The following is a 56,294-nucleotide window of genomic DNA, read 5'->3' on the forward strand; positions in this document are numbered from 1 at the left end:
TAATTTTATCGAGATGTTTTACAATCCAAAAAAACGTCATTCTCATACAGGCGGCGTATCGCCAGCTAACTTTGAAAAGGCGTACTTTGAAAATCTACAGACTGTCTAGTGAAAGCTGGGAAGTCCATGGGAAGCCGATATTCAGTGTACCTATGCCCGAGCTCACAACACTGCGGTCAATTGGTTGCTGTCTGTATCGATTCGGCAATACTCATTGTTAAACCGCGTGCGATTATCGTTCGCATGATACCGATTACTACACTTAATCTAAAAAGTTTACCAATGAGTTTGTTTTACAAATCGAAGGAAGAGCGTTCCACTATAGTCGTGCGGCTGTAGGTTAATTGTACAACCATTAAAGCTATCCGATGTCTCTTCGACTAGATAGCTACCTAATCTGAGTTCATCATTATTTTCTCTATAGAACTCCGTAGCGCGTATATCTTTGGAGTTGAATAGCAACTTCTCGCCAGACTCGCACATTATAGAGGCAACAAACTCGTTATCGTTCTCATCTACATTCGTTGACGAGACGAGTACGTCGTAGTACCCCTTATATTTATGTCGGAAGCTCGGAATGTGCCTTGGACGTGTTGAGGTTATCATTCCCTCCCAAACATTTCGTTTGTAGTCGTGAGGGATGTATGTAACATTTAGAAGCGTATATATGACGCCATGCGAAAAAGTCGTTAAATGCCACTTGGCATAAATGTGAAGTGGTGATATCAACACCAATAAAAGCAATATCGCGATGAACAGCTTGCATCTTCTCATTGTATTGGGAACCTAGCATCATATTCTATGTTGTTGTAGAGACGTATGACGAGTTCTACATAATCTTGGCAGTTATTACTTAATACATTGTAACGATTTCCATCAAATATTTTTTGGGCTTTGCGCTCTGCCGTTTTCAGTAAAGAGTCTTCATAATCCCTTGAGTCGCACGAGTATCCATCCTTTTCGTCAGAAAAATACGTCCCGTTATCGAATAACCCTCCTGTAGTTGTGAAGCCGCTGTTACTGCCATCTTCATAAAAAAACTGGTCGTGCCTTAACGGCCCGTGTATTCTTTCAAAGCCAGCAAGCGGACGGCTACACAGCTTAGCAAGCCCCTTAAAATCAATGAACCGCATCGGATTTGACGCAACATAACTATACGTATTCATCCCACCGCTCAACCCAATCGGATCTGACTGAATATAGCGCCCCGTACTTGGGTCGTAATCACGATACCAGTTCTGCCATGTGGCGCTCTCGCTGTCCCAATACTGACCGGGGAAGCCGATATTCAATGCACCAATGCTAGAGCTCACAACACTGCGGTCAAAGCTTTGCAAATCTGCCTCCCAAACCACCGCTTTCGCATCATCGGTTACCTTATGCGGACGACCTAAGTGGTCGTTGTGGACAAAGTACAAGTCATCATTATAAACAAGCGCAACCAGCTCGCCTTCGAGCCAGATGTAGCTTTTCACATGTGGCCCGTTCTTGGTTTCGCTCAGCAGTTCACCGCTTTGGTGCTGCCAGCACGCTCAATGCGGATGACCCGATCAAAATCGGTGGGCACCGATTCAATAACATATGAAACGACAGGTCAACAATATTTTTATATTAAAATATCTTTTTGTTGGCGTCTTGCCGCTTATTAAATATCTACATAAAGTTGAGCAAGAATCAGCTATTTACGTATGATGGGGTAATTGCAGATTGACTCGGGCGTGCTTATGCTAACGTTGCTACTGGCTCCATTTCGCGTACTTATTAATTTCACTTTCGGTGCGGTGGTGACGGCGATTATTGGTGCACTGATTATCATCATCGGTCTGCCTAAATTGCTATTGCCTATTCCTGCACTGCAGCGTGGGTTGTCGACGCTGGCAAACGCGCTGTTTCGGGTCTGGGGCTATGCGATGTCGATGATGTTTCGCCTGACCCAGCCAATGCACTGGCATATTCATGGTGACGCTGAATTGCACCGTGACCGCTGGTACATGATTCTATGTAATCATCGCAGCTGGGTGGATATTCTGGTGCTTATGCATTTGGCATCGCGCAATATGCCGATGCCGCGATTCTTTCTCAAGCAACAGCTGTTCTGGGTACCAATTATTGGGCTGGGGTGCTGGACACTCGATATGCCTTTTATGAAGCGTTACAGTCGCGCGCAAATCGCCCGCAAGCCTCATTTAAAGGGCAAAGATATTGCGACAACGCGAAAGAAGTGCGACAAATTCCGGCATATTCCAACCACCGTTATTAACTTTTGTGAAGGCACCCGTTTCACGCCCGAAAAGCATCAACAAAAACGCAGTCCCTTTCGCCATCTGTTACCGCCAAAAGCCGGTGGCACAGCGTTCACGTTGCAGACGATGGGTAAGCAATTCGATGCGATACTGGACATCACCATCATCTACCCATCGCGTAAACGCCCAGCGGTTTGGCTACTGCTTAGCGGGCAACTTCGGGATATCTATGTGAATGTCGAGACATTACCGATGCGGGAGGATCTGATCGGTGATTATTTTAACGATGAGGCGTTTAAAGAACGCTTCCAACGCTGGCTGAACCAGCGTTGGCAGCGCAAAGATGAAGTGATTGACAAGCTTATTGCTCGAGCAGATAACCCGCCGCAGCAATAAAGTCGTCGACAAAGTTTTCGCTTTCGCTAAAACCTTGTGGCAGCAAGCGGTATTTACCGTTGACGATAAACGTAGGCGTTGAGTTCACACCATAGTTTGCCGCTTCGCGATCCATTTTGTTGGCCATGCCACGTACCGCGAAACTGTTGATCATTTTATTGAAGTCTTCTTTGCTGACGCCATTGGTGGCGAATACCGCTTCGAAGTCTTCCATGGTGCCCATCATATTGTTTTGCACGAAGTTGCGTTGGAAAATAGCAGCGCTGATTTCTTTTTCTTTGCCCAGTTGCTCTGCCAGTGCCCAGGCTTGATTCATCGTCATGCCCTGGCCTTTGTAGTTAATAAAAGAAACGTGCGATTTTTCAAAGGCTTCCGGGTACTCTTCTGCCATTGCCTGAGCGATAGGTTCAAAGCGGTAGCAAGCGCCGCAGAAAAACGAAAAGAATTCTTTAATTTCTGGCTTTTCAGTACCCTGTTCAGCGATCACCTCATAGTGCACGCCTTCTTCGAACTGCTGCGCAGCAACGGGAAACATCATCAACGCCAGTACGGCAAACAACAACTTTTTCATGGTGGATTCCTGTAGGTTTCTATTAACAACTAACAATTAAAATTCGGACGTAACTCTAATGGAGCTTCCTGCAAGGCTGCAAGCTGTTCTTTCATCGCCAGCACTTGCTGCTCCCAGTAACGTTGCTCAGCAAACCACGGAAACGCCCGTTGAAATGCTGTATCTTGCCAGCGTCGAGCCAGCCACGCCATGTAGTGTATGATGCGAAAACCGCGTAAGGGTTCAATTAATGCGGTCTCACGGGCGTCGAAATCACAAAATTCTTCATAGCCGCTAACCAATGCGTCCAGTTGCATCCAGCGTTCCTGCCGATCATCACCTGCCAGCATCATCCACAAATCCTGAACTGCAGGGCCAGTTAATGCATCATCGAAATCGACAAAGGTCAGCTCTTCATCACGCAGCAGCATATTGCCAAGATGGCAGTCGCCATGCAAACGCTGCTGATCAAATGCCGCTAAATCTGTTTTCAGCAACTGCTCGGCCAAAGGTTCGGCAATCGCCCAAAAGGCGTTTTGTAAACCCTCGGGAATAAGCTCGGTTTGCCGCAAGGTCTGCAACGATTGCGTGACAAAATAATCGGCGTTAATGGTGCCACGGTGCTTAAACTCACCTTGTCGCGCCACCGCGTGTAAGCGACCAATTTGCCGACCGATTCGTTCCAGCTCATTCATGTCGCCGGGTTCGACCGCGCGCCCACCGACACTTGGAAAGACGCTGAACCGATAGCCTTCAAAGTAGTGCAGCGTTGCCCCGTCTAATTCCAGCGGCGCTACCGCCGGCACATCTTCGGCCAGCAACTCAGCGGTGAAGGCATGCTCTTCCAGAATTTGTTCGTCGCGCCAGCGCGCCGGACGGTAGAATTTCGCCACGTAACGTTTGTCGTCATCGGCAATAAACTGATAAACCCGATTTTCATAGCTGTTGAGCGCCAGCAATCCTGAACGCGGATCCACGCCTACACTGGCCAGGGCATTGGCAATCACATCCGGCGTTAAACCGGTAAAGCTAAAGTCTGTTGCCGCGTCCGTGGCATTATTCATAAAGAAAACTCGTTTGATGTTGTTCCGTCACTGTACCATCGGTGCTGGAAACAACGAAGTAAATGTCCTGTACCCGCTCGGTGACTTCGTCCGGATGCACGGCGAGGGTTACTGGCACTGTGGCAATAGAGCCGCCGTCGATAGTGACCTCAGTGGTTCCGAGTAACTGCGTTCGCTCGAAGCCTTGCGCCTCGATAGTAAAGGTTTGCGGCAACTGTGACTTATTCAGTATTTTCAGGGTATAGACGTTCTGTACCCAACCTTCCATGCTGATACTGTAAAGCTGGTTACGATCGCGCAGAATGTCGACTTCCAGAGGCTTGCGGGTGGAGATATCCCACACCAGCAAGGTCGCCATAATCACCATCACAACAAAATAGCCCACCGCTTTGAAGCGTGTTTTGCGCGTCCGCCCACCTTCTAAATTACGTTCAGTGGTAAAGCGAATGAGGCCACGCGGATAATTCATCTTATCCATCACATCATTACAGGCGTCCACGCACGCACCGCAGTTAATGCATTCGTACTGCAAGCCGTTGCGGATATCGATCCCTGTAGGACAAACCTGCACACACATATAGCAATCAATACAGGTGCCCAGGCCTTTGGCTTTGTAATCGGTTCGCTTTGAGCGTGGTCCACGCGGCTCACCCATATTCGGATCGTAAGATACGGTCACCGTGTCTTTATCGAACATGGCTGATTGGAAGCGGGCATAGGGGCACATGTGGGTGCACATAATTTCACGCATCCAGCCTGCGTTGCCGTAAGTACAGAAGGTGAAGAACAAGACCGAGAAAGTAGCCCAGAAGCCGGTATCGAACGTCCAAAAGTCGGTAAATAATTCTCGGACATTAGTGAAGTAGCCGACAAAAGTCATTGCCGTGAGCAATGCGACGAGAAGCCAGGAGGTATGTTTGGCGGTCTTTCGCCAGAGCTTATCGAAATCCCAGGGACGACGGTCCAGCGCAATACGCTTGTTGCGCGGACCTTCGATCTTTTTCTCGAACCACATGAAAATAAAGGTCCAGGTGGTTTGCGGACACATAAAACCACACCAGACACGACCGTACAAGGTGGTCACGAAAAACAGGGCGAACGCAGCCACAATCGACACCCAGGCCAGAATCGTCAGATCCTGCGGCCACAGGGTCATACCGAAAATACGAAAGCGTTGGTTAGCAATATCCAGCAGTACGGCCTGGTCACCGTTCCACTGTAGCCAGGGGATGAGGGCAAAGACGAACAACAGCAAAAAACCGAAGCCGCGGCGGAACCATTCCAGCTTCCCTTTGACGTCGCGCACGTATATTCGGCTGCGCGGCGAGTAATCGTTGCTGCGCTTATCGGGGTCAGGACGCTGGATCTTCACTTGATCCGCCGCCATCACTTTTACTTTCTGCTCCATAACCGTACGCCACCCTCAGCTATTTCCACAAGATATGAAGGGATTATACGCTTATTTCGCGATGATTATCAGTAGCGGGGCGGCAACTAAATGTGCATTTTAGTTGCCACTTTAGTCGAGTTGCGCGCGCACTACGTCCAGTAAAATATTGGTACCGGCTTCAACATCATGCCAATGCGACCACTCGTCTGGTGCGTGGCTGACGCCGTTTACCGAAGGTATAAAGATTAAACCTGCTTCGGTAATTTCAGACAAAAACTGTGTGTCATGCCCGGCACCGCTTGGCATCCGCGTAAAGGTATAACCGCGTTTTTTGACCTGCTTCTCAATCAGGTCGCTGATGGAGTTCGAGCAGGGTTTTGGCCCCAGCCAACTCGTTTGCTCATACTCGAATCTTAGGTAATGTCTGCGGGCAATTGCCGAGAGCGTTTTATTGCAGGCATTGGCAAGCTCTTTCATGACGTCTTCATCCATGTCACGACCAACAATAGTAAACACTGCCTCGCCTGGTACGGTGTGAGGGTTGCCCGGCTTCAGTTCGACCTTGCCGACGGTAATCCGGGTTTTATCGGTACCATTTTCGGCAATGATACGTTCGATTTCATGGGCGAAATCGGCCAGGCCCATAAACGCATCGCTGCGCTTATCCATGGGCGCGGTGCCGGCATGATCGGCTTTGCCTTTGAGGTGCACGATCCACTTGAAGACACCGGAAATACCATCGACCACGCCAATTTGCAGGTTATCCTGAAATAATACGGGCCCCTGTTCGATATGTAATTCAAGGAAGGCTTTTAACTGCTCTGGCCGCCAGGCGGCATCAAGCGCCGCCATAGCATCCAGCCCCTGGGCGGCCATGGCGTCTTTCAAATACACATCATCGGCGTCGTGGGCTGAAAGCACCCAGTCAGGATTGAGTTTGCCGGCAATGGCCTGGGCTCCGAACATGCCACCGAAGCGGCCTTCTTCTTCTGCGGTTGCGACGCCCCAGATAGGAGTGTCGGTCTGGATATCGTTTTCATCCAGCGTCTGCATGACCTCAAGCGCAGCCATCACCCCGAGGGTGCCGTCGAAAATACCGCCAGCGGGCACCGAGTCGATGTGGGAGCCCATCAGAATCGCTGGTTTGTTGCGATCACCCCGACCAAAGAACACGTTCCCTGCGCCGTCCATGTAGGTTTCATAGCCCGCAGCTTTGGCTTTGTCCTGCAGCCAGGATCGGGCCTGCATATCGGCATCACTGAAGCCTGGCCGGTAAACCCCGCGGTCATCTTCGTTGTAACCGATTCTTGAAAGTTCGAGTAAGTTCGTTTTCAGCCGTTCACAATTGATCTGCATAGGACTCCTGATCGCTGTCGCTGTTTGTTGCTCTGTCCTAAAAGCTTAGATACTGGCGCGGAATAGGGCAAATCAGTGCGCCGTGACACGTCCCTACAACATTCTATTGACAGTTTCATAAATCTCGACTTGACTGCTAGTGCAGCCTGTCATGATCGCTAACCCACATCTCTGGAGGATTTTATGAAATACCCGACGATTCAACTTACCGCTTTATCACTACTTTTCGGTGCTTGCGCCTCAGCAACTGCCGATGCCTCTGAGAGCCCCGTTTATGACTATGTTTCGGGCTATTATCAACTGCTCGATTTCGATGAAACCGAAACGGGTATCAACGCGGAACCAGACGGATTCGGCTTGGAGTTTTCCAAGCAAATAAATGATTTCTTGTATGTTATTGCCAGTTACGATGACATCAGCGGAGATTATGAGATTGGCAACTTTGTATTCAGTGCTGATACCTCGGTACTCATGGCAGGTGTCGGCTTCAAACACAGCACCTCAGACGTGTCCGATGTATTTTTTGAGCCCTCTGTCGTTTATATAGAAGACGACTTCAACGGTGATTCAGTAGATGACACAGGATTTGGCGCCAAAATCGGTTTCACTCATGTTTTCAATACCGCTTTCCATTTAAAAGGATTTTTGCGCCACGTAAGTGTGATGGATGCCCATACCAATAGTTATGGCGCCGAAGGTCGTATCCTGTTTAGCGATTCCATACATGGCATTCTTGGTGCAGAAGCCAACTCCGACGAAAAGCTCTACAAAGCTGGTTTAAGCTTCCGGTTTTAACCTGCCGGCACAACAAGCTGAGACTCAATTAGCTGCGTTGCAGTACGAGACATAAAAAAAGCCCGGCGTGGGGCCGGGCTAAAAGGGTTACAACAACCAGATCTCAGGGAATTCGATGGCTAATTTAACTCACCATCGTGACAAACATGTGACACATCCGAATATTTTTTAAGCGATTCGGCGCGCTGTTGCAGCTGCATTCATTACGGCTGCCATTTTGATCGAGTTTTGAACCACTTGCGCTGAAATTTCATGTTTCAATAAAACCCCAACGTGTGAATCAATACACATACCACAGCCGTTTAGTGCAGAAACGGCGAGTGAGTACAACTCAAAATCTGCTTTATCAACACCTGGGTTTGCCATGCCATTCATACGCAGGCCGGCTGGCATTTTGGCGAACTGCTTGTCGCTGCTCAAATGCACGAAACGATAATAGATGTTGTTCATCGCCATCAGGGTGGCGGCGAGTTTCGCAGCGCCAACGACGTTGTCTTCAACCTTGCCTTCCGCTTCAGCTTCAACAGCGGCAGTTAGCTGGTCATCGCCAATCGTATAAGCTAACGACAGGGCGGTGCCATAAAATTGGGTCGGGGTCATGCCAGAGGTATCGACATTGCCGAAGATATTCGACAAGTTGAGTTTGGTGTCTTTACCGTGGTCGCCCAAGCCTTGTTTGTAATCTGCAATGCTCATAAATCTTCCTCTTGAAAAAGAGTGCCGCCGAAGCGGCACTTAACAGGACATCACTCAATGTGGGGGGAGTGATGCCGCTTACAGGGTGTCACCGCCAAGTGCGCGGTTACATGGGCACAGCTCATCGGTCTGCAGGCCATCAAGAATACGTACGATTTCAGCTGGGTTACGGCCAACGTTCAGGTTGTTCACCGAAACGTGTTGAATCACGTTGTGCGGGTCAACAATGAAGGTTGCACGCAAGGCAACATTTTCAACCTGGTCACGTACGCCAAGACCATCAACCAATGAACCGTTATCGGCAAACGAGTACTGGTTCAGGCTCTTAAGGTCCGGGTGCTCACGACGCCACGCCAATTTCACAAATTCGTTGTCAGTGCTACCGCCTAATACCACCGCGTCACGGTCAGCAAAATCTTCGTTTAATTTGGCGAACTCAACGATTTCTGTTGGGCAAACGAAAGTGAAATCTTTTGGATAGAAGAAGATGATCTTCCACTTACCTTCAAAGCTATCGTTAGTGATAGTTTCAAATGCGCTCTCGCCGTTTTCTTCCGGCATGTTGAAGCCTGGCTTTGCAGCTACAACTGAAAATTCTGGTAATTTATCGCCTACTGTTAACATATTGAATGTCTCCTCGGTTCTTCATTTTAAAAACGGGTTTTGAAATTTCTTGAGGCGGCGAAATCTCCGGCTGCCTCGGTACGGGGAGAATAATAGGGGGTATGGCTGATTTGTTAAAACGAATAAAAGGGATTATGATAATCGGAAAACATGATTAGACCTTTTGGGGGATATCAATGAGTAAGCTACCCAGCCTAAAAAATCTGAGCTATCTGCTTGCCCTGCATCAACATCAGAATTTTAACCGTGCCGCGCAGGCCTGCCATGTGAGTCAGTCGACGCTGAGCAGTGGTATTCAGAACCTTGAGGAACAGCTTGGCTGTCAGCTGATCGAACGCGACCACAAGTCTTTTCTGTTTACCGGTATGGGCGAAGAGATTGTCGACCAGGCGCGCAAAATCATCACCGAAACGGAAGAACTGCTGCATTTCGCGCAAAGTCAGGGCAAAACCATGGAAGGCCCGTTGCGTTTAGGCTGTATTCCCACCATAGCGCCCTTTTTACTTGGCGATTTAAGCAAGTTCGTCCACAAGCATTATCCGGCGTTGCACCTGAATATCCGTGAAGACACCACCCACAACTTACTGCAGCTATTGCGTAATGGTGAGCTCGACGTGCTGATCCTGGCGTTGCCGATGGATATTCAGGGCAATCAGAGCTACATGCTGGGTCGTGACCCGTTTAAACTGGTCATGCATAAATCACTGGCTGCAAAAATAAAAGAGCCTGTGGCCTACAATCAGCTGCCTGATGAATCGATCTTTTTACTCGAAAAAGAGCATTGCTTAACCGGCCACGCGGTAGCGGCATGTGAACTTGCTGACTCCAGCAAAATCAACCCCTTTACCGCCACCAGCTTACATAGTCTGGTGCAAATGGCGGACGCTGGATTCGGCGCAACCTTTATCCCACAGATGGCCATTGACCGCGGCATTCTAACCGGTACTGACCTGGTCGCATTGCAACCTTCAGGTCAACAGGCCTCCCGGGATATTGGTTTGATTTACCGCTCAACCACCAATCGTCGGCAAACCTTCCGGAAACTGGCGGAAGTTATCGCCGATTTGTTACCTGAACGCACATTACAGTGAGAAAATCGCAAACAAAGCAATCCAATTCTGAATTTTGTCTATAGTAAAGGCAGTCGGAACTAAAAGGAGCACATTATGTTGCACAAGGTTTTTAAGACATCAACTCTCGCACTTATCTGTACTACAGCACTAAGCGGCGCCGTTGCCGTAACAGCACAAGCGGCAGAAGCAGAAACCGAGCGCCACAAGGTCGAAGTCACTACTGTCACTGAGGGCCTGAACTTTCCCTGGGGGCTCGCATTTTTACCCAACGGCGATGCGCTGGTGACGGAAAAGTCGGGAAATTTACGCCGCGTTGGTACCGATGGCGTGATTAGTGATCCGATTCTGGGTGTTCCTGATGTCGTCTATAAAAGCCAGGGTGGCTTACTTGACGTGGCACTTGATCCAGACTTCGAAGAAAACGAATGGGTTTATTTAAGTTATTCTGAAGCAGACCCTGACGGCGGTCCGGGCAACAGCACCGCTGTAGTTCGCGGCAAGTTGGTGGGCAACAACCTGCAGGAAGTCGAAGTTATCTTCCGCGGAATGCCTAAATATGAAAGCGGCGCCCACTTTGGTTCACGTCTGGTATTTTCACCAGAAGGTCACCTGTTCGTAACCCTGGGCGATCGTTATTCGGCAATGGATGACGCGCAGACCCTCGATAATCATCACGGTAAAGTCGTACGTATCTGGCCTGATGGCAGCGTTCCGGAAGACAACCCTTTTGTCAGCCAGGATGGCGCATTGCCTGAGATCTGGTCTTACGGTCACCGCAATGTTCAAGGTGCGGCAATTCATCCGCAGACCGGTGACCTTTGGACGGTTGAACACGGTCCGAAAGGCGGTGATGAAGTCAACATTCCAATTGCCGGTGGCAATTACGGCTGGCCCATAGCGACCTATGGCGTCGATTACGACGGTAGCATCATCAGCGACCAAACCCATGTTGAAGGTACGTTACAACCGCATTACTACTGGGTACCGTCAATCGCAACCTCAAACGCGATTTTCTACACCGGCAGCGAATTTCCTGAGTGGCAGGGCGATTTCCTGGTTGCAGCACTGAAAGCATCGCAAGTTGCACGGCTTGATTTGGAAGGCGAACGCGTGATGCATGAAGAAACCTTGTTTAAAGACGTTGTTGATCAACGTATCCGTGATATTGAGCAGGGTCCTGATGGCGCAATTTACCTGGTTACAGACGACCGTAACGGGAAATTAATTCGCATCACAAACGCAGACGACTAAATCGGAAAATCCGCTATGTTTCGACCATCGAAGTTGGCGCTGGCTATTACAGCCAGCGCCAGTATGGGCTTTTGCCTTCCAGCACCGGGATTTGCGCAGGACAGTTCAGCAGCACTAACTGCTGCTGAGCAAGCGCAAATTGAACGGATCGAAATTACTGCAACCCGGCGTGTCGCAAGCCAGACTACGCCGGCGGCAGTGACCAATCTCGCCACTTCCGAGCAATTACCGGGCTTACGAATTGATGCTGCGGAGTTGCTCGGCGGTATTGCCGGGATACAAAGCGACTCCCGAGCGAACTACGCACAGGATACCCGCATTACTATGCGTGGCTTTGGGGCACGCTCAGCATTCGGTGTCCGTGGCGTACTGCTGCGCCTTGATGGCGTTCCCCTCAGCATGCCGGACGGGCAGGCGCAAACCTCAAGCATCCTGCTCGACGAAGCCGATAACGTGCAGGTTATTCGCGGTCCGCTGGCGGCAATTTATGGCAATGCCGCCGGTGGCGTCATCCATTGGCGCAGCCTGACGCCACGGGCTACCGCAACCCAACTCGACCTCATGGCTGGTGGTAACGATGCCCGCCGGGCGTTTTTGCAGCACGATTGGGTTGGTGACGATAAGGCTTTGCGCTTAGCTGGCGCCACTTTTAGTACGGACGGCCCACGGCCACACAATAGTGCCGAACGCCATCAGGTGGCCGCGCGCTGGTATCAGGATTTAAGCGACAGTACGCGGTTAGTGGTGCGGCTCGACAATAATAATGCGCCGCTTTTACAAGACCCCAGCTCGCTGACGCCGGCCGCCTGGCGCGAAGACCCCACGCAAACGGTCGAGCGCGCCTTTACCTTCAATACCCGCAAGCGCATTCACCACCAACAGGCCTCTGTCAGTCTCGAGCACGAGAGTGCAGCGCAAGCGGCCGATATTTCGGCCTGGCGCGGCTGGCGCGATGTTGAGCAGTACCTGCCATTCCCCGGCGCTGACTTGAATGGTGATGGCGCGGTCATTGATTTACGTCGTGACTTTACTGGTATCGATGCCAATTACCACCTGCGCCTGCCCAACCTGCCGGACTGGCAGCTTAGTACCGGCTTGCAACTGGCAGAGCAGAATGACCGTCGCTACGGTTATGTGAATAACTTTGGCGTGCGGGGTGAGGTGCGTCGTAACGATGACGGTAGTGTGCAAACCGAATCCGCCTATGCGTTACTGCAATGGCAGCCGCAATCAAACTGGCAGGTAATGACCGGTGTGCGTTACAACCAGGCAGATTTTCAGGTCGATGATTATTTCATCATTCCTGAAAACCCCGATGACAGCGGCTCAGCGTCCATGCAACAGCTAAGCTGGATGCTGGGTGTGAACTATGCCATTTCTGACCAATGGTCGGTCTTTATCAGTCGCGGCAATGGTTTTGAAACCCCAACCCTGACTGAATTGGCCTATCGCAACAACGGTACTGGCCTCAATACTGAACTCGGACCTGCGACCAACCAGCAGTGGGAGATCGGCAGTAAATGGCGCTCTGACCGGGTGCAGGCTGCGCTCACCTTGTTTCACATCGATACTGCGAACGAGATCGTGGTCGACCAGAGTAACGATGGACGCACCACCTACACCAATGCCGAGCAAACGTCCCGCGAGGGTCTGGAGTTAAGTGTGGCTGCGGATTTAGCTGAACAATGGTCAACCCGTGCCAGCGCAACTTATACCGACGCCCGCTACAGTGATGGCGCCCGGCTGCCCGGCGTGGCACGCCAGCAAGCCTACTGGCAGTTACGCTGGCAGCCTGCAGTGGCAACCCGGGTGCAGCTGGTGGGCGAGTATCGCGGTAATGTTGCGGCCAACGACAGCAACGATGTGTTTGCACCAGCCCACACCCTCTGGCATGTGGCGGTGCAACAGCAATGGCGTTACGACGGTCTGCAATTGCAACCCTGGCTGAAAATACACAACCTGACCGATCGTGATTATGTTGGTTCGGTGGTGGTCAACCAAGGCAGTGGCCGAGCGTTTGAACCCGGTGTGGGTCGCGAACTGCAAGTCGGTGTCAGCCTTAACTATCTGTGGTAATCCAGCGGTACAGCGTGCGCCGTGTAACGCCTAGTATTTTCGCGGCGCGCTGCTTGTTGCCGTCGGTTTCAGCCAGCACTTGCTGCACATAACGGTCCTGCACCTCTTGCAGGGTCGGCCAGGCTTCGCCTTGCGCTGGGCTAACCTGCGGATCAGGCGTACGCTCGCGCATCCGGCTGGGGAAATGCTCGGGCAGGATCCATTCGCCATCGCAAAAGGTATACGCGCGCTCAATCGCATTCTGTAACTCACGCACATTGCCAGGGAAGTCATACTGTTGCAGTAACAGTTTGGCTTCCGCGGCAAAGCCCAGCACCGGTTTGTCCTGAGCTGCCCGCAACTGACCTAAGAAGTGCTGCGCCAACAGCAGAACATCCTGCTCACGAGCGCGCAGTGGCGGAACTTCGAGCCGGAAGGTCTCAAGCCGATAAAATAGATCTTCACGAAACGCCCTTTCCCGCACGCGCGCTTCAAGATCCTGATGGGTCGCCGCCACAATTCTTACATCAACGGCCACTTCCTGATCACTGCCGACCGGGCGCATGGTGCCTTCCTGCAGCACACGCAAAAGTTTCGCCTGCAGCGCCAGCGGCATTTCACCGATCTCATCGAGCAATAAGGTACCGCCATCGGCTTCCTTTAACAGACCGGGTCGTGCGCGTTGCGCGCCGGTAAAAGCACCAGCGGCATGCCCAAAAAACTCACTTTCCATCAGCTCCGCCGGAATTCCGGCGCAGTTGACCGCCAAAAAAGCTTGCTGATCACGTTTACTTTGCTGATGGAGCGCTCGCGCGACCAGCTCTTTACCTGTGCCACTTTCGCCCTGAATGAGCACCGCGCCATCAGCACCAGCAACTTGCGTAATCGCCTGATACAGTTTTTGCATGATCGCACTCGCACCAATGAGCCCGGCGGGCCCGCTGTCTGGCTGTTGTGCGGTACGGTATTGCGCAACCTCGCGTTGCAGTTGATGGTAGTCGAGTACGCGCTCGACACTTACCAGCAGGTGTTCCAAATCAAGGGGTTTGGTCAGAAAATCATCAGCGCCCTGTTTTAGCGCATCAACGGCTTGCGACACTGTGCCAAACGCGGTGATGAGAATAAAAGCGGGGCGCTGCTCACGCTGCTGTAAGGTCTGTAATAGCTCCATTCCGGATAGCCCTGGCAGGCGAATATCACTGATCACCAGTTGCACTTGCAGTTCAGTAGCAGCTAAAAAGTCCTCTACGGCACCAAAGCTATGCACATGGTAGCCCGCACTTTCCAGCTCCTCCTGCAGTAATTCCCGCAAACCCGGGTCATCTTCGACAACGGCAACTTCAATGGCAGACATTACGCCTCCTTGGTTGTTGAGCAGGGCAAGGTAACCCGGGCTTCACAGCCGCCCAGCTCGCGGTTTTGCAAAGTAAACTTACCGTTATGGGCATCGACAATATGGGCGACAATGGCTAAGCCTAAACCAGTGCCTTCACCAATAGGTTTGGTCGTGGTAAAGGGTTCTACCAGTTGCTCGGCGCTGGTTGATTGAGGCAGACCGTTGCCATCATCTGCGACCACGATAATGCACTCGTTATTACGGGTGGTTTCCACTGAGACCCTTACCAGCTGGTTTGCCGCCTGCATCGCGTTACGGAATAAGTTAACCAGTGCCAGTTCGAGTCGGGAGCCATCCGCCCGAATCACTACATCCCGCTCGGGTAATTCAAGTTGCAGCTGCGGGCCCTGTTCCGGTTGTTCATGCTGCACGGCGCTGGCGGCTTGTTGCACCAGCTGACTGACACTTTCCAGCTGCTCGTGGCTAACGGGTGTCCGGCTAAAATCAAGCAGTTGCTGCACCAGCCGTGTTAACCGGTCAACCTGTCCACGAATCGCTGTCAGTTGCCGCTGGCTTTCGGCATCAGCATGGCGTTCCTGTAAACGCTTAGCCCGCCCGGAAATAACCGTAAGCGGCGCGCCCAGTTCATGAGCAACGCCCCTTGCAAGTTGGCCAATAGCTGCCATTTTCTCGTGTTCACGCAAGCGGCTGTTAATTTCCAGCCGTTGCTGGTGGCGTGTGCGGTAATAGCCGACAGCCAGAATGCTTATCAACGCCAGAGCGACGATACTCCATGACACCCAGGCGATACGCTCTAAGCGTGAGAAGCTCTGCTCAAAATCTTCCGCCCGTCTATTGAGCTGCATAAAGCCTATCAGTCGTTCGGCCCGATCGTGCACCGGAATGAACTGCGAATAAACGTCGCGCCCGGCAACCTCGCGGTAGCTGTCACGCTGCTCGCCAGTCAGCACAACCTGCTCGGCTAGCAAGCTTTCGGAGAGATCACGCTCGGTCACTCCCGCAGATGCCACTAGCTCACCATTGGTGTCATAAACTGACGCGCCGTACACCCGGCCGAGTTCAAACACGGCATCGAGGTGGGCTTGTACCCGAGGAATGTCGTCACTTAGCAGCGCATCGCTTAGCGGCAAACGGATGGCGCGGCCGACCAGTTCAAGGTCATCGCGCAGCCGCTCATCCTGAAACTCACGCGCCTGCTCCAGTGCCACACCGATCGCTATACCGGATAACGCCAGCAACGGCAGCACTAAATAAAATAAAAAGGCGCGTTGCCAGCTTGGGCTGGATACGCGTTGCAATATGTATCTTTTTGTCACATAACGCTCCAAAAGTATCGTGACATAAGTATACACTTGGCTGGTCCATTTTTCTAAGACAGGTTAATTTACCGTTATTTCATGAGGTTACACTTCATAAAAAGTTGGCATAGTGCTTGCTTGAGTATAAGGGAACGAATTTGACGCTTATGTCATAACATCATTCGAAAACGACTCAACAAGGAGTTCATTATGAAAAAACTACTTCCAACATTGATCGCCAGCGCTATCTTTGCAACAACCGCAGCTACTGCAGCTCCGGTACAACAAAGCGCACAGCAAGGCAAGGCGATGCAACAACAGCAAACGAACATTGAGATCACGGACGCGTTGCTGCAAAAATTCATGGTTGCTATGAACGATGTTCAGCAGGTTAGCCAGAAGTATTCTGAGCAATTCCAAAACGCTGAAAATGCTGAAGAAGCTCAAGCGATTCAGCAAAAAGCACAGGAAGAAATGATTGCCGCAGTTAACGGTGCTGGCCTCAGCCCGGACGAGTACAACGCAGTTATCCAACGTGTGCAGCAAGATCCACAGTTGCAACAGCGTTTACAGGAAATGACTGAATAATTACATGCTGAATAGTTCATCACTTGCATAAAAAACGCCGGCTTTTGCCGGCGTTTTTTTTACTCTCAGGTGTCACCCACTAATTAGTTTGCTGCAAGTTTCTTTAACAGTGCTCTTGCAACAGCTTCTGACGAAGCGGGGTTCTGTCCGGAAATAAGCTGACCATCTACCACCGCAATGGATTCACCGTCAGGGACTTTCTGGTAATCAGCACCCAGTTCAACGAGCTTGTCCTCTAACAGGAATGGGACCACGTCTGTTAAACCCACATTTGCTTCTTCGCTATTACTGAACCCGGCGACTTTACGGCCTTTTACCAGAGCCTCACCCTGTTGATCTTTAGCATTCACCAGCACCGCTGGAGCATGACAAACCGTAGCAACCGGCTTGCCCTGGCGCCAAAGCTTTTCGATTAACTGCAAGGAGATCTCATCGTTAACCAGATCCCAGAGCAGACCATGTCCGCCCGGATAGTAAACTGCGTCGTAGTCATCTGCATTCACTTCCGCTAACTTCAGGCTTGTCGCCAGTTGATCTTTAGCGTCCCGGTCATCAAATAATTTAACCGTTGCTGGCGTCTGGGCATCCGCTTGTTCGCTATTAGGGTCAACGGGTGGCTGCCCGCCATTTGGCGAGGCGATAGTGACTTCCGCGCCAGCATCTTTGAAGAGGTAGTAGGGCGTAGCAAATTCCTCGGCCCAGAACCCGGTTTTTTGACCGCTATCACCGAGTTTATCGTTAGAGGTCAGAACCATTAAAATTTTCATGGGCTTACTCCTGTCTTTTTTCGAATGTATCTAGTTTAATGGGGGTCATTCGTTACGAATTCAACCAGGGATATGATCAGATGTCGATTGCATGGCTCGCCCCAGAACCTTCTTATCGCTCGTACTTACAGGTACGGTCATTGATTTCCATGTTGATCATCGCCGCCATTGTGCTTACCGGTTATTTTAGCGGAGTGTACCCGGAAGATAAGATCCCGCTGTGGGTGACCGGTTTGATCTGGGTCTTACTGACACTTTTCTTCAGCTTGTTTTTTGCCTCGCGACGATTTTTATTTACCGCTTACGCGCGTACGGACGAAGGTATGCATCTGAAGCGTGGCGCCTTGTTTCGTAGAATTCGCGCGGTACCGCTGAATCGCATTCAACATGTGGAATTTAAGCAATCTTTTCTTGAGCGGATGTTTGGCATTGCTCGTCTCGCCATGTACACCGCAGGTAGCGGTGGTGCTGATTTGACCATTCCTGGCTTATTACCGGATACCGCTCTGCAATTGAAAAACGATCTGTTAACGACCATCGCTAACGAGCCCAATGAGGACGCGCACAGTCATGAGTGAGTTAACCTGGCAGCGCACGCCACTGATCACCATTGCGTTTTTCCTATTGAAACAACTTAAGCAACTGGTCACTAATATTACCAATCTGATCCCGGTATTTGCGGCTATTTTCGTAGCTGGCAAGAACTCCACCTGGATCGTTATAGCCTTAGCTGCTGGCTATATTTTGTACATTATTATTAGCGCAATTCTAACCCAGCGCTTTTTTCTTTACGCTATTGCTGATGATGCAGTGCACCTGCGCACGGGCATCTTTAACCGCAAGAACCTGACCCTGAAATACGAGCGTATTCAGCAGGCGGAGATCCACGAGGTTTGGTATTTCCGCCCCTTTAAACTCACGATTCTCAGCGTTGACAGCGCCGGCTCTGCGGGTAAAGAAGTACAGATACCAGGTTTAACCATGGAGCTGGCCCAGCAGTTGCGCCAGCGCATGTTAACGGAGAATGTTAGTGGTGGGGGCGACGCTGAGATTAGCGACAGTGAAAACTCAGAGACTGAAGAGCCGGAGCTTACAAAACGCTTCCCGGTGGCAGAAATCATTCGTGCCGGTATCATCGATAACAAGTTATTTGTGCTGCTCGCGGTCTTAATTTACCCCATCAGCCAGCTCGATCTACTGGAAAACTATATCGTGCCCTGGGTCGAGCAACACCTTGACTGGTTTAACACCGAGTCTGCCTGGATCATCGGCGTCGGCATGGTCATTGGTACTTTCGCCGTACTGTTTTTAGCTGCCATCGTCGTCAGTTTGCTGACCTTCCATGATTTGACCTTAACCGTTAATGGCGATCGCTATCAGGCGAAATCGGGCGCGTTATCGATACGAACCTTGAGTTTTCGTTACCCGAAGCTGCAAGCTGTTTCTATCCACCGCAACCTACGGGCGCGGCTACTGCGCCGCAGTGTCGTCAACGTCAGTCAGTTGCAGCCACGGACAACGCAAGGAGCACAAGGGGCACAGCAGTTTGTCCTGCCAGTAGTTGATGATGAGTTTTTAGCTAAATTTCGTGCCCGCCTGCGTCTGCCGTCTCCTGCTAAGGTCAACTGGCAGCGCCTGTCACCGCTGGCGCTGCTTGGCTCAAGCTTATGGCTGGCGTTACTGGCACCGGTGATTGCCACGGTACTTTATTTTGCTGCGGAAGGTGGATTGATGGGTGTTGCTGCGGCAGCGCTTGGCTGGGTAGTGCTGCAAACCATGGTGGTGTTGAGTTGGAAAAATTATGGCTACAGTTTCGTCAGTAGCGACAGCGAACCCAAAGAACAATGGTTTGTGGTGCGCCGCGGCGTTTTCAGCCGCAACCAAAACTGGTACCCGCGGCATAAAGTTCAGCAAATTGATCTACACCAGGGGCCTTGGCTCCGGTTACTGGGTTTTAGCCATTTAGTTCTTCACACCGCTGCAGGCAGCGAAACCATCCGTTACCTGCCTGACAGTGAAGCGCAGGAGCTACAATTGCAGTGGATCGAAGAAATTGCCGGGAACCCGCGTCGGTGGATGTAAGCGAAATACTGGCTGCGGCAGGTTAATCTTCGGCGGCTGCGATGGTTAATGAAGTTCTCAGTCGCTCAACCCAGTAAGTGACAGGCTGCGGACGCCCAAAGTAATAGCCTTGAAACTTAGTGCAGCCAAGTCCACGTAAGGCTTCGGCCTGATCTGCGGTTTCCACCCCTTCGGCGATAACATCAAGGTCTAAACTTTCGCCTAAACCAACAATGGTCTCAACGATCACTGCATCATTGATATCGGTTAACACATCGCGGACAAACGACTGGTCGATTTTCAGCTGATAAATAGGTAAGCGTTTCAGGTAGGCTAAGGAAGCATAGCCGGTACCAAAGTCGTCAAGGGAGAAACGTACTCCGGCATCACCCAGTTTTGACATGCGCTTAATCGTCATATCAACATTGTCGATCAACATGTTTTCGGTGATCTCAAGTTCAAGTCTTCCACGCGGAACCTGGTAGCGCGCCATACATGCCTCGATATAATCGACGAATGACGCCTGCCGGAATTGCCGGGGACTTATGTTGATCGCCAGTTGCAACTGGCTTAAATCGGCATCCTTTGACCATTGCTGCAATAAGCGACAGGCTTCTTCGATCACCCAATTGCCAAGTGGCACGATTAGACCACTACTTTCTGCCACCGGAATAAATTCGTTTGGCGGTACTGAGCCAAATTCGTCATCTTGCCAGCGCAGCAACAGCTCACCACCGGTTACGGTCCCGGCGATGTCCACTTGCGGTTGCAGGTAAAGCTCCATCAATTGCTCATCAATGGCGGTTCGCAACGCTGCTTCAAGATGCAAGCGCCGACTGATGCTTTGCTGCATTTCAGGATTAAACAAACGGACCGCACCGCTGCCTAAAGCTTTGGCTTCGGTGAGCGCAATATCAGCGTTTTTTATTAATTCGACCGCACCTTCTTCACTGTCAGAAAACATACTGATGCCAATACAGGCTGCTGTGGTGTGCGTTCTGACGCCCAGATCAATCGGCTGTTCGATGAGATTAACGACTTCTGTGGCAAGGCGTCGTGCGGTGAGAATAGCTTCGTTTCTATCCGGACCCAGATCTTCCAGTACTAACACGAAGTCGTCGGAACCAAGCCGCGCCGCGCAGTCGGTATCATCAATAGCGCTCTGCAGACGTTCCGCAACAGTCCGTAACAAGCGGTCACCAATATGGTGCCCCAAACTATCATTGACTAAGGTAAAGTCGATTAAATCTATGGCTAAAACTGCGCCTTCGTAGCCTGTCCGCCGGTAACTGGCCACCGCATGATCAAGCTGTTGCACGACACGTTTGCGATTCGCAAGCCCGGTGACAGCATCATAGTAGGCAAGCTGATTTAATTGCTCCTGAATTTCAATGTGCTCGGTAATGTCCGTCGAAATACCACACAGAGCATAGACATGATCATCGGCATCACGCAAAGGAATTTTGACCGAAAGAAACTGTCGCTCTTCGCCTTCCAGGGTACGGTTGGTTTCTTCATCCACAACCCGCTCGCCGCGCTCTATTACTTTCAAGTCGGTAACGCGCAGGGTTTCTGCGGTGGTAACATCGAACACATCGAAGTCGGACTTACCAATGATGGATTGTTCGGTTTCGCCGAGCAATTCACATACTTTTTTATTGGCGTAGCGGTATTTGAGTTGTGCATCTTTGATAAAAATAAATGCATCAATGGAATTTAAAATGATGTTTGAGCGCTGCTCACTTTCCAGTAGGGCCCGTGATTTCTTTTTCACCTGATGGCGCAAAACCATCAGGCTCAAAACAGCTAAAACAAGGACAGCGAGTAAACCAGGCAACAACCACTTAGACACAGTGTCGGGCTTGTCCGGCGCATAAACGCCCCATTTTTTCATGATGTCCTGATAGGGCGAATCTGCGGCGCCGCGCCAGTCCGATAGCCAGCGATCGATACGCAGCATCAGCGCCCGTCCTTCAGCGCTTGGTGCGGCAGCAAAGTACAAACGGCTTGGCTGAAACATGACCGGAGTTTGCTTCAGGCCAAGTTCACGAGAACGCTGTTCACCGTAAAAGTGATTCACCGCTACGGCATCGGCGCGCTCCGCGAGTACCGCAGCGAAGCCTTCGTCAAAGGTGCCAACGGTCATAAACTCAACATTGATGCCAAAATTTGTTACCAGGTTACGTAAGTAGTCACCTTGTACGGCATCGCGCAACACTGCCACCCGCAGACCGTCAAGCTCAAGTAAGCTGGTGATCGAACGATTCTCAAGGGTATAGAGCTGCGACCAGCTATGCAGAACAGGTATCTCATTGAACAGGAAGTTTCTATCGCGGACTTCGGTCAGCGCAACATCCGGCATAAGGTCTAACTCACCGGCCGCAAGCAGCGTAAGACATTGACTCCAGCGACAGGGAACCACCTCGATCTGCCAGTCTTCACGCTCAGAAATCTCGTAGAGAAGATCGCCGAAAACACCCGAAAGCTCACCATTTTCGGCGATCATGATTTTAGGCGGATTTTCATAACCACCAACTTTAACGATGGTCTGAGCTTGAGCTGTTATACCAGCGCCTAACCAGCAAGCAACACTGATAGCGAGAACGCGCAGCCCTTTGGTAATTGGCGACATTAAATTTCCATAACTAAATGATTCGTTATGTGTATGTATAGCAGATCGGCCTATATTTTGCGCATTAAAACCAGCGTCGCACCCGCTTTAAATAGGCTTCATATGCTTTGCCGAACTTAGCTCTCAGCATGCGCTCTTCTGGCTCGATTTGAAACCGGTTCATATAAAGCACGTAGACTATCAACCAGGGCACCACAGCAAGGTTTGCCATTCGCAACGCAAGCGCAATCAGGATCAACAGAAAGCCGAGATACATTGGATTACGGGTCCAGCGATAAATGCCACCCGTGACGATCGCCGAACTCTGCTCCGGCTTACGCGGATCAACTGTGGTTCTGGCTTTACGAAATTGCCAGACCCCAAGCACTGCCAACACCAGTCCCAGCAAGGCAATAGCCGACGCCGTCTGCGGATAAGCAGCTAACGGCCAGTCGATAACCTGAGCAGTGGTATACATGCCCAACGCAACCAGTAAAACAACAATAATAGGGGGGATCTTCAGCTCAAGCTGGCTCATATTCTCGTCCGTTTTTTGATACACTGCGGTTATGTCACACAACACTATTACCATCAATCAGCAACAGCAGCCACTGGATCACCTCGAGTCGGTCTGGCTGTTCGGTTATGGCTCTTTGATTTATAAAGCGGACTTCCCTTATTTGCAACGCAAGCCAGCAAGAATTCACGGTTGGCAGCGACGCTTCTGGCAGGGCTCACATGATCACCGCGGCACCCCCGAGGCTCCGGGACGGGTTGCGACCCTGGTTGAAGCGCCTCAGCATAGCTGTGATGGCATGGCCTACGAAGTAACACCGGATGTTTTCGCGCATTTAGATCACCGTGAAAAAAACGGCTACCTGCGCATTTTTACCAGGTTTGACTGGCTCGACGGCAGCGGCCAGGTCGAAGGCCTGGTTTACATTGCCGGCCCTGACAATGAAGCTTATCTGGGCGAAGCATCACCACAACAAATTGCCCGGCACATCGCGCGTTCGAAGGGCCCCAGTGGACCCAACAGTGAGTATTTATTAAAGCTTGCCGACGCCCTGCGAGAGCTGGGTGAACAGGATGAACACGTATTCGCCATCGAATCCGAACTGAAAAAGCTTCTTGCTTAAGCTTTTTTAACGAATTCAGTTTTTAATTTCATCGGCCCAATGCCATCGATTTTACAATCGATGTCGTGATCACCTTCATCGGTCAGGCGAATATTCTTCACCTTGGTACCGACTTTCACCACCAGCGATGAGCCCTTTACTTTCAAATCTTTTATTACGGTGACCGTATCGCCGTCCTGCAGCTCATTGCCGTTAGCATCGCGATAGGTTTTACCAGACTCAGTGATGGGTTCGTTCGGCGACCATTCGTATGCACACTCAGGACAAATGAGCATGGCGCCATCGGCGTAGGCGTAGGGTGATTCACACTGTGGACAAGCGGGTAATTGACTCATTGAGCTAAGACCTATTGGGTTTTTCAGAAATATAGATGGTGATGGTGCCTTCAATAACAACGGTACCATCATCGCGAAAGCCTTTTACCACGACGTCGAGGTCCCCTGCCTGCCAGGCATCGACCGGTGTTTCAGCCGTGATGCGAATGTCGCTATTGGCTTTTGCGGTGTAATTTACCGTCATCCCCTTGGGTATCCAGCGTAAATGTTTGGGTATGCTTGCTTCAGCGAGTGCGCCCATGGCCATTTCCAGGCCGTTACAAAGGGCAATGGCATGCACGGTGCCAATATGGTTCTGAACAGCCTTGCGTTTGCGAAACCGCAACTCACAGTAATTCGGCTTCAGCTCAGTAATCAGCGGTTTAATGGTCCTGAAGTAGGGTGCTTTGCGAGCAAATAGTGCCGAAAACAGCTGCCGCCCAAAGGGGTAAGCAAGGCACTTGTGGTAGAGCTTGAGAAGGTAGTTGTCAGCCATGTTCAGTGCTTAAATGTTAAGTAATAAGAAGCCGATACCAATACGGTTCTGCCGATGATTGTAGTCAATCAACGTCTCGCCGTAGCCCGAGAAAAACTGGATATAAAAGCGCAGGCCATCGGGTTTACTCGAATTCACCGGATGCGTGAAATCAAGTTGCCAGGAGCCGCGGTCCCATGAAAGCTCGCGGGTTTTACGGGTTAAACTGTAAGTGCTGAGTTGATTGCGCCAGGAAATTTGATTCTCAAAGTTTCCGCGAAAACGTATTAAATCTGGATTGTCATCTTCGTCGCCCACTTCGTTGACACGCTGCTTCCATGTGGTTTCCCACAGCACATCGCCCCACTCAATAGCACCACCGAAATGAAAGTAGTTCCAGCTGCGTGAATCCGGTTTGGTCTGGCCGTTGGACTCGTGGGCAAAACCGACTTTCGCAAATCTGATCCGCGCATCACCCGGGATAAAATCAAATTTGTCAGACCAGGGCAAAATATAAAACACATCGGGGTTGTAATTGGTGCTGCGAAACGGCGATGAATCATCGGAATTCCACGCCTGCCATAACGATACCTGCGAATAGGACACCCACAAATCGGCATTGGGCAGCAACAAGTTCTCAAAAAGCTTCGTCCGCAATGAAATCTGCAGCTTAACTTCGTTCGGCTTATAGCTCTCTAACGGCTCCGATGGTCCGCGGGTAGGCGACTGAGGCTGGGTATTGATGTTGGAACTATGATGGATCGGCAGCAAAAAATTAGGTCGATAAGTGCGTAATTGAAACACCCCTCGTTTATGCTCTTCGTCAAGCTCCCAAAAGCGCGCCACCAAATCTTCTTCATTGAATTCCTCTGAGTTCAACCCTTGACTCCAGGCATGCACGGGGGTCATCGACATTATGCCCACACCAACTACCCCAGTTAACCACGCTCGCCACATAATGCTTCCTTACTTGATACGATAGCGCTCGATAAGCTCGGCACCACAAAGTTTTGCTGGTGTATAGTAACCGCCTTGCGGGGTTTCAGCTAACACATGCTGCGCTACATCGACCGCGCCATGGCTCGTAAGCTTGTAACCGTTCATTACTTTTTCACGTAAAGATACCTTTTCGCCCTGGGCATTACTGGCCTCGCCCCAGACACAGGTCAGCGCTTCTTCCAGCTGCTTCTCACTCGGTCCTGCCGGTTGCTGTTCCACTTTCTTCTCGAGCCAGTTTTTCACCCATTCGAAGCGCAGTACCCAGCGCAGGTAATTCATCCGCTGCAAACGCTTCACCAGCTTTGGCGAAGCAGGTATAAAGACTTCGATGTTTGGAATAGCAGTGGTGTAATAGGCAGTGGCAACGTCGCCCCAGGGAATCGTCATCGCGAATTTTTCACCATTACCAAAATCTATGGTGCGGGTCTTGTAAGCCAGCGGAACCGTTTCAATTTTACCATCGCGGCGCACTGCACCACCTTCGCCCAGACGACGCACACTGGTTTTTGCCGTGCCACGGCTCATTCGTGATGCCGAGTCAAACCCTAACGTCAGGTGATTCGCATCTGGCAGCTGTTCTTTCAGCCGCGCGGCGACACAGTCCGTGGGAATCACATCAAAACCAACGCCCGGACATAACACAATGCCTGCGCGCTTAGCTTCATCATCTTTGCTGTGAGCGTACTCAAATACTGCCAGTTCACCTGTGATATCAAGGTAATGGGTACGCGTCGCAATACAAGCATCGATCATCGGCGCCGCAGTCACCTCAAAGGGGCCGGCACAATGCACGACAAGGTCCATTTCGCCAAGCGCCTGCCGCAACGCGACCTCATCTTCCAGGTTGACCACGTCATAGGGAAGTTCCAGCCGTTCAGCGACAGCTTTTAACTTTTTCTCGTTGCGTCCAGCAAGCAAAGGTTTCAGGCCCTGGCTTTTCGCGTAGTTGGCCACCAGCTCTCCGGTATAGCCATAAGCTCCATAAATCATCCACGTCATGCTGCACACTCCATACTTATTTGTGTTGGTTATTTGCGCTGATTATCTACATACTCTTCCGCATTTTTCTGGCGTGCGGCCTGAGCTACCTCTTTAGGTACGATGGTTTGACCTATTGGCATTAAAGCGATCACCGCAAGTTTTAGATGCTGAATACCAAAAGGAATGCCAATAATAATAATAAAGCAGGCGATGGCAGCAAAAATATGACCGATAGCCAACCACCAGCCAAAAAAGATCAGCCAGAGAATATTGCCCAGTGTACCAAATGCGCTGGTGCCAATGTCGTCTTTCTGCTTTAACGCCCGGCGGTTGATCGCTTCATAACCAAACGGGAAGAATGCGAAACGGCCAATCACGAAACAGGCACGCGCCCAGGGGATCCCGATAATGGTAATGAAAGCCACCAAGCCAGCTAACCACCAGCCTAAGCCCATCACCAGACCACCGAAAATGAACCAAAGAATATTTCCTAATAGCGCCATAATTCCCTCTTTTACCGTCCAGTTTACCTTGTTATTACTTTCGCACAGATCAGAGATTACGCAAAGCTGACGTAAATTGACTCGCAAATTTACAATTTAGAGCTACCCTTATATGCGGAAGTTAATTGTAAAAACAGGGGGTTAATTTATGAAAAGTACAAATCTTTTAGCGATCATCGCATTATTGTCGACCTTATCACTAACGGCTTGCAGTCAGGCTGAACAAGACCAGGCTGAAGATCAGGCCGATCAAACTATGCAGCAGGCTGAAGAGGCAGCTGAGGATACTGGCGATGCAATGGAGGAGGCAGCTGAAGAAACCAAAGAAGCCGCCAACAACGCCATGGCGTATGCCGAAGATAAAACAGCCGAAGCGGGCGATTTCCTGAGCGATGCAGCTGTTACAGCCCGGGTAAAAGCAGCATTTGTCGAAGCCGGTGCGATTGATGCGATGGCAATCAATGTCGAAACCATTGACGGCAATGTCGTGTTAAGTGGCGTCGTGCCAACCGCAGAAATGGCTGATCTCGCCGCTCAACTTGCAGAAGGTGTAGAGGGCGTAAAATCGGTGGAAAATGACATTGAAGTTCAAGGCTACTAAAAAACTGATGTAAAGCTATGATACAAAGGTGGCTCTGTGCCGCCTTTGTTGTTTTTGATACGCAGCTATCAGTGGAGAAATTGCTATGACTTCAGATTACACGCCACCTAAGGTTTGGCAAAGGGATCAGGAAAGCGGAGGCAAGTTTGCCAAAATCAATCGCCCTGTCGCCGGCGCCACCCATAAGCAAGAACTTCCGGTCGGTAAACATCCCTTGCAGTTATACTCGTTAGCAACACCGAACGGCGTCAAAGTGACTATCCTGCTGGAAGAGTTGCTTGCCGCCGGCTATTCACAAGCGGAGTACGACGCCTTTCTCATCGACATCACCGAAGGCGACCAGTTTGGTAGTGGCTTTGTCGAGATTAACCCAAACTCCAAAATTCCGGCGTTAGTTGACCACAGCACCAGCCCGCCGACGCGGGTATTCGAATCAGGTTCGATTCTGCTTTATTTAGCCGAGAAGTTTGACGCTTTTCTGCCAACACAACATGGCGCACGCACGGAAACCTTAAACTGGTTGTTCTGGCAAATGGGTACGGGTCCGTTCCTGGGGGGTGGCTTTGGTCACTTCTATGCCTATGCCCCAGAAAAGTATGAATACCCTATCAATCGCTACACCATGGAAGTCAAACGGCAGTTTGATGTACTTAACCGACAACTTGCCGATCATCGCTATATCGCTGGCGATGCCTACACTATTGCCGACATGGCGATTTGGCCCTGGTACAGCGCAGTAGTAAATAATGAAGCCTATGACGCCGCAGAATTCTTACAAGTACATGAGTACGAGCATGTGGTGCGCTGGGTCAATGAGGTTGGTGAGCGTCCGGCCGTGCGACGCGGCAGAATGGTGAATCGGACCTGGGGCGATGAAAACGAACAAGTGAAGGAACGTCATAGCGCCACTGATTTTGCTGGGAAGAACTATGAATAATCGATGGGATGAACGCTATAACACGGATGAATACGTTTATGGCACTGCACCTAACGACTTCCTGTTGCAGCACGCCTCTGATCTGCTGGCGGCCTACGATCACCCACATGTGTTGTGCGTCGCCGATGGCGAAGGACGAAATTCTGTCTATCTGGCCGAGCTCGGGGCTCAGGTGTGTGCGATGGATATCTCCCGGGTGGGACTGGACAAAGCACAGAAATTAGCAGCGCAGCGGGACGTCAGTATTCAAACCGAATGTGTCGATCTCACCGAAACGCAACTTCCGAAAGCCCATTACGACGGCATTGTCGCCATCTTCTGCCACCTGCCAAGTGCCGCACGAGCACACCTTTACGAGGAAATTGCCGCCAGCCTCAAACCGGGTGGTTTCTTTTTGCTCGAGGCCTATACGCCAGCTCAACTAGACAATGAAACCGGCGGTCCGAGCGATGCCGATCTTATGGTTTCGCAGACGGAACTGGTCAGGGCGTTTAAAGGCTTTGAAGTGGAAATCAGTCAGGAGCTTGAGCGCGAGATTCACGAAGGTGACCGCCACAATGGCACCGGGGCCGTATGTCAATTCATTGCGCGTAAACCCGCCGCGCGGGAGCAACGTTATCAATTTACCGCCAACCGCGGCAAAGCCTCACATAAACTCCGCTATGTGGAAAGCTCTGCCGACAGCGACGGTGATTGCACTTTGTGCAAAGGCCCTTTGACCAGCGGTGACTAAATTCCATGATAATTCTTCGCAACTAAACCATAATGCCCATATACACGTAAACGATTGATCTGACTTAGTTGGTGGAGAGAACTGTTTTGAAAATTTTAACCTTGGCTGCGCTAATTCCCGCATACCTACCCTTTAGCTTGCTGGCGCAGGAGAACCCTAAGCCTGATGAAATCATTCAGGTGCATGGTGCCGAACAGGAACTGGTGTTACCCAGCGAAGAACCGATCGAAGGTATCTTCGGCAGTGCCGATACGTTGCGCGAGATCCCGCGTGCTGCCACGGTTATCACGGAATCGCTGATGCAGTCGGCCAATATCGATGATCTGCATGATATCACGCGCTTTGCACCAAACAGTCACGCCGCTGCGGGCTTTGGTAATCCGTCATTGCCGAGTTTACGCGGTCAGTTAGGGGAATTGTTTGAAGGCGGTATGCGTCGCCAGGCAGGGAATAATGGCCTTGGTATTCCGTTAACTCTGAACCCTATCGAGTCTATCGCGGTAGTTAAAGGTGCCCCGCCAGTCATGCTTGGCACCACACAACGGGTGGGTGGTTTTGTACAACTGCAACCTAAGCGTGCACAATTAAATACCTCCGGCACATTGCTGCGGGGCAAACTTGGTGAATGGCAACAGTACCGCTTGCAGGTCGATCACAATCAGGTGTTAACCAAAGACGAATCTGCCCTGCGTGTCAGCGCGGAAGTTATTGACGAAGACAGCTTTTATGACTTTACCAAGCTGCGCAGTAACGATCTGTTTGTCGCGTACGAATGGCAGCCTAATACGGCGACACGCTGGTCTCTTGGTGTTGAGTACTATGACGTCAGCTGGACCGATAATGCGGGTATTAACCGTCCCACCCAGGCGTTAATTGACGATAATTTATATATCACCGGCCAGGGCCAACAACCAAATGGCTCTTTTGTCCCGGGCGCGTTTGCCGTGGTGAGCCCCACCGGGCAGATCGAAATCGACCGCAGCCGGGTACTGACCGATCCGCTCGATACGAATAGCGCAGAGACACTGATACTGCACTCGAGTTTGAGCCATCAGCTGAGCCAGCAGTGGCTCATGGTCAACCGCAGTTATTATCAGCACCTTGACCGCGAGGGCATCAATCAGAATAGCTTTGTCGAGATTATTGATGGTGCACAAACCTTTGAACATCGTCTCGAGTTGCACTATGCCGAACACACTGTGTTTGGCGTCAATATGCGCTATAACGATGTACTCGGTTACAGCCAGTTCACCACCGAAGCGGATCTGCCGATAGACTTGACAGGCAACCTTTCGCAACGCCGGATCCCGCTTACCGCAGAGCAACAGGCGCGGCTGGTCGAGTTACGGCCGGGTGTCTTTGTCTCACCAGGCACCCAATACGACCTCAATAACGACGGCGTGGGTGATTTTAATCTTTCCGACACGACCGACTCCACCAGCTATCAATGGGGCATTTTTGCCCAACATAAATGGCAACTGACTGAGCGCTTGCTGGCCACTTTTGGGGCACGCGCAGATTACTACGATGTTGAAGCCCAGGATGCTATTCCGCCAGCCGGAGTAACACCAGGTCGCGATACCCACAACGAGTGGCTAAGCGCGGCCAGCTTTGCCTTGCAGTACGACATTAACAATGAGCTGATGCTCTATGCGACCGCTTACGACAGCGACTCGACATCGAATTCGATGGCCGGTGGCACGGTACTTAACGCGAATCAGGAAATTGACCCGCAGAATTTTGCCACCGAAAACCGACTGTACGAGCTTGGTGTGAAATACGCACCGGCAGGCGCACGCTGGTACGCCGATGCGGTGTTATTTGATCAGCGTCGCAGCCTGCGTAACCGCGACGGTTCCAACAGTGGCATCCGTACTGAAGGCTTTGAGGCACAGTGGCATTATGACCGGGGTAACGGCTTCTGGGCGACGGTTGCAGCCAGCTACATTGATGCTTATTACGATAATTCTGCGGCGTTCCAGGGGACCCGGCAGGTCGCTGACGCATTTGATGATTCACGGCCTGATATTATCGAAGGTACCGGAGTCGGCGCTCCGAATTTTGCCGCTTTCCCACCGTCCTATCAGCAGTTGCAGGGCGTTCCTGAAGTCCAGGCCTCAACAGTCGTGGGCTGGCGCTTAAACGAACAATGGACCGTCGGCGGTGACTTAAGTTACACCAAGTCATACCCACTGGATTACCTCCAGACGGTGTTTATCCGCGATCAGCACCAGCTGAATTTGTCTACTGAGTATCGCTTCAGTGAGCGACTGCGGGCGCGTATCGATATTATCAACGTGACGGATCAGGATAACTGGGCACCAGTCTTTGAAGGTGGCTACTTTGGCGCCACCCTTGCGTTCCCATCATTACCCCGCCATGCTCAATTGAGCTTTAGCTACAACTTCTAATTGAACCGGAGATCGCATGCCGTATAAAAAACTACTGTTTATCGCCATTATCATTGCGCTGGTAGGCAGTGTTTTTGCATTTGACCTGACTCAGTATTTAACCCTTGAGCAACTTAAACAGCAGCAACAAACGCTGAATCAATTGTTCAACGAGCGCCCGATTTTTTTGTTGGGGGTGTATTTTGTTATTTACGTCATCTCAACTGCTCTGTCGATACCCGGTGCCACGGTTCTAACCCTGGGCGCTGGCGCAGTCTTCGGCTTCGCCTGGGGTTTGCTGCTGGCATCTTTTGCCAGCTCGGTCGGCGCATTACTGGCTTTCTTAAGTGCGCGCTGGTTACTTCATGACTGGGTGCAAAAGAAGTTTGGTAAGCGACTGCGGGCGATCAATGAAGGCATTGAGCGCGATGGTGCGTTCTATCTGTTAAGTTTGCGTCTGGTGCCATTATTCCCGTTCTTTGTTATCAACCTGGTTATGGGTCTTACCAAGATTAAGACCTGGACCTACTACTGGGTCAGTCAGGTCGGTATGTTGTTAGCAACCGCGGTGTACGTGAATGCAGGCACCCAGCTTGCGGAAATTTCAAGTTTAGGCGATATCCTTTCTGTCGATGTACTCGGTGCTTTAGTGCTGCTCGGTCTAATGCCGTTGCTTACGAAGTTTATTTTAAGCTTCCTGAAACGCCGCCGCGCTTATGGCGGCTTTAGCAAGCCCAAATCCTTTGACACTAACCTTGTTGTCATTGGTGCAGGCTCGGCGGGGTTAGTAAGTGCTTACATTGCTGCGGCTGTTAAAGCTAAAGTCACCCTGATCGAGAAGCATAAAATGGGTGGTGACTGCCTGAATACCGGTTGTGTGCCATCGAAGGCCTTATTACACGTTGCCAAAAGCATTCGCCAGACCCGTGAAGCTGAACAACTAGGGTTGGCCAGTCGCATCGAAGCAATCGATTTTGCCAAAGTGATGGATAACGTACAGCAGGTGATTGCGCGTATCGCACCGCACGATTCCGTTGAGCGTTATACCAAGCTTGGTGTCGACGTCGAGCAGGGGGAAGCGACCATCGTTTCGCCATGGCAGGTAAAAGTACAAAACCCTGATGGCGAAAAAACCATAAGTACCCGTAGTATCATCGTCGCTACAGGCGCACGGCCATTAGTTCCTGATTTTCCCGGACTTAAGCAGGTGGATTACCTGACGTCGGAGAACCTGTGGCAGCTACGTGAACTCCCGAAGCGCCTGTTAGTGCTCGGTGGTGGCCCTATCGGTTGTGAGCTGGCACAAGCGTTTCAGCTACTGGGTAGTCAGGTTACTGTGGTGGAAATGGGTGCACGTCTGCTTGCGAATGACGACATCGACGCCGCAGCTCTGGTCCAAAAACAATTGCGTGACGACGGCGTGGAGTTACGGTTAAACCATAAAGCGAAGGAATTTAGCGAGAAAAATAGTGAACGGGTGCTTATCGCTGAACACGAAGAAGAAGACGTAGAACTGCCGTTTGATCGTGTGCTGATTGCGCTTGGTCGACAGGCTAACCTGGAAGGCTTTGGTCTTCAGGAACTGGGCGTCGAAACCGGCAAAACGCTTAAAGTTAACGAGTTGCTGCAGACAAACTTTCCTAATATTTATGGTTGTGGTGATGTTGCCGGCCCGTATCAATTCACCCATGTTGCTTCGCACCAGGCCTGGTATGCAGCGGTAAATGCGTTGTTCGACCCATACAAGAACTTCCGCGTCGACTATTCAGTTATTCCGTGGGTGACCTACACCACACCAGAGGTAGCCAATGTCGGACTGACCGAACAGGCTGCGACTGACCGGGGTGTGGATTATGAAGTCACCGAATACGACATCAGCGATTTAGATCGTGCTATCGCCGATCAGCAAGCCTACGGCCGCATCAAAGTACTTACCGAGCCCGGCAAAGATAAAATTTTAGGGGTGAATATTGTCAGTGCCCAGGCTGGCGAGTTGCTAGCTGAGTACGTGCTCGCCATGAAGCAGGGTATCGGCCTGAATAAGATTCTCGGCACCATCCATAGTTATCCGACGATGGCTGAAGCCAATAAATCGGTCGCCGGTAACTGGAAGCGGGCGCATGCGCCAGAGAAACTTTTGAACTGGGTGCAAAAATTCCACAGCTGGCGCCGTAAATAACAGGTGTGAATATGGCTTTAGCGAACCTTTTAACCGAAGTACGAGCCTGCCGACACTGCGAAGCTGAGCTTCCCTGTGGGCCCCGCCCCGTCGTGCAGGCGTCAAGTTCAGCCAGGATCCTGGTCGCAGGCCAGGCTCCGGGCCGACGCGTGCACGCATCTGGATTACCTTTTGATGATGCCAGCGGCGATCGACTCCGCAATTGGTTAGGCGTCGACCGTGAAGCGTTTTATGACCCGCAGAAATTTGCCATCTTGCCCATGGGGTTCTGTTATCCCGGCACAGGCAAATCCGGCGATTTACCGCCGCGACCTGAATGCGCGCCGCTATGGCGTCGTCGGCTACTCGCTGAGCTGCCCAAACTCGAGCTGGTGCTGGCCATCGGCCAGTACGCTATACGCTGGCATTTGTATGATCAGGGACTGGGTTCGCGACGCGATAATCTGACCCAGACCGTGTCGCGCTGGCGCGAATTCTGGCCACACGTATTGCCGATGCCCCACCCAAGTCCCCGCAACAACATCTGGCTTAAACGTAACCCCTGGTTTGAAGCTGAGGTGGTACCCGAACTCCAGCAACGGGTGCATTTACTACTCAACCGTTAGCTATGGTAAAATACGCCCGTTGTTAACGAGGAGAGTTTAATGAGCAGTTGCTGTGGCATCGATACCCAGGCGCAAATTGACAGTGCACAACGCAAATTGCTGTGGACAGTTTTAGTTCTTAATGCGGTGATGTTTTTTGTTGAGTTTATTGCGGGGTGGATCGCCCAGTCAAGTGGCCTCATTGCTGACTCGTTAGACATGCTGGCCGACGCACTGGTTTACTCTGCTAGCCTATACGCTGTTGGCAAGACCCTGAAACACAAAGCAAATGCAGCACTTCTGAATGGTACCCTACAGCTCGTTTTGGCCAGCCTCGTTATTCTTGACGTTATTAAACGCATGATTTTTGGCAGCGCACCGAATGCCGACATGATGCTGTCTGTCGCGTTTCTAGCGCTGGCGGTGAACGTCGTTTGCTTTGCGCTCCTGTACCGCTTCCGTAATGGCGACCTCAATATTCGCGCCAGCTGGATCTGCTCACGTAACGACATGCTCATGAATGCTGGTGTTATTTTCTCAGCCTTACTCGTCAGTTCACAGAACGCTGCATGGCCAGACTTGCTGGTTGGCCTGATGATTGCAGGCATAGTGATCGTTTCAGCGGTCGGTATCGTCCGCAATGCACTGCAGGTGCGCCGCGGCGAAGCTGATAAGCTCGCTGATTGCTGCGGGTAACAAAAAACTATTTAACCATAACCTTACCGCCGACAATCTTGTAAGCGGGGGTGCCACGGATCATGGTTTCGCGGGCAAACTCCTGACCACAGCCAGGGCAAATGCCGACGTCGTTAGTGTGATTTTCTACGATACGCTCGACGAAGCACTTCACCAGCGCGCCTTTGCCGCCTTTGCGATACTTGTAGAGTGGCGCGCGGCATTTGCTACAACTGATTTGAACCGTTCGAAGAGGTTGTTTTTTGCGAGGTTTAGCCATGCCGAGTCATGTTACTGACTGGCATGGCAATTGCAATTACAATTGAGAACTGGGGTTAGAGAAGCTAACCCAATCAGGCTCGCTTTAAAGCCCTAACGATAATTAACAAAACAATAGCGCCTATAGTGGCTACAATAATACTGCCGATTAATCCGCCATCGCTGGACAGCCCAAGCAGACTGAATAAAAAACCACCTAACATTGCGCCAATAATGCCAATAACAATGTTACCAAGGATGCCGAAGCCACCGCCTTTTACCAGCGTTCCTGCTAACCAACCGGCAATAAGGCCTACCAGTAGAAACCATAAAAAGCTCATTGGATTTTCCTTTTTGTTTAAGACACATAGTGAAATAACTACCTCTTAAACATAGCAAAGAATGCCCAAATTGGTAGTTTCTAACTGGGTCTTTACCAACGAGCCAGGGTATTCAGAGCTTTATCCGTGTTAATAGAGGCTAGTGTCCAGGCCACACCAAGAAAAATGCAAACACCATGGGTCAGGGAACTATCGAAGTTGATAGTCACGAGGAAGTCAATCAGCCACGCAAGAAGATAGGTCGCACCGATAGCGGGCAAACTAATGACAGCCAACACTGCCAGGACAATAATTACAGCAAGGAATTTTTTAAGGTACAACGTCATGAAATACTGCTTTGTAGGTTAATAGGGCTATATCGCAGCGAATGCGATAACGACTTTCATCTTAAGGCTGTTCGGTTAGCGTTAATCGCAAGCCAAACTCTCCGATCGTGACCTTTGCTGGATGGCTCGCCTTAACTAAAAAACTTGGAGCTATAGACCCACCGGCGGAGTTAATTTGAGTATCCACCAGAAATTCAGAGTTCTGCTTACGTATAGTCAGGGCGACTTCATAGCCGTCATCGCCACTTACGCTGACACTTGCCGGCACGCCGTCCTGTACTACTAAACTTGGTGACGCTGTTACCTGATTATTGTGCAGCAGGTCAACCGCCACATGATAATCCTCTGCACTCACCGCATGCACCGCGCTCGCCGCCAACGCAAAAAAACCAGCTATAAGAGCTTTAACCTTCATCCCATCATCCATGTTGTATTGTTGTTGCATGTAGTAGAACAAATGTAATTTGTACCCTTTCCGAAGTCAATTATTTATTGGTTTTGCAATGGACGTTGATGCACCGCGGTATCGGTGTGCTGATGGAAAGACATCACTTTACCATTTTCAAATTTCCAGACATGAGCGAAAGGAGCCTTAAAGCTTTTTCCTGTGGCTTTAAAGGTGCCGCTATACTCGCCCAAGGCAACTACGGTATCGCCTTCAGTAATGAACTCACCAGGTATTGCCTCGAAACCGTCCCATTCCCCGCCAAGCTTCATAAAAACATTTTCTACTACTGCGTCCGGACCAATAAAAATCCCGCCATAAGGACCTCCCTCCGCTTCGGTCCAGCGGATATCCGGAGAAAACGTTGCTAACACCCCGGGTATATCACCTTTCGCGAAAGCTTTGTAAACATTGCGTACTGAGTTCAGGTTGTTGCTCATAACATCTCCATTAATGAAACGGGTAGCGCTTCTATAGTTAGAGAATAGATGAGATCTCCTGAAAAAGTTAACTTTCCTTGCTGGTGTTTTAAGTGCTTTAGTTATGTGGTGTAGTATTAAGGTATCCCTTTTGTACGGGAGGGGCAGCACGTTTAGGAAACTGACCCATCACGTGAATTGGAGGAACAGATCAATGAACGTTAATGCCAGCAAAAAACAACTTCCTGTTGATAAAGCGCGCCGCTATCTTGAGCCCGGCCCAGTCATTCTGGTGTCGTCGCACCACGACGGCGAGTCCGACGTCATGACCCTTGGTTGGCACAGCATACTGGACCGATCGCCATCACTGGTGGGTTGCATCATTTCGAAGAAAAACCATAGCCATCACTTAATCAAACAAAGCCGGGAATGTGTCATCAACTTACCTACGACAGATCTTACCGAAAAGGTGATCGGGATAGGCAATACCACTGGTGCAGAAATCGACAAGTTCTCCGAATTTGAGCTCAGCACGGAGCGCGCGCAGAAGGTGGGGGCACCGCTAATCACAGATTGCTATGCCAACTTCGAGTGTCGCCTCTACGACGACAGTCTCATCGAACGCTATAACTTTTTTATCCTTGAAATCGTGGCTGCTCAAGTCATGACCGAGCCCGAATACCCAACAACTCTGCACTATACGGGCGACGGCATCTTCATGGTCGCCGGGGAGATGATTAACCGCCGGGAGCTCTTTTCAGAGCATATGCTTGATTAACCCGCTTATCAGATCCAGACATCGTTTTGTGCGGTTTTGCTACTTCCAGCGTCGCCAGTATTGACGACGCCGCGCGGTTCAATCAGCAAAACCTTAGCCTCGGCAGCCGCGTAGGGCTTGTGCTCTACGCCTTTCGGGACCACGTACATTTCCCCTGCCGCCAAATCCACATGCCCATCGCGAAAGTCGATTCTGAGATGACCCTCGAGGACAATAAAGGTTTCGTCGGTATCTTTGTGATCATGCCAGACAAACTCGCCCTCCAGCTTTACCACCTTAAACTGGTAGTCGTTCATCTCAGCGATCACTTTTGGTGACCACTGCTCGTCAAAGAGCCCGAACTTGTTGTCAAAGTTTATTGCCTGATAGGTCATTGGAACTCACTATTTTTGCTACTTGCGCTCTAAGTGACGCCTTTGGTTTTGTTGCAACTTCACGATTTAGCTTCCAACAATTCCCGAAACGGGGCAGGAAGTAATGACCGTGATTTCTTTGTAATCGTTTTTTCATGCTTTTGCCAAAGAATACCCAGATAAATAATCCCGAGTCCAACGGCAGTTAATGCAATCGGGAACAGCCAGCTGTCTTCAAACACATCAAAGGCTAAATAACCAAGATAACAAGCGCTGCCAATAGCGCCAAACACGACGAAAACCCTGCGAATCAATAAGGCACCAACGCCTATCATTATCAGATTAATGCAGAAATAGATGAATTTTGATAACTCGCTATCAGAGTACTGTAATGACAGACCGCCCCAGAATGCGATAACTCCAAAGATATAAATCCAGAAAGCATAATCGGCTTTTTTATGTGATCGGATATCAACCCAAAAAGCTAATCCGATCATTAGCAGGCCTAAATACAAGGACACAAGCTTTCTCAGCTCCCAGTCGGCATCTCCGCCTGAAATCATGGCCGTAATATCCATTGTCATATACCAAAGCGTAACTGCGATTGGCATGATCAAAAACGGGTATTTGTACTTCCACCCAATAATGATCCCAACCGCTAAGGTACCCAACTCCATGTATAGCCAATGCCACTTGATATATCTGTGGTAATCCCTATAAACGCTTTCATCGGGCCAGACGCCGAGCCACTGCTGGAAACCATAAATAGCCAATGGCGTTAAGCAAACGACAAATGCTGCGCAAATGCCTGCTGGAATAACCAGATTCTTTGCCGCGAAAGAGTTCGTTACTTTTAAGCCAATAACAGCATAAACAATAGAGATCGCTACGATTCCGGGACCGCCGAATGACTCCCAGCCTAAATTCATAAATACGGTCATCGCGCCAATAGCGATAAGTCCACCCAGGTAATAAAGGATATGGGTAAAAGTAAATCTCGGAACGTCCTGGGACTGAGCATCTAAAAACTCGTAAAGCCTTTCTGCTTGCTCAGCAGAAATTATATTCTTATCCGCTGCATCACCTAATTTCTTTTTTGTCACATCCATGATGGTTCTCTATGTTTGGTTGACCTGCTGTCACAGAATTCCCAAGGTAGTTCCGTTTAGGACAGTGCTCACGAGTGTGAGCTGAGCAGCTTTCGTTTGCACGTTATTCAAGTAACGCCATTGAGTTTAGGTTGAATTGATACACAGAAAATGAATCGTCCTCTTCTTTGAGGGTTACTGTAATAGTCGCTTGACCATTTTCATAATTTGCCGGGACGACATAAGTAACAAATGTTCCTGAGCCACCACCAATAAGCGCTTTAGAGGTCACCGAACTAAATTCATACTGACCTAATTCGACAAGTTCTCCCATTTTCGACAAAGTACGGACAACTGTATTCAGGTCTTTTTCACTAACATCTGCAAGCACTGACGGTGTTAAATACTTCTTCATTGCGTCCGTTTCCCATGAGGAGATTTCAGGGATCGCAACATCAAGATAGGGGATAGCCGTTTTCTCGTAAGTCGACGACTTATAGCCACTCCAAACACCAATGATGACAAACAGGGTAATTAACGAGAGGATTGCGATTCCAAGTCCTTTTAAAACCTTCTTAAACATAACTATCCTTAATGTATGTAACCCTTGGTGGATGCAATTACCGGCTATGGAGATAATCGACACCCCCACGATGTTCTAATTATGTAACAGAAGATAAGTTAATATTATCGACAGGGCAAGAGCAACTTAGATGCTATTGTGAGGAACTAACTGCTAGCTGCTTGTTTCGGTAGATTTGTTTTAAAGGAAAGCCACAAAAAAGGGCTCTGAAGAGCCCTTTTTTAAACCAGCAAGCCGTTACTCCACCGTCACCGATTTCGCCAGGTTACGCGGCTGATCCACGTCGGTGCCTTTGATGATGGCAACGAAGTACGACAGCAGCTGTAGCGGGATGGTGTAGACGATAGGTGCAATGAGTTCGTCACAATGGCTGACGTTAATCACGCGCATGCTGTCATCGCCTTTGAAGTGGGCGTCTTTGTCAGCGAACACGTACATGATGCCGCCACGGGCGCGAACTTCTTCAACATTCGACTTCAGCTTCTCGAGCAATTCATCATTTGGCGCGACCACAATCACCGGCATTTCGGCGTCGATCAGAGCCAACGGGCCATGTTTCAACTCGCCGGCAGCGTAGGCTTCTGCGTGAATGTAGGAAATTTCTTTCAGCTTCAACGCGCCTTCCATAGCGATCGGGTATTGCGAGCCGCGGCCAAGGAACAGGCTGTGGAACTTGTCGGCAAACTCCGGTGCCAGCGCTTCAATTTCATCGCTAAGCAGCAATGCTTCTTCAAGTTTTGAAGGCAGGGCTTTCAAAGCGGAGACGATATGTTGCTGTTTGTCGCCCGATAAGCCGCGTGACTGACCCAGAGCCAGCACCAACATCATCAGCCCCACCAGTTGCGTAGTAAAGGCTTTGGTCGACGCCACACCGATTTCAGTGCCCGCACGGGTCATGTAGGCAAGGTCCGATTCGCGCACCATTGACGAGGTCGCCACGTTACAGACGGTTAGCGAGCCCTTGTAGCCGAGCTCTTTCGACAAGCGTAAAGCGGCGAGGGTGTCTGCGGTCTCACCTGATTGTGAAATCGTCACCAACAGGCTGTTCGGATGCACATGCGACTGCCGGTAGCGGAACTCGGAGGCTATTTCGACGTTACATGAAACGCCTGCCAGCGCTTCCAGCCAATAGCGTGCAACCATACCGGCATGGTACGAGGTACCACAGGCGACAATTTGCACGTGCTCAATGTCTTTTAGCAGGTTCATCGAACCTTCACCGAAAGCATTGTCGGCAACTTTACCCTCTACCAGACGGCCTTCGAGGGCATTACGCACGGCGCTTGGCTGTTCGTGGATCTCTTTCAGCATGAAATGCCGGTAGTTACCTTTACCACCCGCATCGTACTGGCCGTCAGACTCATGGATCGCACGTTCAGTGCGCTGTCCGTGTTTGTCATAGACTTTCACATCGGTACGGGTGATATCCGCCATGTCACCTTCTTCGAGGTACATAAATTTGCGGGTCACCGGCAACAATGCCAGCTGATCCGAAGCGATGAAGTTTTCGCCGATACCCAGGCCAATCACCAGCGGGCTACCTGAGCGCGCCACCACCAGCCGTCCCGGATCCTGGCAATCCATTACCACGGTGCCATAGGCGCCATGCAGCTGTTTTACCGCTGCTTGCACCGCTTCAAATAAATCCGCGTGGGTTTGTTTTTCGTGATGCACCAAATGGCAAATGACTTCGGTGTCGGTATCAGAGCGGAATTCATACCCTAAGCCGCGCAGTTTCTCGCGCAGTTTTTCATGGTTTTCAATGATGCCGTTATGCACCACAGCAATACAGTCATTGGATATGTGCGGATGGGCATTGGCTTCGGTCACACCGCCGTGCGTTGCCCAGCGGGTGTGCGCAATGCCTGTGGTGCCGCTAAGCGGATGCTCACCCACTGCATCTTTCAGTTCCTGTACCTTGCCCGTACGGCGCAAACTTTCGATTACGCCGCTATCAGTTAATACAGCCAGGCCCGCTGAATCGTAACCACGGTACTCAAGACGTTTCAGCCCTTCTAATAAAATCTCACTAATGCGGCGCTCTGAAGTGGCGCCTACAATTCCACACATACTGCTTATCCCTTTTTCTGTGGCCGTTCCCAGCCAGTAATATTGCGTTGCTTACCACGAGCTATCCCAAGCTCGTGGTCGTCGACGGTTTTGCTGATGGTCGAACCTGCACCTACCGTCGCCTGCTTGCCGATGCGAACCGGCGCCACTAAAGAACTGTTGGAGCCAATGAAGGCACCATCGTCGATCTCAGTGGTAAATTTATTCACGCCATCATAATTACAGGTGATGGTGCCGGCACCAATATTCACACCTTCACCGATAATGGCATCACCTAAATAGGTCAAATGATTTGCTTTAGAGCCTTTGCCGAGACGAGTCTTTTTCATTTCGACGAAATTGCCAACTTTGGCGCCTTGCTCAAGTACTGAGCCCGGCCGTAAACGGGCATAGGGTCCTACTTCGCACTGCTCCGCAACTTGTGCATCTTCGACAATGCTATGCGATTTAATCCGGCTGCCGGCGGCAATGCTGCAGTTCCGTAAAATGCAGTTGCTCTCGATAACAACGCCTTCACCCAGCTCGACATGGCCTTCAAAAATCACGTTTACATCAACGACGACGTCGTTGGCGATGCTCACCGTACCGCGCACATCAATGCGTGCCGGATCAAGTAGGGTGGCGCCGTCCATCATCAGTTGTTCGGCCTGACGTTGTTGATAGGCACGCTCTAATGCGGCCAGTTGCACACGGTTATTGGCACCTTCAACTTCGTGGATATCGCGGGGCTGGGTCGAGGCAATAGCAACGCCTTCCTGTGCCGCCATGGCAACGATATCAGTCAGATAGTACTCACCTTGTGCGTTGTCGTTGGAAAGCTGGCCTAACCAACGTTTCAGCGCTTTGCCCTGAACCAGCATCATGCCGGTGTTCGCTTCGGTAACCTGGAGCTGCTCTGGGGTGGCATCTTTTTGTTCAACAATACCGGTAATTTTGCCCTCGGCATCACGCAAAATACGACCATAGCCGGTCGGATCGGGGAGGGTGACGGTCAATAACGCAAGGTCGGTTCGACTGCCGGCGTTAACCAGATCCTGCAGGGTTTCCACGCGGGTCAAGGGCACATCGCCGTATAAAATAAGCACATGCTCGTCGTCGTTCACGTGCGGCACGATTTGCTGCACCGCATGCCCGGTACCAAGCTGCTGTGCTTGTTCAACAAAACTCAACTGTTGCCCACTAAGACGCTCAAGTAACGCCTCAGCACCGTGGCCGTAAATCACATGAATGGCGCTCGTATCCAGTTGCCGTGCGCTGTCGATCACATGTTGCACCATAGGTTTATGGGCAACCGGATGCAGCACTTTTGGCAACGCCGAACGCATGCGGGTGCCCTTACCAGCGGCAAGAACCACTACACTCAATGCCATGAATCCTTCCATTTTTTCGGTTGGTGAATCTGAAGGCCCTATTCTAGCTAGATTACAGGAAATTAACAGGTGGAAAATTGTTTTGTAGGGCACGCGCTTAGCTACTTTGCAGAATTTTTGCACAAGTGCTTCCTTGCGGAGCTCATACCGGGTTCACGGCATAGCTCTGGAACGGGAACACCGCTCTCGTTTTGTTTCAGAATCGCTACGACCTGACTGTTTGTGTACCGTGATTTGCGCATAGAAAATTCCTTCGTTTTAGTTCGACGGAGTTTTCTACTTATAACTGCTGCGAGTTTTCGGGGGGATTACAAAGCGACCGGTAGCATCGTAGCTAAGCGCTACCGTATCGTCAGGACCGTTCGCTGCCACCAGGCGATTATGGGCATCGTAAAACATAGCTCCAACCGTCAAAGCCGGCAAGATTGCCCGCACTGGTGTAGTTCGCGTACTCTGGCAGGCCATCGACCGTAACTTGCGTATACTGGTTGAGGTTATTCACGCTGTAAAATTCAGTGCTTAGCGTCGGCACCTGAATTTGATAATCCGCGTTGCTGACCGTTTTGCTCTGCAACTGACTGGCCGGATTATAGCTGTAACTGCTGTCGTTGAATCCCTGGTGGTCGAAATCAAGCACCCGGCCCATGCCGTCGTAGCTGGCATAGAATTCTGAATACTACCGGTTTATTAATATATTAAGATTTGTCAGTCTTCATTCCTTTTAAAGTTGCTAATCAAGTTATATAACAGAACTTCAAATGCATAGGAAATAAGACTTAGAAAAACAACTAATGCAGTTGCTCCAAGTGCACCAAACTCCTTCAACTCTTCCTCGTGAGGCAGGAGGAGTTTAGCCGCTATAATGAAAACTACAAAAGCGATTGCTATCAGAGCGTTTATTCGCCGATTTAACTCCTTCTTTTTAGTTTTCACGCAACTTCTCCTCAGTTACCGATTGCGTTCCACCGGCTGCCCCACCGACGACTACGCCAATAACACCTTGTTTAGCTTTATCACTAGCAATTGTCCCCGGGTGTTCTGTCATTCTTTGAGTCCGTCCCGGAGCAACGCTCGGCTCTTTGACTGATGGCATATTCTTGACAGGGGTGAGTTTTGCAACACCAGAACCTACCCCGGTTGAACCAGAAGCCACTGCACCTGCATCGAGGCTTTCAACAACATCTATATCGGATATGCCCTTTCCTTCAACAACAACTTGAGAAGTGGCGTCAGCGGCGGTGCCGACAACGAATGATTTCATCATATTCCGAGCAATTCCCGCTGGAGATAAAGATAGCGCAGCACTACTCCCACCTATAAAACCAGATTTCAAAGTCGCTCCAATGTCCCCTCCGCTACTATTATATGTTTGGTAGCCACTAATTGCGGCTCCCACTGCAAAAGCTACCGCATGAACAATCCATTTCCCGCTCGGGTCAGTCCCATTCAGCGGGTCATTCCCAACATAAGCATACCAGTTCATGCCATCTTTGTAGCCGATGGGGTCGGTTTGCATAAACCGGCCCAGACGCGGATGGTAAACCCGTGCTTTGTAGTAGTACAGCTCGGTGCCAGGAATGAGGATCTGCCCGGTAAAACGAAAGCGTGCGTCGCTGCTGTGCTTCGGATTGCCGTAGGCATCGTACTGATGCGCTTGCAGCAGGGCACCGGAGCTTGTCATCTCGGCGATGATGCTGCCACGCTCATCGGCCAGCAGATAACGGCGGGCGTTTACGCCAGCACCTTCATAACGAATGACCGGGTCATCGTTGCCAAGGCCATGAATAAAGCGCCGCAACAGCGTGCCTGAGCTGCTGTACTCCGCCACCAGCTTATCGCCGTCGTACAGATAATCAATGACTTCGCCGTTGTGTACCGTACGCGTTAAGCGACCCGTGGCATCGTAGCTAAGTGCTACCGTATCGTCAGGGCCGTTCGCTGCCACCAGGCGATTATGGGCATCGTAAACATAACTCCACCCATCAAAGCCGGCAAGATTGCCCGCACTGGTGTAGTTCGCGTACTCTGGCAAGCCATCGACCGTAACTTGCGTATACTGGTTAAGGTTATTCACGCTGTAAAATTCAGTGCTTAGCGTCGGCACCTGAATTTGATAATCCGCGTTGCTGACCGTTTTGCTCTGCAACTGACTGGCCGGATTATAGCTGTAACTGCTGTCGTTGAATCCCTGATGGTCGAAATCAAGCACCCGGGCCATGTCGTCGTAGCTGAACGTGGTGATGGTGCTGCCAGCACGCTCAATGCGGCTGACCCGACCAAAATCTGTGGGCACCGATTCAATAACATATGAAACGACACGTCAACAATATTTTTATATTAAAAATATCTTTTTGTTGGCGTCTTGCCGCTTATTAAATATCTACATAAAGTGTGGGTGTTCAATATCCTTAAATCGTGATTGGCGAGCGCAAGCTTGACGAGCAAGCAGTCGAGTACAAAAGCGCCGCTCTGGCGAGAAAACGAAAGTCGCTATTGCCGAAGCTTTGCAGACCCTCCAAAAGGCTTTGCACGACTAATCGTTGTCATATCAACATAAAACATCCGAACAAAATTGAAGCGCCCCAGCGCTGGACATTCCAGCGACTGGGGGCCTGTCAAATTTATGAAAAGGTCATCTATGTCATGGTTCTATTTTTGCGGGAGAGGTCACCAGTATGATTATTCTACTTTTCCAAACATTAAAAATTCTGCTTCTTTAATCGCCAGATCTTCGGTTTCAAATTGCCCTGAGGGGTCTGGAAAAACTCTGACTGTGTATTCACACCCCTCTTCTTCATCATATTTTGTCTCATAAACCTCAAGGGAGAAAGAGTTCCCTTGCTGGACAATATCGATGTGTTGATTATCAGAATTCGATTGTATTCGTTTAATTACTTCCATCACACTTACCTCTTAACAACTATTTCTTTTAATTCTAGTACCTGTGCAGGTCATCATCGTTTTAGGCTCCAAAACTCTATTTGTAGGAGCGTCGCGAAAGGCGTGAGTTTCTAGAGATGTACCATCTTTAGCTTTGTGTGCACTTGAACTAACTTTTTGTACATTTGCAGCGTCTACCCCATGTTGAGCTGCTATTCGGTCAGCTTGCTTTGCTGGTTGACTGATTATTGTGCCACCACCTTCGGCTAGTTCAGTTAATTGTGACTCTGAAGCCAATTGTTTTTCAAACTTCACTCCACTTATTGCTGATTCGGCCTTGCGAGAAGCACTTATAGCCATACCCGCACCGCCTGGAACAAATGGTAGGGCAAGTGCAGCTCCATCAGCTATAACCCCGATAGCATCCACCCCTGCGGCTGACCAGTTTCCTTGGTACAAGTTTTTACTAAAAGATACGATCCCCACACTTAGACTTGCAGCATCCCACAGAGATTCAGCAACTCTTCCATTCGAATCCACCATATTCAGCGGATCATTCCCCACATAAGCATACCAGTTCATGCCATCTTTGTAGCCGATGGGGTCGGTTTGCATAAACCGGCCTAGCCGCGGATGGTAAACCCGTGCTTTGTAGTAGTACAGCTCGGTGCCGGGGATGAGGATCTGCCCGGTAAAACGAAAGCGTGCATCGCTGCTGTGCTTCGGATTGCCGTAAGCATCGTACTGATGCGCTTGCAGCAGGCCGCCATTGTCGGTCATCTCGGCGATGATGCTGCCGCGCTCATCGGCCAGTAGATAACGGCGGGCGTTTACGCCAGCACCTTCGTAGCGAATGACCGGGTCATCGTTGCCAAGGCCATGAATAAAGCGTCGCAACAGCGTGCCTGAGCTGCTGTACTCCGCCACCAGTTCATCACCGTCGTACAGGTAATCGAGGCTTTCGCCGTTGTGTACCGTGCGCGTTAAGCGACCCGTGGCATCGTAGCTAAGCGCTACCGTATCGTCAGGACCGTTCGCTGCCACCAGGCGATTATGGGCATCGTAAACATAGCTCCAACCGTCAAAGCCGGCAAGATTGCCCGCACTGGTGTAGTTCGCGTACTCCGGCAGGCCATCGACAGTTACTTGCGTATACTGGTTGAGGTTATTCACGCTGTAAAATTCAGTGCTTAGCGTCGGCACCTGAATTTGATAATCCGCGTTGCTGACCGTTTTGCTCTGCAACTGACTGGCCGGATTATAGCTGTAACTGCTGTCGTTGAATCCCTGGTGGTCGAAATCAAGCACCCGGCCCATGCCGTCGTAGCTGAACGTGGTAATGGTGCTGCCAGCACGCTCAATGCGGCTGACCCGACCCGGGCGGTCGTAACTAAAATCAATAACCGCCGAAGAGCCATTTTCAAAAATGTTGGTTAAGCGCCCACCCGCGTCATGACTCTAGGTCACAAAGAAGCCATCCGGGAAGGTCGTGCGGGTCCGACGGCTTGCGCTGTCGTAACTGTAGACCAGGATACGATTGTTCGTACGTTCCGAGATACGTCGGCCCAGGCCATCATAACCGTAAGCCACCACTTGCGCTCCACGGGTGACCTGAGTTTCACGGCCCAGACTGTCATAGCTAAAGTAGATGGTGTTTTCGTTCGGTACGAGCGAGCTTGTACGCTGATCCCGGCTATCGTAGCTATGGATCAACGTCACCCCATCACGCTTGCGAAACGATGTCAGATTACCGTTCGCGTCATACCCATTTTGCTCATAGCTCGCATCCGGGAAGCTCGTGCGGTACAGACGGTCATGCCCATCGTAACTGTACGTTGTACTATTGCCATTACCGTCTTCGCGCCTGCTGACTTCGCCATTCGCAGTATAGGCCGTGAACTGCTCAATACCCTCGGCGGCGGTACCGAGCCCCGTCAGGGTACTGGTTAGATTCGAGTTCGCATCATAGCTATAGCTTGTAATGCGGTCAGGTCCGGCACTACCTTCACTGCCTAAGGTACATGCCGAAGCTGGCAACGCGCCAAAACTTGCAGCATTCATGCGTGTCGCTTCGCACAACAACCGCCCTCTGGTGTCATAAGTAAATTGCGTCACTTTCGTTAAAGCCGACGGTGCCGCCACTGTCGATTTGCTGACACGACTGCTATAACCAAAGATCTTAGGGATTCGGCACCGAAACGAGAGCGGTGTGGCCGTTGCAGAGCTTAGCGGTGAGCATGGGCACGAGCCCTTAAGCGAAAACGGGTGACAATCGGACGACTTTGCAGAATTTTTGCACAAAAAAGCCCAGCTCAAGGCTGGGCTTTTAAATCAGTAGGCTGGAGCAAATTATTTGCGAATTTTGCGAATAATCTGCAATTGTGCCAACGCCCGCGACAATTCTGCTGCAGCTTCTGCGTAGCTGAGATCAGAACTGGAATCTGCGATTGCTTCTTCAGCACGTTTTTTCGCATCAAGAGCTTGTTGTTCATCAAGCTCTTCACCGCGAACGGCTGTATCAGACAGAACCGTGACGTTGTGAGGCTGCACTTCCAGCACACCACCGGCGACGTAGATGATTTCTTCTTCACCGCCTTCTTTCACGACGCGAACCATACCTGGTTTGATTTTCGTGATAAGTGGCGCGTGACCTGGGTAAATACCCAGTTCACCTTCGCTACCGGTCACTTGCACGGTCTCAACTGCGCCGCTATATAAGCTTTCTTCGGCGCTGACCACGTCAAGGTGTACAGTTTTTGCTGCCATTTAAACCTCCCGGTTCTTACATTTTCTTGGCTTTTTCGGCCGCTTCTTCGATGCTGCCAACCATGTAAAACGCTTGTTCTGGAAGGTCGTCGTAATCACCGTTCAAGATGCCTTTAAAACCAGCAATGGTGTCTTTCAGTGCAACGTATTTACCAGGCGCGCCGGTAAAGATTTCTGCTACGAAGAACGGCTGTGACAAGAAACGCTGAATCTTACGGGCACGTGATACTGACAGCTTGTCTTCTTCTGACAGCTCGTCCATACCCAGGATTGCGATGATGTCTTTCAGTTCTTTGTAGCGTTGCAGTACTGACTGCACACCACGTGCTACGTCATAATGCTCTTTACCGATAACTTGCGGGTCAAGCTGACGTGAAGTTGAATCCAATGGATCAACCGCTGGATAGATACCCAAAGACGCGATATCACGTGACAATACAACAGTCGCATCCAAGTGGGCGAAGGTTGTTGCTGGTGATGGGTCAGTCAAGTCATCCGCAGGTACGTATACCGCCTGGATTGACGTGATTGAACCGGTCTTGGTTGAAGTAATACGTTCCTGTAGTACACCCATCTCTTCAGCAAGAGTAGGCTGATAACCTACCGCTGATGGCATACGACCCAACAATGCTGATACTTCGGTACCGGCCAGGGTGTAACGATAGATGTTATCTACGAAGAACAATACGTCACGACCTTCATCACGGAATTTCTCCGCCATAGTCAAACCGGTCAATGCAACGCGCAAACGGTTACCCGGAGGCTCGTTCATCTGACCGTAGACCAATGCTACTTTGTCGAGTACGTTTGAATCTTTCATCTCGTGATAGAAGTCATTACCCTCACGCGTACGCTCACCAACACCGGCGAATACTGAGTAGCCGCTGTGCTCGATTGCGATGTTACGGATAAGCTCCATCATGTTTACGGTTTTACCAACACCAGCACCACCGAACAGACCGACTTTACCACCTTTAGCAAACGGGCAAATCAAGTCGATAACTTTGATACCTGTTTCCAAAAGTTCAGTCGCACTTGACTGCTCTTCGTAGGTTGGTGCCGCGCGGTGAATTGACATACGCTCTTCTGCGCCGACATCACCCGCTTCATCAATTGGCTCACCCAAAACGTTCATGATACGGCCGAGGGTCTTTTTACCCACTGGTACCATGATTGGTTCGCCTGTGTTCTCTGCTGTAATTCCACGACGCAAGCCGTCAGTAGTACCCATTGCGATTGTACGCACGATACCACCACCAAGCTGCTGCTGCACTTCGAGGGTTAAACCCTTGAGGTCACCGTCGGTCACCTTCAGCGCGTCGTAGACCTTTGGCACGCTTGATTGTGGAAATTCGATGTCCACAACCGCGCCAATTATTTGCACGACCTTACCTTGACTCATGACATTTCCTCTAACTCTAAAATTCTTGCAAGCTTCGCCTTAAACCGCTTCGGCGCCCGATACAATTTCCGAAATTTCCTGCGTAATCGCTGCCTGGCGTGCTTTGTTGTACACCAACTGCAGCTGATCGATGAGGTCTTCGGCGTTGTCGGTAGCGGCTTTCATTGCCACCATCCGCGCAGCCTGTTCACTCGCGATATTATCAACCACACCCTGATAAACCGTTGATTCGACGAAACGACGAATCAGTGTATCGAGGATGGATTGTGGCTCAGGCTCATACAAGTAGTCCCAGCTACCTGATTGAACGTCATCACGCTCGTCACCTTCAACTTTCGGCAACGGTAACATTTGCGCTACCGTTGGTTCCTGCGTCATGGTGTTAACAAACTTGTTGTACACCAGGAACAAGCGGTCGATTTTGCCTTCATCGAAAGCATCGAGCATCACTTGTACGGTGCCGAGCACATCTTTCACGCTTGGCTTATCGCCAAGACCTGATGTTTGCGCCAGTAAACGGCCTCCAAAGCGTTTAAAGAAACCCGTTGCCTTGCTGCCTATCGCCGCAAAATCAACCTCAACACCGTTTTCCTGGAATGTTTTGGCGTGCTTAACCACCGCTTTAAATTCATTGGTGTTCAAGCCGCCACACAAACCACGGTCGGTTGAAATGACGATATAGCCAACTCGCTTCGCTTCGCGTTCTTCTAGGAACGGATGCTTATACTCGAGGTTGGCATGGGCAACATGGCCGATCACCTTACGAATGCTGTCCGCATAGGGACGGCTTGAAGCCATACGTTCCTGCGCCTTTTTCATTTTCGACGCAGCAACCATCTCCATCGCACTGGTGATCTTCTGAGTATTGTTAATACTCCCGATCTTGGTTTTTATCTCTTTACCGCTGGCCATGATAATCTCCTGTTAACTCAACGACGTGTGGCCACTCTTTTGAAGTGGCCACGTTGCTTACCAAGACTGCGTCTTCTTGAAGGTTTTCAGACCTTCGTGCAGCTTAGCTTCGATGTCGTCGTTATAGTTGCCAGTTTTATCAATATCAGCCATCAGATCGGCGTACTCGCTCTTCATGTACGAAATTAACGCACTTTCAAAGTCGAGGATTTTGTCCTGCGCCACATCTTTGAGGTAGCCTTTTTCAGCTGAGAAAATGGACACAGCCATTTCTGCAACGCTCATTGGCTCATATTGGTTCTGTTTCATTAGTTCGGTGACGCGTTGACCGTGCTCTAACTGCGAACGCGTTGCTTCATCAAGATCCGAAGCAAACTGGGCGAACGCCGCAAGCTCACGATACTGGGCCAATGCCAAACGAATACCACCACCAAGCTTCTTAATGATCTTGGTCTGCGCTGCACCACCTACACGCGATACCGAGATACCAGCGTTAACAGCAGGGCGGATACCAGCGTTGAACAAGTCAGTTTCTAAGAAGATCTGACCGTCCGTGATTGAAATCACGTTGGTAGGTACGAAGGCAGATACGTCACCGGCCTGGGTTTCAATGATTGGTAACGCGGTCAATGAACCGGTTTTACCTTTCACTTCACCGTTGGTGAATTTTTCAACGTAGTCAGCATTCACTCGCGCTGAACGCTCGAGTAAGCGTGAGTGCAAGTAGAATACGTCACCTGGGTAGGCTTCACGACCTGGCGGACGACGCAGCAACAATGAAATTTGACGGTAAGCAACTGCTTGCTTTGACAAATCATCATAGACGATTAATGCATCTTCACCGCGGTCACGGAAGTATTCACCCATGGTACAACCTGAATAGGCTGCCAGGTATTGCAACGCTGCTGATTCAGAGGCAGATGCTGCAACAACGATGGTGTTGTCTAACGCGCCATGTTCTTCAAGTTTGCGTACTACTGCCGCAATGGTCGATGATTTCTGACCGATAGCTACGTACACACACTTAACACCAGAGTTTTTCTGGTTGATGATGGCATCAACGGCCAACGCAGTTTTACCTGTCTGACGGTCACCGATCACCAGCTCACGCTGGCCACGGCCGATTGGAATCATCGCATCGATAGATTTATAACCTGTTTGTACAGGCTCATCTACTGATTGACGTTCGATAACGCCAGGTGCAATTTTCTCAACCGGTTCATAACCGTCAGCTTCAATTGGACCTTTACCGTCGATAGGAGCACCCAAAGTGTTCACTACACGACCCAATAGGTTACGACCTACTGGTACTTCCAAAATCCGGCCTGTTGATTTTACTTTAACGCCTTCTTGCAGATCCGCGTACGGACCCATAACAACGGCGCCGACAGAATCACGTTCCAGGTTCAACGCGATTGCGTAACGATTACCAGGAAGCTCAATCATCTCACCTTGCATACAGTCTGCAAGGCCGTGAATACGAATAATACCATCGGTTACAGAGATGATAGTACCTTCGTTACGAGCTTCACTGACCACTTCGAACTGTTCAATTCGTTTTTTGATCAGTTCTGCGATTTCATTTGAATTCAGTTGCATGCTCAAGTCCCCAATTAGGATTGCAGTGCATGGGCAAGCCGTTCCAGCTTACCTCGCACAGTACCGTCAATCACGGTGTCACCAGCTTTAATGTATAAACCGCTGACAATCGCTGCATCGACACTGCAATTCAGCTTAACTTTGCGTGAAAAACGTTTCTCCAACGTTTGCGCTAGATTGTCCTGCTGCTTCTTCGTTAATTTGACCGCTGAGGTCACATCAACGGTAACTTCCTTCTCATGTTCTGAACGGAAATCACTGTAAAGTTTTTCCACAGCAGATAGTGCTTTCAAGCGGCCATTTTCAGCCATGAGGCGAACAAAATTCTGGCCGTTTTCGTCCAGCTGTTCGCCACAAACATTAATGAAAACCTCTACCTTTTTTTCTAGCGTTTCAGCGCTACTCAAAAACGTGGACATCTGCTCGTCGTCCGCAACAGCTGCTGCGAACGCGATCATGTCATGCCACTTTTCAAGAGCGCCCTTCTCTAGTGCAAAATCAAAAGCTGCTTTTGCATAGGGGCGAGCAACCGTAGTCAATTCTGACATTTGCACAAACCCCTTTGGTTAGAGTTCAGCGACCAGTTTTTCAACGATGTCACTGTGAGCGTCTTTATCAATTTCACGCTCGATGATTTTGCTTGCACCAGCAACAGCCAATACAGCCACTTGCTTGCGCAATTCTTCGCGTAAGCGGTTCCGCTCTGCTTCGACTTCAGAATGGCCAGCAGCAACGATTTTTTCACGCTCTTGCTCACCACGCTTTTTGCCGTCGTCGATGGTTTCGTCCGCGCGTTTTTTCGCTTGGGCGATAATCTCAGCAGCTTGCGCTTTGGCGTCTTTCAGTTCGTCAGCAACTTTCGCTTGCGCTTCTTCAAGACTCTTCTCAGCTTTTTCACCGGCTGCGAGGCCATCGGCAATTTTTCTCTGACGAGCTTCAATCGCATTGTTCAGCGGAGGCCAAACGAACTTCATGCAAAACAGCACAAAGACAATAAACGCGATTAATTCACCAATCAGGGTCATATTTAAACTCATAGACCCACCCTCCTATTCGTTCAGTTGTTCGAGAAAGTTAATCGAGCCTTACAGAACGAACAACAGAACCATGGCGATACCAACACCGATCATTGCTACCGCATCGATCAGACCCGCCAAGATGAACATTTTAACTTGCAGCGAAGGCGCTAGTTCTGGCTGACGTGCACACGCTTCCAGGAATTTACCACCCATGTTACCGAAACCGATAGCAGTACCGATTGCACCGAAACCGATCAATAGTGCTACAGCGATATACTTAAGACCTAACATTAGTTCCATTGTTTTCTCCGATATTTCAAAGGTTGAAGTTAAAGTTAAATTAAAAAATAAATACTAAAAACTAGTGACTCTCAGAGCTGGCCATACTCAAGTAAACAATGGTCAGCATCATGAACACGAACGCCTGCAGCACGATAACCAGGATGTGGAACACGGCCCACACAAAGTGTAACGGCAGCTGCATTAAGCCAATCGCACCAATCAGAATGAAGATCAACTCACCGGCATAAAGGTTACCGAACAAACGTAACGCGAGTGAGAACGGCTTCGCGACCAGCGCAATCGTCTCGAGCAACAAGTTAAATGGAATCAGAATAATCTGTACCACGGTGTTGCTTGAATTAAATGGATGCAGTGTCAGCTCTTTAATAAAGCCAACCATGCCTTTCATCCGGATACCGTAGCCAATCATCAACAGGAAAACGCCAATCGCTAGGGCTGCGGTCATGTTGATATCGGTGGTTGGCACCACTTTCATGTAAACATCATGGGAGGGGACGCCAAAGAAGGTTTCACCGATCCAGCCTGCCAATGCCGGCAAAAAGTCGACTGGCACGAGATCCATCAAGTTCATCAGGAACACCCAGACGAAGATCGTCAACGCCAGTGGTGCAATGAGCTTGCTCTTACCATGGAAAGTGTCACGCACGTTGTCAGAAACGAACTCAACGATCATTTCAATAAAGCACTGAAATTTACCGGGCACGCCAGTATGTGCTTTCTTCGCTGCGCTACGGAAAATAATTAAGAACAGGATGCCTAATCCGATCGACCAGGCGAGTGTGTCAATATGCCACGTCCAGAACCCTGCTTCACTACACGCTTTGTTGAAGGCAATACCATTTTCGGTATTACACATCTTGGCGTTAGTTAAGTGGTGCTGAATATGACTTTGGAGCGTTAACTCTTCTGCAGCCATCTTAATTCCCACAATTTTAAGTTGATTTTAAAAACAAAATCGGTGCCAGCCACTGCACCAGTAACACTGTGATGTAGCCGCTACAAACCGCAACAAGCGGGAGCGAAGTCAACATCAATAATGCCACCAGCAGGACCACTGTGAGGCTAATCTTCAATGCCTCACCGGCAAAAAAATTACTGACGATCTGTTGTGCTGAACGTGCGCCACCTTCGGCAAAAGCACGCCATGCAAAAAGTGCTGTTGGAATCATCACGACGACTCCGCCGCCAACAACACCCCAAAAATATTCGTACGATGTCGCCAGTGAAAACGTGCAGGCTAATAAAAATATAGCGCCCGCCTGGGCTCGCAGTAACCGCACTGCAAGTTGTTTTCCGGCTTGTGTTAACGTCTCACTCACGGGCTAAACACCTCGGTAAAAAGCCCGCGATAGTATAAAGATTTGCGTCCTAATTGCAAACAAATCGCAACTAATTGCAAGGGTTTTAAGCCTCATCGCTAAGTTGGAAATGCGTGAGGATTCCATCTAGCTCGTCTAAGCTGCTGTAATTAATGACCACTTTTCCTTTACCTTTGCGACCGTGATTGATCGCAACGGCAGATCCCAAACGTTCACTTAAGCGCTGCTCAAGCCGCTGAATATCAGCATCCCGCTCTTTCGGAGCAGGGGCTTTTTTCGGATCCAGAGCGTTACGAACTAACTTTTCCGCTTCGCGCACGGTCATAGCTTTCGCCGCTATAGTACGGGCTATTTCGCTTTGTTGTTCACCTTGCAAGGCTAACAATAATTTTGCGTGACCAAGCTCAATATCACCGCGTTCCAGCAGGGTTTTTGATTCGTGTTCAAGATTATTAAGGCGCAGTAAGTTGGTGACGGTCGCGCGCGATTTACCTACCGCGTCGGCAACTTCCTGGTGGGTCAACTGAAATTCGTCCAGCAAACGCTGTAGCGCTGTGGCTTCTTCCATCGAGTTTAAATCTTCGCGCTGGATGTTTTCGATCAACGCAATTGCGACTGCAGCTTCATCAGGAACCTGTTTAATCAAACAGGGAACTTCACTGAGTCGGGCCATTTGTGCAGCGCGCCAGCGGCGCTCACCGGCGATAATTTCGTAGCGATCCGTTTCGATTTCACGTACCACTATCGGCTGAATGATGCCCTGTGCCTTAACTGACGCGGCCAGGTCTTCAAGTGCTTCCGGTGACATGTCTTTACGCGGTTGATATTTGCCAGGCTGCAAAAACTCAATGGGTAATTTTTGTAATTCGCCTTTGGTTAAATCCGCCGCCGGTTCGGTTTCCGGCTGCTCGTGATCACGGGCATTTTTACTGGTCGTCAGTAACGCATCTAAACCGCGTCCTAGTCCTCGTTTCTTGACAGACATAAAGCGTAGGTTCCTCAGGCTTCAGCCGCTGCTTCGGCTTTTTTTTGTTGTTCTGCACGACGAATCAGCTCGCCAGCTAGCGATAGATAAGCTTTCGCACCTGTGGATGACTTGTCATAGTACATGGCAGGTGCGCCAAAACTTGGTGCTTCAGCTAACCGCACGTTGCGGGGAATCACCGTCCGGTAAACTTTACTACCAAAGTGCGCTTTCAATTGCTCAGATACATCGTTCGCCAGGCGGTTACGCGGGTCGTACATAGTGCGTAAAATACCCTCGATTGCGAGTTTAGGATTCACTGCTTCAGCCAGCCGTTCGATAGTATCCATCAAGGCTGTTAACCCCTCCAGCGCATAGTATTCGCATTGCATCGGTACCAGCACTGAATCGGCT

At 50.3% G+C, this 56,294-nt stretch carries 61 protein-coding genes and 1 pseudogene (1 of these 62 running past the window's edge); 17 read left to right on the forward strand and 45 right to left on the reverse strand.

Going from position 1 to position 56,294, the window contains the following annotated elements; genetic code table 11:
- Positions 1–770: 770 nt before the first annotated feature.
- Positions 771–1,475: an RHS repeat domain-containing protein gene (locus CWI69_RS05995; protein WP_198678911.1), complete on the reverse strand. Its 705-nt coding sequence runs from the start codon at positions 1,473–1,475 to the stop codon at positions 771–773.
- A gap of 249 nt (positions 1,476–1,724) precedes the next feature.
- Here CWI69_RS05995 and CWI69_RS06000 point away from each other — a divergent pair, with 249 nt between their 5' ends.
- Entirely contained in the window at positions 1,725–2,639 is a 915-nt protein-coding gene (locus CWI69_RS06000; RefSeq protein ID WP_126762898.1) for an acyltransferase, read from the forward strand.
- Here the strand turns inward: CWI69_RS06000 and CWI69_RS06005 are convergent.
- The 4 genes from CWI69_RS06005 to CWI69_RS06020 form a co-directional block, all read right to left on the reverse strand.
- Positions 2,605–3,210 carry a thiol:disulfide interchange protein DsbA/DsbL gene (locus tag CWI69_RS06005; RefSeq protein ID WP_126762900.1) on the reverse strand — a complete coding sequence of 202 codons (606 nt, stop codon included), beginning with the start codon at positions 3,208–3,210 and terminating at the stop codon, positions 2,605–2,607. The two genes, CWI69_RS06000 and CWI69_RS06005, sit on opposite strands and share 35 nt — an antisense overlap.
- 29 nt (positions 3,211–3,239) lie before the next feature.
- Entirely contained in the window at positions 3,240–4,253 is a 1,014-nt protein-coding gene (locus CWI69_RS06010) for a serine/threonine protein kinase (RefSeq protein WP_126762902.1), read from the reverse strand.
- Positions 4,246–5,661: a cytochrome c oxidase accessory protein CcoG gene (gene ccoG, locus CWI69_RS06015; RefSeq protein WP_126762904.1), complete on the reverse strand. Its 1,416-nt coding sequence runs from the start codon at positions 5,659–5,661 to the stop codon at positions 4,246–4,248. Before ccoG ends, CWI69_RS06010 begins: the two co-directional genes overlap by 8 nt.
- A gap of 111 nt (positions 5,662–5,772) precedes the next feature.
- Complete coding sequence (locus tag CWI69_RS06020; protein ID WP_126762906.1) at positions 5,773–6,999, reverse strand: Zn-dependent hydrolase; 1,227 nt, start codon at positions 6,997–6,999, stop codon at positions 5,773–5,775.
- A 183-nt stretch (positions 7,000–7,182) separates the two neighbouring features.
- Between CWI69_RS06020 and CWI69_RS06025 the strand changes: the two genes are divergently transcribed.
- A complete protein-coding gene (locus tag CWI69_RS06025) occupies positions 7,183–7,794 on the forward strand; it encodes a hypothetical protein (protein ID WP_126762908.1) in 612 nt (203 codons plus the stop codon).
- A 168-nt stretch (positions 7,795–7,962) separates the two neighbouring features.
- Here CWI69_RS06025 and CWI69_RS06030 read toward each other — a convergent pair whose 3' ends face one another.
- Together CWI69_RS06030 and CWI69_RS06035 are read right to left on the reverse strand one after the other, a co-directional pair.
- Entirely contained in the window at positions 7,963–8,490 is a 528-nt protein-coding gene (locus tag CWI69_RS06030; RefSeq protein ID WP_126762910.1) for a carboxymuconolactone decarboxylase family protein, read from the reverse strand.
- 78 nt (positions 8,491–8,568) lie between these two features.
- Positions 8,569–9,114 (reverse strand): peroxiredoxin, encoded by a 546-nt coding sequence (locus tag CWI69_RS06035; protein ID WP_126762912.1) that lies wholly within the window; start codon positions 9,112–9,114, stop codon positions 8,569–8,571.
- A 176-nt stretch (positions 9,115–9,290) separates the two neighbouring features.
- Here CWI69_RS06035 and CWI69_RS06040 point away from each other — a divergent pair, with 176 nt between their 5' ends.
- The 3 genes from CWI69_RS06040 (at position 9,291) to CWI69_RS06050 (ending at position 13,514) form a co-directional block, all read left to right on the forward strand.
- Positions 9,291–10,205, forward strand: coding sequence for a hydrogen peroxide-inducible genes activator (locus CWI69_RS06040; protein ID WP_126762914.1), 915 nt, complete (start codon positions 9,291–9,293; stop codon positions 10,203–10,205).
- A gap of 75 nt (positions 10,206–10,280) precedes the next feature.
- Complete coding sequence (locus CWI69_RS06045) at positions 10,281–11,438, forward strand: PQQ-dependent sugar dehydrogenase (protein WP_126762916.1); 1,158 nt, start codon at positions 10,281–10,283, stop codon at positions 11,436–11,438.
- A 15-nt stretch (positions 11,439–11,453) separates the two neighbouring features.
- Positions 11,454–13,514: a TonB-dependent receptor family protein gene (locus CWI69_RS06050; protein ID WP_126762918.1), complete on the forward strand. Its 2,061-nt coding sequence runs from the start codon at positions 11,454–11,456 to the stop codon at positions 13,512–13,514.
- On the opposite strand, the gene CWI69_RS06055 is transcribed toward CWI69_RS06050, so the two are convergent.
- Entirely contained in the window at positions 13,498–14,847 is a 1,350-nt protein-coding gene (locus CWI69_RS06055; protein ID WP_126762920.1) for a sigma-54-dependent transcriptional regulator, read from the reverse strand. The two genes, CWI69_RS06050 and CWI69_RS06055, sit on opposite strands and share 17 nt — an antisense overlap.
- Positions 14,847–16,166: an ATP-binding protein gene (locus CWI69_RS06060; protein WP_241971050.1), complete on the reverse strand. Its 1,320-nt coding sequence runs from the start codon at positions 16,164–16,166 to the stop codon at positions 14,847–14,849. Before CWI69_RS06060 ends, CWI69_RS06055 begins: the two co-directional genes overlap by 1 nt.
- A gap of 192 nt (positions 16,167–16,358) precedes the next feature.
- Between CWI69_RS06060 and CWI69_RS06065 the strand changes: the two genes are divergently transcribed.
- Positions 16,359–16,736: a DUF4168 domain-containing protein gene (locus tag CWI69_RS06065; protein WP_126762922.1), complete on the forward strand. Its 378-nt coding sequence runs from the start codon at positions 16,359–16,361 to the stop codon at positions 16,734–16,736.
- Positions 16,737–16,819: 83 nt separating this feature from the next.
- Here CWI69_RS06065 and CWI69_RS06070 read toward each other — a convergent pair whose 3' ends face one another.
- Positions 16,820–17,503 carry a type 1 glutamine amidotransferase domain-containing protein gene (locus tag CWI69_RS06070; RefSeq protein WP_126762923.1) on the reverse strand — a complete coding sequence of 228 codons (684 nt, stop codon included), beginning with the start codon at positions 17,501–17,503 and terminating at the stop codon, positions 16,820–16,822.
- A gap of 80 nt (positions 17,504–17,583) precedes the next feature.
- Here CWI69_RS06070 and CWI69_RS06075 point away from each other — a divergent pair, with 80 nt between their 5' ends.
- Entirely contained in the window at positions 17,584–18,081 is a 498-nt protein-coding gene (locus tag CWI69_RS06075; RefSeq protein WP_157984243.1) for a PH domain-containing protein, read from the forward strand.
- Positions 18,074–19,585 (forward strand): PH domain-containing protein, encoded by a 1,512-nt coding sequence (locus CWI69_RS06080; protein ID WP_198678912.1) that lies wholly within the window; start codon positions 18,074–18,076, stop codon positions 19,583–19,585. The genes CWI69_RS06075 and CWI69_RS06080 overlap by 8 nt, the downstream gene beginning before the upstream one ends.
- Before the next feature lie 22 nt (positions 19,586–19,607).
- Here CWI69_RS06080 and CWI69_RS06085 read toward each other — a convergent pair whose 3' ends face one another.
- Together CWI69_RS06085 and CWI69_RS06090 are read right to left on the reverse strand one after the other, a co-directional pair.
- On the reverse strand, positions 19,608–22,196 hold the full coding sequence (locus CWI69_RS06085; RefSeq protein WP_126762929.1) for an EAL domain-containing protein: 2,589 nt from the start codon (positions 22,194–22,196) through the stop codon (positions 19,608–19,610).
- A 64-nt stretch (positions 22,197–22,260) separates the two neighbouring features.
- Positions 22,261–22,713: a methyltransferase family protein gene (locus tag CWI69_RS06090; protein ID WP_126762930.1), complete on the reverse strand. Its 453-nt coding sequence runs from the start codon at positions 22,711–22,713 to the stop codon at positions 22,261–22,263.
- A 31-nt stretch (positions 22,714–22,744) separates the two neighbouring features.
- Between CWI69_RS06090 and CWI69_RS06095 the strand changes: the two genes are divergently transcribed.
- Entirely contained in the window at positions 22,745–23,314 is a 570-nt protein-coding gene (locus tag CWI69_RS06095; RefSeq protein WP_126762932.1) for a gamma-glutamylcyclotransferase, read from the forward strand.
- Here the strand turns inward: CWI69_RS06095 and CWI69_RS06100 are convergent.
- The 5 genes from CWI69_RS06100 to CWI69_RS06120 are packed head-to-tail and all read right to left on the reverse strand — an operon-like array spanning position 23,311 to position 26,586.
- Complete coding sequence (locus CWI69_RS06100; protein WP_126762934.1) at positions 23,311–23,649, reverse strand: zinc ribbon domain-containing protein YjdM; 339 nt, start codon at positions 23,647–23,649, stop codon at positions 23,311–23,313. The two genes, CWI69_RS06095 and CWI69_RS06100, sit on opposite strands and share 4 nt — an antisense overlap.
- Positions 23,650–23,653: 4 nt before the next feature.
- A complete protein-coding gene (locus CWI69_RS06105; RefSeq protein ID WP_126762936.1) occupies positions 23,654–24,124 on the reverse strand; it encodes a hotdog fold domain-containing protein in 471 nt (156 codons plus the stop codon).
- 9 nt (positions 24,125–24,133) lie between these two features.
- Positions 24,134–25,060 (reverse strand): phospholipase A, encoded by a 927-nt coding sequence (locus CWI69_RS06110; RefSeq protein WP_126762938.1) that lies wholly within the window; start codon positions 25,058–25,060, stop codon positions 24,134–24,136.
- Between the two features lie 9 nt (positions 25,061–25,069).
- The gene (locus CWI69_RS06115) at positions 25,070–26,101 is read right to left on the reverse strand and encodes a saccharopine dehydrogenase family protein (RefSeq protein ID WP_126762940.1); all 1,032 of its coding nucleotides are present in this window, start codon (positions 26,099–26,101) and stop codon (positions 25,070–25,072) included.
- A 29-nt stretch (positions 26,102–26,130) separates the two neighbouring features.
- Complete coding sequence (locus CWI69_RS06120) at positions 26,131–26,586, reverse strand: YccF domain-containing protein (RefSeq protein WP_126762942.1); 456 nt, start codon at positions 26,584–26,586, stop codon at positions 26,131–26,133.
- A 148-nt stretch (positions 26,587–26,734) separates the two neighbouring features.
- On the opposite strand from CWI69_RS06120, the gene CWI69_RS06125 reads away from it, so the two are divergent.
- The 7 genes from CWI69_RS06125 to CWI69_RS06155 all read left to right on the forward strand — a co-directional run bounded on the left by CWI69_RS06125 (position 26,735) and on the right by CWI69_RS06155 (position 34,706).
- Entirely contained in the window at positions 26,735–27,187 is a 453-nt protein-coding gene (locus CWI69_RS06125) for a BON domain-containing protein (RefSeq protein WP_126762944.1), read from the forward strand.
- 85 nt (positions 27,188–27,272) lie between these two features.
- The gene (gene yghU, locus CWI69_RS06130) at positions 27,273–28,124 is read left to right on the forward strand and encodes a glutathione-dependent disulfide-bond oxidoreductase (protein ID WP_126762946.1); all 852 of its coding nucleotides are present in this window, start codon (positions 27,273–27,275) and stop codon (positions 28,122–28,124) included.
- On the forward strand, positions 28,117–28,857 hold the full coding sequence (locus tag CWI69_RS06135; protein ID WP_126762948.1) for a class I SAM-dependent methyltransferase: 741 nt from the start codon (positions 28,117–28,119) through the stop codon (positions 28,855–28,857). The genes yghU and CWI69_RS06135 overlap by 8 nt, the downstream gene beginning before the upstream one ends.
- 86 nt (positions 28,858–28,943) lie before the next feature.
- Positions 28,944–31,268, forward strand: a complete 2,325-nt coding sequence (locus tag CWI69_RS06140; protein WP_157984244.1) for a TonB-dependent receptor — start codon at positions 28,944–28,946, stop codon at positions 31,266–31,268.
- 16 nt (positions 31,269–31,284) lie between these two features.
- Positions 31,285–33,426: an FAD-dependent oxidoreductase gene (locus CWI69_RS06145; protein WP_126762950.1), complete on the forward strand. Its 2,142-nt coding sequence runs from the start codon at positions 31,285–31,287 to the stop codon at positions 33,424–33,426.
- A gap of 11 nt (positions 33,427–33,437) precedes the next feature.
- Positions 33,438–34,031 carry a uracil-DNA glycosylase family protein gene (locus CWI69_RS06150; protein WP_126762952.1) on the forward strand — a complete coding sequence of 198 codons (594 nt, stop codon included), beginning with the start codon at positions 33,438–33,440 and terminating at the stop codon, positions 34,029–34,031.
- 39 nt (positions 34,032–34,070) lie between these two features.
- Positions 34,071–34,706, forward strand: a complete 636-nt coding sequence (locus CWI69_RS06155; protein WP_126762954.1) for a cation efflux transmembrane domain-containing protein — start codon at positions 34,071–34,073, stop codon at positions 34,704–34,706.
- Between the two features lie 7 nt (positions 34,707–34,713).
- Here the strand turns inward: CWI69_RS06155 and CWI69_RS06160 are convergent, their stop codons facing one another.
- The 5 genes from CWI69_RS06160 to CWI69_RS06180 form a co-directional block, all read right to left on the reverse strand.
- A complete protein-coding gene (locus tag CWI69_RS06160; RefSeq protein ID WP_126762955.1) occupies positions 34,714–34,965 on the reverse strand; it encodes a hypothetical protein in 252 nt (83 codons plus the stop codon).
- A gap of 73 nt (positions 34,966–35,038) precedes the next feature.
- Entirely contained in the window at positions 35,039–35,284 is a 246-nt protein-coding gene (locus CWI69_RS06165; RefSeq protein ID WP_126762956.1) for a GlsB/YeaQ/YmgE family stress response membrane protein, read from the reverse strand.
- Between the two features lie 92 nt (positions 35,285–35,376).
- Entirely contained in the window at positions 35,377–35,610 is a 234-nt protein-coding gene (locus CWI69_RS06170) for a hypothetical protein (protein ID WP_126762957.1), read from the reverse strand.
- 61 nt (positions 35,611–35,671) lie between these two features.
- Positions 35,672–36,025, reverse strand: coding sequence for a hypothetical protein (locus CWI69_RS06175; RefSeq protein WP_126762958.1), 354 nt, complete (start codon positions 36,023–36,025; stop codon positions 35,672–35,674).
- Positions 36,026–36,099: 74 nt separating this feature from the next.
- Positions 36,100–36,495, reverse strand: coding sequence for a nuclear transport factor 2 family protein (locus CWI69_RS06180; RefSeq protein ID WP_126762959.1), 396 nt, complete (start codon positions 36,493–36,495; stop codon positions 36,100–36,102).
- A 193-nt stretch (positions 36,496–36,688) separates the two neighbouring features.
- Between CWI69_RS06180 and CWI69_RS06185 the strand changes: the two genes are divergently transcribed.
- A complete protein-coding gene (locus CWI69_RS06185) occupies positions 36,689–37,252 on the forward strand; it encodes a flavin reductase family protein (RefSeq protein ID WP_126762960.1) in 564 nt (187 codons plus the stop codon).
- Between the two features lie 8 nt (positions 37,253–37,260).
- Here the strand turns inward: CWI69_RS06185 and CWI69_RS06190 are convergent, their stop codons facing one another.
- From CWI69_RS06190 to CWI69_RS06305, 23 genes and pseudogenes are all read right to left on the reverse strand, one after another.
- Positions 37,261–37,626 carry a cupin domain-containing protein gene (locus CWI69_RS06190; RefSeq protein WP_126762961.1) on the reverse strand — a complete coding sequence of 122 codons (366 nt, stop codon included), beginning with the start codon at positions 37,624–37,626 and terminating at the stop codon, positions 37,261–37,263.
- Positions 37,627–37,685: 59 nt separating this feature from the next.
- Positions 37,686–38,714: a DUF2157 domain-containing protein gene (locus CWI69_RS06195; protein WP_126762962.1), complete on the reverse strand. Its 1,029-nt coding sequence runs from the start codon at positions 38,712–38,714 to the stop codon at positions 37,686–37,688.
- Positions 38,715–38,817: 103 nt separating this feature from the next.
- Positions 38,818–39,276: a hypothetical protein gene (locus tag CWI69_RS06200; RefSeq protein WP_126762963.1), complete on the reverse strand. Its 459-nt coding sequence runs from the start codon at positions 39,274–39,276 to the stop codon at positions 38,818–38,820.
- 237 nt (positions 39,277–39,513) lie between these two features.
- The gene (gene glmS / locus CWI69_RS06205; RefSeq protein WP_126762965.1) at positions 39,514–41,346 is read right to left on the reverse strand and encodes a glutamine--fructose-6-phosphate transaminase (isomerizing); all 1,833 of its coding nucleotides are present in this window, start codon (positions 41,344–41,346) and stop codon (positions 39,514–39,516) included.
- A 5-nt stretch (positions 41,347–41,351) separates the two neighbouring features.
- Positions 41,352–42,716 (reverse strand): bifunctional UDP-N-acetylglucosamine diphosphorylase/glucosamine-1-phosphate N-acetyltransferase GlmU, encoded by a 1,365-nt coding sequence (gene glmU, locus CWI69_RS06210; RefSeq protein WP_126762966.1) that lies wholly within the window; start codon positions 42,714–42,716, stop codon positions 41,352–41,354.
- A gap of 134 nt (positions 42,717–42,850) precedes the next feature.
- Positions 42,851–42,958 (reverse strand): annotated as a pseudogene (locus tag CWI69_RS12300) (transposase); the annotation flags it as partial.
- Between the two features lie 137 nt (positions 42,959–43,095).
- A complete protein-coding gene (locus CWI69_RS06225; RefSeq protein WP_126762970.1) occupies positions 43,096–43,362 on the reverse strand; it encodes a hypothetical protein in 267 nt (88 codons plus the stop codon).
- Between the two features lie 59 nt (positions 43,363–43,421).
- Positions 43,422–43,649, reverse strand: coding sequence for a hypothetical protein (locus CWI69_RS06230; protein ID WP_126762972.1), 228 nt, complete (start codon positions 43,647–43,649; stop codon positions 43,422–43,424).
- Positions 43,639–45,009: an RHS repeat domain-containing protein gene (locus CWI69_RS06235; protein WP_126762973.1), complete on the reverse strand. Its 1,371-nt coding sequence runs from the start codon at positions 45,007–45,009 to the stop codon at positions 43,639–43,641. The genes CWI69_RS06230 and CWI69_RS06235 overlap by 11 nt, the downstream gene beginning before the upstream one ends.
- A 386-nt stretch (positions 45,010–45,395) precedes the next feature.
- Positions 45,396–45,617 carry a hypothetical protein gene (locus CWI69_RS06240; RefSeq protein WP_126762975.1) on the reverse strand — a complete coding sequence of 74 codons (222 nt, stop codon included), beginning with the start codon at positions 45,615–45,617 and terminating at the stop codon, positions 45,396–45,398.
- A 12-nt stretch (positions 45,618–45,629) separates the two neighbouring features.
- The gene (locus CWI69_RS06245; protein ID WP_126762977.1) at positions 45,630–46,913 is read right to left on the reverse strand and encodes an RHS repeat domain-containing protein; all 1,284 of its coding nucleotides are present in this window, start codon (positions 46,911–46,913) and stop codon (positions 45,630–45,632) included.
- A gap of 141 nt (positions 46,914–47,054) precedes the next feature.
- Positions 47,055–47,657: a hypothetical protein gene (locus tag CWI69_RS06250; protein ID WP_126762979.1), complete on the reverse strand. Its 603-nt coding sequence runs from the start codon at positions 47,655–47,657 to the stop codon at positions 47,055–47,057.
- 288 nt (positions 47,658–47,945) lie between these two features.
- Complete coding sequence (locus CWI69_RS06255; RefSeq protein ID WP_126762981.1) at positions 47,946–48,362, reverse strand: F0F1 ATP synthase subunit epsilon; 417 nt, start codon at positions 48,360–48,362, stop codon at positions 47,946–47,948.
- 16 nt (positions 48,363–48,378) lie between these two features.
- Entirely contained in the window at positions 48,379–49,764 is a 1,386-nt protein-coding gene (gene atpD, locus CWI69_RS06260) for a F0F1 ATP synthase subunit beta (protein WP_126762983.1), read from the reverse strand.
- Between the two features lie 39 nt (positions 49,765–49,803).
- Entirely contained in the window at positions 49,804–50,676 is an 873-nt protein-coding gene (gene atpG, locus CWI69_RS06265) for a F0F1 ATP synthase subunit gamma (protein ID WP_126762985.1), read from the reverse strand.
- A 57-nt stretch (positions 50,677–50,733) separates the two neighbouring features.
- Positions 50,734–52,275: a F0F1 ATP synthase subunit alpha gene (gene atpA, locus CWI69_RS06270; protein WP_126762987.1), complete on the reverse strand. Its 1,542-nt coding sequence runs from the start codon at positions 52,273–52,275 to the stop codon at positions 50,734–50,736.
- Between the two features lie 14 nt (positions 52,276–52,289).
- The gene (gene atpH / locus CWI69_RS06275) at positions 52,290–52,823 is read right to left on the reverse strand and encodes a F0F1 ATP synthase subunit delta (RefSeq protein ID WP_126762989.1); all 534 of its coding nucleotides are present in this window, start codon (positions 52,821–52,823) and stop codon (positions 52,290–52,292) included.
- Positions 52,824–52,841: 18 nt separating this feature from the next.
- Positions 52,842–53,312 carry a F0F1 ATP synthase subunit B gene (atpF, locus tag CWI69_RS06280; RefSeq protein ID WP_126762991.1) on the reverse strand — a complete coding sequence of 157 codons (471 nt, stop codon included), beginning with the start codon at positions 53,310–53,312 and terminating at the stop codon, positions 52,842–52,844.
- 48 nt (positions 53,313–53,360) lie between these two features.
- Entirely contained in the window at positions 53,361–53,594 is a 234-nt protein-coding gene (atpE, locus tag CWI69_RS06285; protein WP_126762993.1) for a F0F1 ATP synthase subunit C, read from the reverse strand.
- A gap of 61 nt (positions 53,595–53,655) precedes the next feature.
- Positions 53,656–54,513, reverse strand: coding sequence for a F0F1 ATP synthase subunit A (gene atpB, locus CWI69_RS06290; RefSeq protein WP_126762995.1), 858 nt, complete (start codon positions 54,511–54,513; stop codon positions 53,656–53,658).
- A 16-nt stretch (positions 54,514–54,529) separates the two neighbouring features.
- Entirely contained in the window at positions 54,530–54,916 is a 387-nt protein-coding gene (locus CWI69_RS06295) for an ATP synthase subunit I (protein WP_126762997.1), read from the reverse strand.
- A gap of 85 nt (positions 54,917–55,001) precedes the next feature.
- Positions 55,002–55,901, reverse strand: coding sequence for a ParB/RepB/Spo0J family partition protein (locus CWI69_RS06300; RefSeq protein WP_126762999.1), 900 nt, complete (start codon positions 55,899–55,901; stop codon positions 55,002–55,004).
- Between the two features lie 14 nt (positions 55,902–55,915).
- A protein-coding gene (locus tag CWI69_RS06305) for a ParA family protein (RefSeq protein WP_126763001.1) crosses the window boundary here: on the reverse strand, positions 55,916–56,294 show its 3' portion. Its footprint extends 419 nt past the window's final position; 379 of the gene's 798 nt are visible here — the last part of the coding sequence; the start codon falls outside the window, past its right edge; its stop codon occupies positions 55,916–55,918.

Origin of the sequence: Pseudidiomarina halophila (genome assembly GCF_003987215.1) — a bacterium.
Lineage (GTDB): Bacteria > Pseudomonadota > Gammaproteobacteria > Enterobacterales > Alteromonadaceae > Pseudidiomarina > Pseudidiomarina halophila.

Excerpts from the sequence above, each read along its gene's own strand:
- CWI69_RS06040 (WP_126762914.1), top strand. The coding sequence starts at position 9,291 with ATGAGTAAGCTACCCAGCCTAAAAAATCTGAGCTATCTGCTTGCCCTG.
- CWI69_RS06105 (WP_126762936.1), bottom strand. The coding sequence starts at position 24,124 with ATGGCTGACAACTACCTTCTCAAGCTCTACCACAAGTGCCTTGCTTAC.
- CWI69_RS06175 (WP_126762958.1), bottom strand. The coding sequence starts at position 36,025 with ATGAAGGTTAAAGCTCTTATAGCTGGTTTTTTTGCGTTGGCGGCGAGC.
- CWI69_RS06135 (WP_126762948.1), top strand. The coding sequence starts at position 28,117 with ATGAATAATCGATGGGATGAACGCTATAACACGGATGAATACGTTTAT.
- atpH (WP_126762989.1), bottom strand. The coding sequence starts at position 52,823 with ATGTCAGAATTGACTACGGTTGCTCGCCCCTATGCAAAAGCAGCTTTT.
- CWI69_RS06300 (WP_126762999.1), bottom strand. The coding sequence starts at position 55,901 with ATGTCTGTCAAGAAACGAGGACTAGGACGCGGTTTAGATGCGTTACTG.
- glmU (WP_126762966.1), bottom strand. The coding sequence starts at position 42,716 with ATGGCATTGAGTGTAGTGGTTCTTGCCGCTGGTAAGGGCACCCGCATG.
- CWI69_RS06075 (WP_157984243.1), top strand. The coding sequence starts at position 17,584 with ATGTCGATTGCATGGCTCGCCCCAGAACCTTCTTATCGCTCGTACTTA.
- CWI69_RS06195 (WP_126762962.1), bottom strand. The coding sequence starts at position 38,714 with ATGGATGTGACAAAAAAGAAATTAGGTGATGCAGCGGATAAGAATATA.
- atpD (WP_126762983.1), bottom strand. The coding sequence starts at position 49,764 with ATGAGTCAAGGTAAGGTCGTGCAAATAATTGGCGCGGTTGTGGACATC.
- ccoG (WP_126762904.1), bottom strand. The coding sequence starts at position 5,661 with ATGGAGCAGAAAGTAAAAGTGATGGCGGCGGATCAAGTGAAGATCCAG.
- CWI69_RS06240 (WP_126762975.1), bottom strand. The coding sequence starts at position 45,617 with ATGGAAGTAATTAAACGAATACAATCGAATTCTGATAATCAACACATC.
- atpF (WP_126762991.1), bottom strand. The coding sequence starts at position 53,312 with ATGAGTTTAAATATGACCCTGATTGGTGAATTAATCGCGTTTATTGTC.
- CWI69_RS06180 (WP_126762959.1), bottom strand. The coding sequence starts at position 36,495 with ATGAGCAACAACCTGAACTCAGTACGCAATGTTTACAAAGCTTTCGCG.
- CWI69_RS06160 (WP_126762955.1), bottom strand. The coding sequence starts at position 34,965 with ATGGCTAAACCTCGCAAAAAACAACCTCTTCGAACGGTTCAAATCAGT.
- CWI69_RS06125 (WP_126762944.1), top strand. The coding sequence starts at position 26,735 with ATGAAAAGTACAAATCTTTTAGCGATCATCGCATTATTGTCGACCTTA.
- CWI69_RS06005 (WP_126762900.1), bottom strand. The coding sequence starts at position 3,210 with ATGAAAAAGTTGTTGTTTGCCGTACTGGCGTTGATGATGTTTCCCGTT.
- CWI69_RS06035 (WP_126762912.1), bottom strand. The coding sequence starts at position 9,114 with ATGTTAACAGTAGGCGATAAATTACCAGAATTTTCAGTTGTAGCTGCA.
- CWI69_RS06000 (WP_126762898.1), top strand. The coding sequence starts at position 1,725 with ATGCTAACGTTGCTACTGGCTCCATTTCGCGTACTTATTAATTTCACT.
- CWI69_RS06100 (WP_126762934.1), bottom strand. The coding sequence starts at position 23,649 with ATGAGTCAATTACCCGCTTGTCCACAGTGTGAATCACCCTACGCCTAC.
- CWI69_RS06095 (WP_126762932.1), top strand. The coding sequence starts at position 22,745 with ATGTCACACAACACTATTACCATCAATCAGCAACAGCAGCCACTGGAT.
- CWI69_RS06190 (WP_126762961.1), bottom strand. The coding sequence starts at position 37,626 with ATGACCTATCAGGCAATAAACTTTGACAACAAGTTCGGGCTCTTTGAC.
- CWI69_RS06080 (WP_198678912.1), top strand. The coding sequence starts at position 18,074 with ATGAGTGAGTTAACCTGGCAGCGCACGCCACTGATCACCATTGCGTTT.
- CWI69_RS06030 (WP_126762910.1), bottom strand. The coding sequence starts at position 8,490 with ATGAGCATTGCAGATTACAAACAAGGCTTGGGCGACCACGGTAAAGAC.
- CWI69_RS06250 (WP_126762979.1), bottom strand. The coding sequence starts at position 47,657 with ATGAATGCTGCAAGTTTTGGCGCGTTGCCAGCTTCGGCATGTACCTTA.
- atpB (WP_126762995.1), bottom strand. The coding sequence starts at position 54,513 with ATGGCTGCAGAAGAGTTAACGCTCCAAAGTCATATTCAGCACCACTTA.
- CWI69_RS06115 (WP_126762940.1), bottom strand. The coding sequence starts at position 26,101 with ATGACGTGGATGATTTATGGAGCTTATGGCTATACCGGAGAGCTGGTG.
- CWI69_RS06245 (WP_126762977.1), bottom strand. The coding sequence starts at position 46,913 with ATGGGCCGGGTGCTTGATTTCGACCACCAGGGATTCAACGACAGCAGT.
- CWI69_RS06120 (WP_126762942.1), bottom strand. The coding sequence starts at position 26,586 with ATGGCGCTATTAGGAAATATTCTTTGGTTCATTTTCGGTGGTCTGGTG.
- CWI69_RS06255 (WP_126762981.1), bottom strand. The coding sequence starts at position 48,362 with ATGGCAGCAAAAACTGTACACCTTGACGTGGTCAGCGCCGAAGAAAGC.
- CWI69_RS06045 (WP_126762916.1), top strand. The coding sequence starts at position 10,281 with ATGTTGCACAAGGTTTTTAAGACATCAACTCTCGCACTTATCTGTACT.
- CWI69_RS06055 (WP_126762920.1), bottom strand. The coding sequence starts at position 14,847 with ATGTCTGCCATTGAAGTTGCCGTTGTCGAAGATGACCCGGGTTTGCGG.
- CWI69_RS06110 (WP_126762938.1), bottom strand. The coding sequence starts at position 25,060 with ATGTGGCGAGCGTGGTTAACTGGGGTAGTTGGTGTGGGCATAATGTCG.
- CWI69_RS06090 (WP_126762930.1), bottom strand. The coding sequence starts at position 22,713 with ATGAGCCAGCTTGAGCTGAAGATCCCCCCTATTATTGTTGTTTTACTG.
- CWI69_RS06020 (WP_126762906.1), bottom strand. The coding sequence starts at position 6,999 with ATGCAGATCAATTGTGAACGGCTGAAAACGAACTTACTCGAACTTTCA.
- CWI69_RS06200 (WP_126762963.1), bottom strand. The coding sequence starts at position 39,276 with ATGTTTAAGAAGGTTTTAAAAGGACTTGGAATCGCAATCCTCTCGTTA.
- CWI69_RS06070 (WP_126762923.1), bottom strand. The coding sequence starts at position 17,503 with ATGAAAATTTTAATGGTTCTGACCTCTAACGATAAACTCGGTGATAGC.
- CWI69_RS06085 (WP_126762929.1), bottom strand. The coding sequence starts at position 22,196 with ATGTCGCCAATTACCAAAGGGCTGCGCGTTCTCGCTATCAGTGTTGCT.
- CWI69_RS06145 (WP_126762950.1), top strand. The coding sequence starts at position 31,285 with ATGCCGTATAAAAAACTACTGTTTATCGCCATTATCATTGCGCTGGTA.
- yghU (WP_126762946.1), top strand. The coding sequence starts at position 27,273 with ATGACTTCAGATTACACGCCACCTAAGGTTTGGCAAAGGGATCAGGAA.
- CWI69_RS06165 (WP_126762956.1), bottom strand. The coding sequence starts at position 35,284 with ATGAGCTTTTTATGGTTTCTACTGGTAGGCCTTATTGCCGGTTGGTTA.
- CWI69_RS06050 (WP_126762918.1), top strand. The coding sequence starts at position 11,454 with ATGTTTCGACCATCGAAGTTGGCGCTGGCTATTACAGCCAGCGCCAGT.
- CWI69_RS06185 (WP_126762960.1), top strand. The coding sequence starts at position 36,689 with ATGAACGTTAATGCCAGCAAAAAACAACTTCCTGTTGATAAAGCGCGC.
- CWI69_RS06010 (WP_126762902.1), bottom strand. The coding sequence starts at position 4,253 with ATGAATAATGCCACGGACGCGGCAACAGACTTTAGCTTTACCGGTTTA.
- CWI69_RS06065 (WP_126762922.1), top strand. The coding sequence starts at position 16,359 with ATGAAAAAACTACTTCCAACATTGATCGCCAGCGCTATCTTTGCAACA.
- CWI69_RS06025 (WP_126762908.1), top strand. The coding sequence starts at position 7,183 with ATGAAATACCCGACGATTCAACTTACCGCTTTATCACTACTTTTCGGT.
- CWI69_RS06150 (WP_126762952.1), top strand. The coding sequence starts at position 33,438 with ATGGCTTTAGCGAACCTTTTAACCGAAGTACGAGCCTGCCGACACTGC.
- atpG (WP_126762985.1), bottom strand. The coding sequence starts at position 50,676 with ATGGCCAGCGGTAAAGAGATAAAAACCAAGATCGGGAGTATTAACAAT.
- CWI69_RS06225 (WP_126762970.1), bottom strand. The coding sequence starts at position 43,362 with ATGGGCCGGGTGCTTGATTTCGACCACCAGGGATTCAACGACAGCAGT.
- atpE (WP_126762993.1), bottom strand. The coding sequence starts at position 53,594 with ATGGAACTAATGTTAGGTCTTAAGTATATCGCTGTAGCACTATTGATC.
- CWI69_RS06170 (WP_126762957.1), bottom strand. The coding sequence starts at position 35,610 with ATGACGTTGTACCTTAAAAAATTCCTTGCTGTAATTATTGTCCTGGCA.
- CWI69_RS06155 (WP_126762954.1), top strand. The coding sequence starts at position 34,071 with ATGAGCAGTTGCTGTGGCATCGATACCCAGGCGCAAATTGACAGTGCA.
- glmS (WP_126762965.1), bottom strand. The coding sequence starts at position 41,346 with ATGTGTGGAATTGTAGGCGCCACTTCAGAGCGCCGCATTAGTGAGATT.
- atpA (WP_126762987.1), bottom strand. The coding sequence starts at position 52,275 with ATGCAACTGAATTCAAATGAAATCGCAGAACTGATCAAAAAACGAATT.